Below are 53,623 nucleotides of genomic sequence, written 5' to 3' on the forward strand. Positions count from 1 at the left end.
TTTTTCTCGTCTTAAAGGATGGAAAGTTTTTCTGGTCCATAACCAGCATGCTGTAGAGACCAAACGGTATTCCAAGCAACGCTGGATATTAAATCCTCTCGGTGGAAAATGCCAAGCTGACACACCGAGATTCATTTTTCGGATTCATGTTCTCGACTACTGTACACGCTTCGCCCGAACCGCCTATATGTGCAGGCGTGGCGCCACGCGACCAGGTTTCAAACAATGAGTAACAGTGTAACACCTGAATCCATGAAGAACAGCAAAAGCCCCTGCTAGAGCCGTAGAGTTGCCGCCTGCTCGGCCACTGCGTTTCGCAGATCCGCAACCACAGGCCCTGCGCGCAGTACGCCGCGGGAAACGTTGGGCGATACTAGTGACGCCGTCTGGTCTCCCCCGGCGATACGTCGCACATCGTCCATGGTGCCTCCCTGGGCGCCGACTCCCGGCATCAGAACCATGCCGCCCACCTCGTCCAAGCGCGGCGGCTCCGCCAGAGTCGCGCCGACTACTACGCCGAGGTTGCCAGCCCCAGGATGCTGGGAGTTTTCCGCGGCCACGCGGTCCACAATGTACTGGGCCAAGTTCGTGTCTGTGCCGTCGAAGTAGGAGCGTTGCAGACCCCGCGCCTCCGGGTTAGATGTGGCGGCCAGGACGATCACACCTCTGCCGTGCTGCTCACCCAAGTCGATAACAGGGCGCAGGGAGTCGAAGCCCAACCACGGGGATACGGTCACAGCGTCGCTGCACAGCGGAGATTCCGGATCCAACCACGCCCGTGCGTACCCGGCCATGGTCGAGCCAATGTCGCCCCGTTTGGCGTCGGCAATAACCAACACTCCGGCCTTCCGCAGCTCCGCGATCGATCGCTCCAGCACGGTCAAGCCGGCCGAGCCGAACTGCTCGTAGAAGGCCACCTGGGGCTTGACCACACAGGCGACGTCCGCGAAGGCCTCCACGCAGGTCTTGCTGAAGGCCTCCAGTCCGGCCACGTCGGCCTTTAAGCCCCAGTCCTCCAGGATGCCCACGTGCGGATCCATGCCCACACAGAGCTGCCCGTGGTCCTGGGAACGCTCCAGGAACCGCTCGCCGAAGGTTGGGCGGCCTACCGAACTCGCACTCGCGGTCACGAGTGATCGACCTCCTGAATGGCGCGCACGGTCGGCTCGGCGCCCTGCAGAGCTTCGATGCCCTGCACGGCTGCAACGGCGCCCTGGACGGTGGTCACGCACGGCACACCCATGTTCACCGCAGCGGAGCGGATGTCGTAGCCATCGTGACGAGCCCCGGCGGAGCCAGCCGGCGTGTTCAGGATCAGGTCGACGTCGCCGTCCTTGATCCAGTCGCCCACGGTGCGCAGTGGCTCGCCGTTGGTATCAACCAGCGGGGTGTTCTCCGCGGCGGCGCGGCGCTCGTCGGAAATCTTTGCCACAACCTCGCACTCCACGCCGTTGCGGCGCAGCATGGCGGCGGTGCCCTGGGTGGCCAGGATCTTAAAGCCCAGCGAGTACAGGCGCTGGATAGGCAGGATCAAAGTGCGCTTATCGCGGTTGGCTACTGAGACGAAGACGGTGCCCTCGGTCGGCAGGTCGCCGGTGGCTTCCTGGGACTTTGCGAAGGCGGTGCCGAAGTCGTCGTCCAGGCCCATGACCTCACCGGTGGACTTCATCTCCGGGCTCAGCAGGGAGTCCAGCACGTGGCCCTCCGGGCTGCGGAAGCGGTTGAAGGGCATAACGGCCTCCTTCACAGCGATCGGGTGGCCCTGCGGCAGGGAGCCGCCGTCGCGGTCGTGCGGCAGGATGCCCTCCTCGATCAAGTCCGGGATGCTGGTGCCCAGCATGATGCGCGCGGCGGCCTTGGACAGCTGCACGCCCGTGGCCTTAGAGACGAAGGGCACGGTACGGGAGGCGCGCGGGTTGGCCTCGATGACGTAGAGGATGTCGTCCTTCAGTGCGAACTGAACATTCATCAGACCCTTCACGCCGATGCCGTGAGCCAGCTTGGCGGTGGCCTTGCGCACCTTGTCGATGTCCTCCGCGCCCAGGGTCATCGGCGGGATCGCACAGGCGGAGTCGCCGGAGTGGATGCCGGCCTCCTCGATGTGCTCCATCACGCCGGCCAGGTACACGTGCTCGCCGTCGCACAGTGCATCCACGTCGATCTCGATTGCGGAGTCCAGGAAGCGGTCCACCAGAACCGGGTGGTCGTTGGTGATCTCAGTGGCGCGCTGGATGTAGTTGGACAGGCTCTCGTCGTCGTAGACGATCTCCATGCCACGTCCGCCCAGCACGTAGGACGGGCGAACCAGCACCGGGAAGCCGATGCGGGCGGCCACGTCGTGTGCCTCCTCGACGCTGGTGGCGGTGCCGAACTCCGGCGCCGGCAGGGCGGCCTGCTCCAGCACCTTGCCGAATTCGCCACGATCCTCGGCCAGGTTGATGGCCTCCGGGGAGGTGCCAACAACCGGCACGCCAGCGTCCGCCAGACGCTGCGCCAGACCCAGCGGAGTCTGGCCACCCAGCTGCACGATCACGCCTGCGATCTCGCCGGACTCGGCTTCTGCGTGGTAGACCTCCATGACGTCCTCGAAGGTCAGCGGCTCGAAGTACAGGCGGTCGGCGGTGTCGTAGTCCGTGGAGACGGTCTCCGGGTTGCAGTTGACCATGACGGTCTCATAGCCCACGCGAGACAGCTCCAGGGCGGCGTGCACGCAGGAGTAGTCGAACTCGATGCCCTGGCCAATGCGGTTCGGGCCGGAGCCCAGGATCAGCACCTTCTTCTTGTCCGGCTGCGGGGCAACCTCGGACTCGGCGGCCGGATCCAGCTCGTAGGAGCTGTAGTGGTACGGGGTCTTCGCCTCGAACTCGGCAGCGCAGGTGTCCACGGTCTTGAAGACCGGGCGGATGCCCTGGGCCCAGCGCAGAGCGCGCACGCCGTCCTCGCCCGCCAGCTCCGGACGCAGCGCTGCAATCTGCTTATCCGACAGACCCATGTACTTCGCCTCGCGGAGAAGGTCGACGTCCAAGACTGGGGCGTCAATAAGACGGCTGCGGAACTCCACCAGACCGGCGAGCTCGTGCAGGAACCAGGGGTCAATGCCGGAGGCCGCGTAGACCTCCTCGACGGTGGCGCCGAGGCGCAGGGCCAGCTCCACGTCGTACATGCGGCCCTCGGTCGGGCGCTTCAGGTCCTCCAGCACGGCCTGCTTGTCGGTGGCGCGTTCGCCGGCGAACTCCTCGTCCGGGACCGTCCAGAAGCCGGCCTGCTTGGTTTCCAGGGAACGCATGACTTTGTTCAGGCCCGTGATGTAGTTGCGGCCGACGGCCATGGCCTCGCCGACGGACTTCATGGTGGTGGTCAGCGTGTCGTCGGCACCGGGGAACTTCTCGAAGGCAAAACGCGGGGCCTTGACGATCACGTAGTCCAGGGTCGGCTCGAAGGCTGCTGGAGTGACCTCGGTGATGTCGTTGCGGACCTCGTCCAAGGTGTAGCCGATGGCCAGCTTGGCGGCCAGCTTCGCGATCGGGAAGCCGGTGGCCTTGGAGGCTAGGGCCGAAGAACGGGACACGCGCGGGTTCATCTCGATGGTGATGATGCGCCCGTCCTTCGGGTTCACGGCGAACTGGATGTTACAGCCGCCGGTATCCACGCCGACTTCGCGCAGGATGGCGATGCCCTGGTCGCGCATCACCTGGTACTCGCGGTCGGTCAGGGTCATGCTCGGGGCGACGGTCATGGAGTCGCCGGTGTGCACGCCCAGCGCGTCCACGTTCTCAATGGAGCAGACGATCACGACGTTATCCTTGCCGTCGCGCATCAGCTCTAGCTCGAACTCCTTCCAACCGAGGATGGACTCCTCGATCAGAACGTTGGCCTCCGGGGAGGCAGCCAGGCCACCGCCGGCGATGCGCTCCAGGTCCTTCTCGTTGAAGGCCAGGCCGGAACCCAGGCCACCCATGGTGAACGACGGGCGCACGACGACTGGCAGGCCCAGCTCGGCGACCGTCTCGTGAACCTCGTCCATGTTGTGGCACACGCGGGAGCGGGCGGAATCGCCGCCGATCTTCGCCACGATGTCCTTGAACTTCTGGCGGTCCTCACCGCGCTCGATGGCGTCGATGTCCGCGCCGATCAGCTCCACGCCGTACTTGTCGAGGATGCCCAGGCGATCCAGCTGGATCGCAGCGTTCAGCGCGGTCTGGCCGCCTAGAGTCGCCAGGACCGCGTCGACCTTGTGGCCGGCGGCCTGCTGCTCCTGGAAGATCTTCTCGATGTACTTCGGGGCGATCGGTTCGATGTAGGTGTTATCGGCAAACTCCGGGTCGGTCATGATGGTCGCCGGGTTGGAGTTGATCAGCGTAACGCGCAGGCCCTCTTCCTTCAGGACTCGGCAGGCCTGAGTACCGGAGTAGTCGAACTCGCAGGCCTGGCCGATGACGATCGGGCCGGAGCCGATGACGAGTACGTGGTTGATGTCTTCGCGACGTGGCATTGGTTTTCCCTTTAATTCGGTGTTACTAGCTTTTGCTTGGCTCTGTTGCTTTGCTCTGTTGCGTTAGCTGTTCTTCTCGAGATTCGCGAAGAACTTATCGAACAGCGGGTTTGCGTCGTGCGGGCCGGCTGCCGATTCCGGGTGGTATTGGACGGAGAATGCGCTGCCGTCCAGCAGTGCCACGCCCTCGACCACGTCGTCGTTCAGGCAGGTGTGCGTCACCTGCGCCTCGCCGAACGGGGTGTCGAACTTCTCCAGCGCCTTGCCCTTCAGGGCGAAGCCGTGGTTCTGCGCGGTGATGTCGATCCGGCCGGTCTGGTGATCCAGGACCGGCACGTTGGTGCCACGGTGGCCGAACTTCAGCTTGTAGGTCTCCATGCCCAGCGCACGGCCGAGCAGCTGGTTGCCGAAGCAGATGCCGAAGAAAGGAATCTTGGCCTCCAGGATCTTCCTCAGCTCCTCCACCGTCGCGTCGGCCGTCGCCGGGTCGCCCGGGCCGTTCGAGATGAACACGCCGGTGGCGTTGTACTCGGCCATCAGCTTCTGCACCTCCTCGAAGGTGGTGTTGGAAGGCACGACCACGCTGCGCACGCCGCGCTTGGAGAACTCGCGCGGGGTGTTCGTCTTAATACCCATGTCGTAGGCGATGACGGTGTGCTTGGTCTCCCCTTCCGGCTCCACCACGTACAGCTCGTCGGTGCTGACGTCGGCGGAAAGATCCGCACCCGCCATGGAGGGCTGGGCCTGCACCTGGCTGAGCATATCCTCGTCGGAGGTGAGGGCGTCACCGCTAAAAATGCCTGCCGCGACGGAGCCCTTGTCGCGCAGGTGGCGCACGATCGCACGGGTGTCGACGTTCTGGATGCCAATGATTCCCTGGGCTTCCATCTCGTCGGTCAGGCTGCGGTCGGCGCGCCAGTTGCTCACGGAGCGGGACAGGTCTCGGATAACCAGGCCGGCGACCCAGATCTTGTCGCCGCGGGACTCGGAATCCTCGTCGTTCCAACCCGTGTTGCCGATCTGCGGGGCCGTCGCCACCACGATCTGACGGTGGTAGGAGGGGTCGGTCATGGTCTCCTGGTAGCCGGTCATGGCGGTGGTGAACACCGCCTCGCCCAGGGTGCGGCCCGTCGCGCCGAATGCGCGGCCGCGGAAGATCTTTCCGTCGGCGAGAACCAGTGCTGCTGGCGTGTAGCTCATTGTGCTTGTTTCCTTAACTCTTAGCTGTTGTGTTTGGTTCTTTTTAGTGACGCCCACTCGTGGGTGCTTACTTCACCGCTGAGCCGTTCTTGCAGGTCACCTTGCCTCGCAACAGCGTGGTGGTCACCTTGACCGGCATTTCCATTCCCTCGTACGGGGTGTTGTTGGCCTTGGAGGCCATGTCCTTTCCGTGCGCCGTCCACTTCTGGTTCAGGTCCACCGCGCACAGGTTCGCCGGCTCCCCTACCGCGATCGGGCGTCCGTGGCCGGGCAGCTTGGTGATCTCCGCCGGGCGCTCGGACATGACCTTGGCGACGAAGCGCCAGTCCTCGTCGCCGTCGATGACGAAGATCTTGGCGATCAGCGCCAGCGAGGTCTCGATGCCCAGCATGCCGGGGCGTGCCTGGTCGAACTCGCAGCACTTGTCCTCGGAGCCGTGCGGGGCGTGGTCGGTGGCCACGCAGTCGACGGTGCCGTCGATCAGGGCGGCGCGTAGGGCCTCCACGTCGCGCTGCTCGCGCAGCGGCGGGTTCACGCGGTTCACGCCGTCGTAGGTCTCCAGCCGCGCGTCGGTGAGAAGCAGGTGGTGCGGGGTGACTTCCGCGGAGAGCGGAATGTCCTGATCCTTAGCCCAGCGCAGGAGCTCCACAGTTCCCTCGGTGGAGGCGTGGCAGATGTGCAGGCGGCCACCGTAGTCGCGGGCCATGATGGCATCGCGGGCGACGATGGATTCCTCGGCCACGCGCGGCCAGCCACCCAGCCCCAGGCGGGCGGCGGTCTCGCCCTCGTGGGCCACGGCGCCCTCCGTCAGGCGGGGCTCCTCACAGTGCTGAGCCAGCAGCACGTCCATGCCCTTGGAGTATTCGATGGCGCGGCGCATAAGGCGGGGGTCGTCGACGCACTTGCCGTCGTCGGAGAACATGCGCACCTTCGCATCGGAATCGGCCATCATGCCGAATTCCGTGAGCTCCTTGCCCTCCAGCCCCTTGGAGATCGAGCCGACCGGGTGCACGTCGCACAGGTTCGTGTTCTGGCCCTTGAACCACACCATCTCCGCGATGGCGGGGTTGTCGGTGACCGGTGCCGTGTTCGCCATGGTGAACACAGCCGTGAAGCCGCCCTGGGCGGCGGCCGCGGAGCCGGTGGCAATGGTCTCGGTATCCTCGCGGCCCGGCTCGCGCAGGTGAACGTGCATGTCCACCAGCCCCGGCAGCAGCACCTGGCCTTCCAGGTCCAGCACCTCCGCGCCCTGTGGAGCCGAGTCGGCCAGGTCAGCGCCGATCTCGGCGATCACGCCGTCCTGGATCAGCACGTCCTGTTTCTCCCCCTCGCCGTAGAGCAAAACGCCACGCAGCAGCACTGCGTTCTCGGCGCCGGTGGGGTGGCCCGCCAGCTCGCCGGTGGCCGGGTACTCGGAGGTCATCGTCAAAGCTCCTTTATCGAAAGTCTTCTTATCCGTCTGTGCCATGTGCGCCTAGCCCTCTTCTCCGACTAGCAGGGTGAACAGCACCGCCATGCGCACGTGCACGCCCGCGGTGACCTGGTTCAGCACCACGGTCTGCGGGGCGTCCGCAACGTCGTAGTTGATCTCCATGCCGCGCAGCATCGGGCCCGGGTGCATGATGATGGCGCCTTCCTTCATACGCTCCGCGCGGGCCTGGGAAAGGCCGTAGCGGGTGGCGTACTCGCGGTGCGAGGGGAAGAAGCCGCCGTGCATGCGCTCGGCCTGCACACGCAGCATCATCACCACGTCTGCATCGGCGATCTCGCTGTCGAAGTCGTAGCTCACGCGCACGCTGTCCGGTTCCGCACCCCAGTGCTCAATACCCAGCGGCACCAGCGTCGGGGGTGCCACGAACACCACCTCCGCTCCGAGGGTCGTGAGCAGCTGCGCATTCGAGCGGGCCACGCGGGAGTGCAGGATATCCCCGACAATCACTACCTTCTTGCCGCTAATCTCCCCGATGCGGTTGCGCATCGTGGTGGCGTCCAAAAGAGCCTGGGTGGGGTGCTGGTTGGAACCGTCACCTGCGTTGATGATGGCCGTATCGTCTAGCCAACCGGCCACCTGCCGAGCCGCGCCGGAGGACGGGTGGCGCATGATGATCGCGTCGGCTCCCACGGCCTTCAGAGTCAGAGCGGTATCGCGCAGGGACTCGCCCTTCTTCACCGACGAGCTGGAGGCGGATATGTTGATGACGTCCGCGCTCATCCACTTGCCCGCGGTCTCGAAAGAGGAGCGCGTACGAGTGGAGTTTTCGTAGAACAGGGTGAAGATTGTGCGGCCGCGCAGCGTGGGCAGCTTCTTCATCTCGCGGCCTTCGAGGGCCTCGGCGAAGCGGTCGGCCTCGTCCATCAGGCCTAAGATCTCGGACTTGTTCAGATCGGCAATGCTAATCAGGTGCTTCATGGCTTAGTTGCTCCCTTCCCCAGTGCCTGGCCTGCGGGTCAGAACCACGTTGTCTACCCCGTCCAGCTCCGCGAGGTTCACCGTCACGTCCTCGTCGGCGGCGGTCGGAATGTTCTTGCCCACGTAGTCCGCGCGGATCGGCAGCTTGCGGTGACCGCGATCGATCAGCACCGCCACCTGCACGGCATACGGCCGGCCGATGTCCGTGAGGGCATCGAGTGCCGCACGGATGGAACGGCCACTGTAGAGGACGTCGTCGACCAGGACGACGATGGCGTCATCAATCCCCTCCGCGGGAACCTTGGTGGGTTTCAGCGCGCGGTGGGTGGTGTTGCGCAGGTCGTCGCGGTACAGGGTGATGTCCAGGGAACCCTGGAACACCTCTACCCCCGTGAAGTGCTGAATCTTCTCGGCCAGGCGGGCCGCAAGCGGCACTCCCCCCGATGGAATGCCGAGTAGAACTACGCGCCGGGAGTCTTCCCCATCCAGCGCCGTCTTTTCAATAATCTGGTGCGCGATGCGCGCGACAGTACGGGAAACTTGATCCGCGTCGAGTAAGGTGACGCCAGCTTCCCCAGCCGTCGAGTTCATCGTGACCTCCTTTCCCGCCTCTCTGTGCGGTCCGTTAAAGGATGTCTACTTTTGACGACTAGAAGTCTATCACGCTTCGCCGGATTCTTTGACGACCCCGTCGAGCAGCCCGTCCAGGTCGTCGGTGCGCTCTGCCTGCTCGGCCCTCTGAGCGGCGGCCGCGTCGGCGATCTTCATGTCCGCCTGCAGTTGCAGTTCCTTATTGATGCCGTCCAGCACCGCGTGGATGTAGCTGGGCGCCTTGTCGTGGGAGTACTCGCTGGCCAGCTCCACTCCCTCAACCACGGCAACCTGCGGCGGCACGTCGTCGTTGAACTTCAGCTCCCACGCCGCCACCCGCAGCACCGCGCGGTCGACGGCGGGAAGGCGATCCAGCCGCCAATCGCTGGACAGGTGCAGCGCAATGGCCTCGTCGAGTGCGTCCAGGTTCGTCGCCACGCCGGGCACGATCTGCTGGGTGTACTCCGGCACGGGCTTGACCTGGTTCGCGGAATCCTTGGCCAGCGAGATGCGCTCCTCGACGATCTCCACCGGGTCGATGTCACGGAACTCGGCCTCGAACAGGATGTCTACGGCGCGACGGCGCGCCTTGTAGCGCGAGCCGTGGCGCTTGAAGGAAGCGGCCTTAGCCGCCTTAGCTGCGTTAGCTGCGTTGCTTCCAGCTGTGTGTTCCTCAGTCATGGGTGAAAAACAGTCGCTGCCTTAGTTGTTTACGCGGGACAGGTACTCGCCGGTGCGGGTGTCTACCTTAACGACGTTGCCGGTCTCGAGGAACAGCGGCACCTGAATCTCGGCGCCGGTCTCCAGGGTGGCGGGCTTGGAGCCGCCGGTGGAGCGGTCGCCCTGCAGGCCCGGGTCGGTGTGCTCGATCTTCAGCTCCACGGATACCGGCAGCTCAGCGAACAGCGGCTCGCCCTCGTGGAAGGAAACCTGGACGCTGGTGTTCTCCAGCAGGAACTTCGCGCCCTCGCCCATCAGGTGCGGGGCCAGCTCGATCTGGTCGTAGGTCTTCTCGTCCATCAGAACGAAGCTGGTGCCGTCGTTGTACAGGTAGGTCATGTCGCGGCGGTCAACGGTAGCGGTCTCCACCTTCACGCCTGCATTCCAGGTCTTGTCGATGGTCTTGCCGGAGACGACATCCTTGAGCTTCGTGCGCACGAAAGCGGGGCCCTTGCCCGGCTTGACGTGCTGGAATTCGACGATCTGCTGCAGCTTGCCATCAACCTTGAGGACAAGGCCGTTCTTGAAGTCAGCGGTGGTTGCCACGAATGGTCTCCTTATTGAGATTGCGATTGCGAGTATTAAAAAATTTTTGGCTGCTACAGTCTAGCAGCCGGCCAAACCTAAACGACGATGAGTTCCGTCGGCGAGGCGTTGAAGCTACGCGCCCCATCGTTGGTGATTACGTACGTGTTCTCGATGCGCAGGCCCGTCTTGCCGGGGATGTAGATGCCCGGCTCGACCGTTACCGTCATGCCTTCTACTAGCTCTTCTTCGGGATTGACGCCCGCTGCTGCCCGCGGGGCCTCATGCACGTCGAGCCCCACGCCGTGTCCCGTGGAGTGCACGAAGAAGTCCCCATATCCGGCCTCAGTAATGACGTCGCGGCAGGCTGCGTCCACGTTACGCAGCGCCACACCCGGGGCCAGGATCGCCTCACCGGCCTTCTGGGCGCGGTAGACCACGTCGTAGAGTTCGCGGGACAGCTCGTCGGGCTCGCCCACGCAGACCGTGCGGGTCTGGTCGGAGGCGTAGCCGTCCAGATACACCCCGAAGTCCACGGTCACCAGGCCGGGAACGATTCTGTCGCGGGAGACTCCCGCGTGCGGCTTGGTGGCGTTCAAGCCGCTGGCCAGGATCGTGTCGAAACTCAGCCCGTCGGCTCCAGCGGTGCGCAGCTGAAACTCCAACTCGGCCGCCGCCTGGATCTCCGTGATGCCCTCGCGGATGCCGTCGTCCTCGATGAAGGAGCGCCACACGCTATCGGCCAGCTCGCCGGCGGCGGCCAGAGCCTCGACCTCGAGCTCGTCCTTGACCAGGCGCAGATCCTCCACCACCGATTCCAGCACCGGCGGGTTCCCCAACGCCCGGGCCTGGCCGTAGCCCAGGCTGGGTTCTACGGCGAAGTCCTCTCCCGCAAACTCGGCCGCGCGGTCGAACAGCTTGCCGCCGATTTCGATGGAGATGTCTTCCGGCTCGCCGGTCTCGACGCGGATCTGCGTATCGTAGCGCCCGTCCGTCAGCAGCAGGTGCTGGCCGTCCTCGCGGACCACCAATAGCGCGTTCGATCCAGAAAAGCCGGTCAGGTAGCGGACATTCTTCAAGTCGCTGATCAGCAAGGCTGCGTACTCGGAATCCTGGATCTTTGCGGTGGCCTTGTTGCGGCGGGTGCGGTAGGCGTCAAAAAATTTTTCAGACATGAACTCTCCAACTTCCCTTCAACAGTAACTAGCGGTGACTACTGTGCGAAGAACCGCAGGGCGGCGACGTATCCGTAGATGCCCAGGCCGGCGATCACTCCGCTGGCCAGGGGGCTTAGGTAGCTGTGGTGGCGGAACTCCTCGCGCGCGTGCACGTTCGAGATGTGCACCTCCACGAAGCCCGCGCCGTCGGCGATCTCCGCCAGCGCGTCGCGCAGCGCGACGGATGTGTGGGTAAAGCCGCCGGGGTTGATGATTACCGCGGCGCCCTCGTCGGCAGCGCGGTGCACGCGATCCAACAGCTCGCCCTCGTGGTTGGACTGGAAGAAGTCGACCTCGATGCCCAGGGAGGCCGCCTCGCGGGCCAGCAGATCCTCTACGTCGGCCAGCGTGGTGGTGCCGTAGACCTCAGGCTGGCGCTTTCCCAGCCGGTTGAGGTTCGGGCCGTTGATCACGCACACCTTCGGCGCCTGCGGCTGTGCTGCATTCATCGCTGTCTCCTCCTAGTTGGTTGTCTCTAGTTGGCTGTCGACCCTTTTAAGCTTCCACGCTAGCGGCGTAGGCCGCGCGCAGCAGCTCCTCGCTGGGCCCTTCCAGGCGGGTGGGCTTGCCGATCTGCTCGAGCACCACGAAGCGAATCTTGCCGCCCTTGTTCTTCTTGTCGCGCCCCATCGCCGCCAGCAGCTCGTCGAGCTCGGCGCCGTCGTAGCTGGTCGCCAAGCCTACCGAGTTTAGGATGTCGCGGTGACGCCGAACGTCTGCCTCGCTCAGCAACCCAGCCGCCTTGGCCAGCTCCGCCTCGAAGATCATGCCCACGGCAACCGCCTGGCCGTGGCGCCAGCGGTAGTCCTCGTGGTGCTCGACCGCGTGGCCGTAGGTGTGGCCGTAGTTGAGAATCTCGCGCAGGCTGGATTCCTTCAGATCCACCGCCACCACGTCGGCCTTCACCTGGATGGCTCGGGCGATCAGCTCCGGCAGGCTGCCGTGCGGATCCAGTGCGGCCTGCGGGTCGGCCTCGTAGATGTCCAGGATTCCCGTGTCCGCAATGAAGCCGGCCTTGACGATCTCCGCCGAGCCAGCGACCATCTCGGCCTCCGGCAGGGTCTCCAGAACCTCCAGGTCAACGATGACCGCGCTGGGCTCGTGGAAAGCGCCCACCAGGTTCTTACCTGCGGGGGTGTTGATGCCGGTCTTGCCGCCGACGGCGGCATCCACCATGGCTAGCAAGGTGGTGGGATAGTGCACGACCTTGATTCCGCGCATCCAGGTGGCGGCGATGAAGCCGGCCAGGTCCGTGGCGGCGCCGCCGCCCAGGCCGATGATGGTATCGGCGCGGGTCAGGCCAACTTGCGCGCAAACATCCCAGCACTCGGCGGCGGACTGGGCCGTCTTCGCCGACTCGGCGTCCTCGATCTGGTGGGTGTGCGCGGCGAACCCAGCTGCGGTCAGCCGTTTGGACAGCTCGTTGGCGCGGTCTGCGAGTGCGGGCTGGTGAATGATCAGGTAGTTGGCAGTGGCTCCCGCGGCCTTCAGGATCTCCTCGGTGGCGAAGTCGATGCCCCGGTCGATGACCACCTCGTAGGGCGACTGGGAGGCCACCTTGATGCGCTGCTGCTGAAAGTCTGCGGACTGTGCGTTGGTCATGGTTGGAGAGGATCCTTATGTGAGTTCTGATTACGGGGCCGGAATATTGGACCCGGACTAAAGGGTCCGGGTTGGGTGGGAAGCATCGCGGTCGTTGAGGCGCTCCAGGCGCACCTCTTCGATGAACATCAGGATGTCGGTGACCACGCGGCGCGGCTCCTTGCCGTCGCAGCGCACCATGAAGTTGGAGACTTCCTCGTAGTACGCAGAGCGCTGCGCAAAGAGCTGTGCGTACTTGCTCCGCGGGTCGGCGACGTTCAGCAGCGGCCTGGTGTTCGAGCCGGAGGTGCGTCGCACCCCCTCGTCGATGGAGACGTTGAGGTACACCACCGTGTGGTCGGCGAGCAGGTTCCGGGTGCTTTCGGTCACCACTGCCCCGCCGCCGAGGGAGACGATTCCGTCGGTCTGCAGGGCTTCAGACACCACGATGGCCTCTTGTTCGCGAAAACCCGGCTCCCCGAGCTCGCCCATGATCTGGTTGCAGGTCTTGCCGAGCTTCTCCTCGAGCATGTGGTCGGTGTCCACGAGCTGCAGGTTTAGGGCGTTGGCCAGGCGCTTACCGATGGTTGTCTTGCCGGAGCCCGGCAGCCCCACCAGCACTGCGCGGGGGCTCATCGGATTTCTCCGTCCGCCACTTCCCCGTCGGCCACGTCGCTGGCCGCAGCGGACCAGTCGAGGCGGGTATCTACGTACTCCAGGTAGGACTGCACGTTGCGCTTAGTCTCCTCTACGGAGTCTCCGCCGAACTTCTTCAGCACGGCGCGGGCCAGCACCAGGGCGACCATGGTCTCGGCCACCACACCGGCAGCCGGCACAGCGCACACGTCGGAGCGCTGGTGGATGCCCGTAGCGGCCTCGCCAGTGGCCATATCCACTGTCTTCAGCGCGCGCGGGACTGTGCTGATCGGCTTCATGGCGGCGCGGACGCGCAACTCCTCGCCGTTGGTCATGCCGCCTTCCAGGCCACCGGCACGGTTGCTCAGGCGGTGTACGCCACCGCCTGCAGTCGCCTCCATCTCGTCGTGCGCCTCCGAGCCACGGCGGCGGGCCTCCTCGAAGCCATCGCCGATCTCCACACCCTTGATCGCCTGAATGCCCATGAGGGCGGCAGCCAGCTGGGCATCCAGTCGCTCGTCACCGGAGACGTGGGAGCCCAGGCCGATCGGCAGGCCCTTAACAACGACCTCGACGATGCCGCCGAGGGTATCGCCGGACTTCTTGGCGGCCTTGATCTCGTCGATCATGGACTCTTCCGCGGCTGAATCGAAGGCGCGCACCGGCGAGGCGTCGATGCCCTCCAGGTCGGAAAACTCCGGGCTCGGCCCCTCATAGGGCTCCGAGCGGCCGATGCTGATGACGTGCGAGAGGACCTCCACGCCCAGCACCTCGCGCAGCAGCGCGCGGGCAAAAGTTCCGGCGGCCACGCGGGCGGCGGTCTCGCGGGCGGAGGAACGCTCCAGGATCGGGCGCGCCTCATCGTGGTCGTACTTCACCATGCCGGAGAAATCGGCGTGACCCGGTCGCGGGCGGGTCAGCTTCGCACCGCGACCGCTGGCCATCTCCTTGGCAACCTCCGGATCCGACTCGTCGATCGGGTCGGCGGACATGATCGTGGTCCACTTCGGCCACTCGGTGTTGCCGATCATCACGGCCACCGGGCTGCCGAGGGTCTTGCCGTGGCGCACGCCGCCGACGAAGGTCACTTCGTCGGCTTCGAACTTCATGCGAGCTCCGCGGCCGTAGCCCAGACGGCGGCGAGCCAGCTGATAAGAAACGTCTTCCCGAGTTACCGACAAACCGGCCGGGAGGTTCTCGATCATCGAAATGAGGGCCTGGCCGTGCGATTCACCTGCAGTAGTCCAACGAAGCATAAAGAGCATGATACAGGCCATATGCAGCCTTAGCTTCAATGACGTCCCGGATTATTAACGGAAGATTAATGACGCCACCACCACCGCCCCCGTCGCCACCAACATCGCCGGGCCGTGGGGGCTGGCCCTATCGCGGCCTGCTCTTTGCCCTCCGCGAAGGAAGCAGTGCATCACACCGCTCAATCCCAGCGCGGCCACGGCGCCCAACGGAGCGACAATTGCGGCCAGTGTTCCCGTCGTAAGCGCGAGCTTTGCATCCCCGCCACCCGCCATCAGCCGAGGGTGCAGCAGCGGAAGCCCGAAGGCCACCGCCCACCAGGCCACCCCGCCGAGTAGAGCCCAGTGGTTTGCGCCCGGTATGGCTAAGGGCACGAGCCCGGCAGCGGGTATCGCGGGAAGGGTCAAATAGTTCGGCAGGCGGGAGGTGCGGGCGTCAATAAGAAAAAGGGCGATAGCCCACGGCAGGAAAGGCAGCAGCGGCCACCAGGAAAGAAGCGAGGTTGCATTCACGCTTCAGAAGGTTAACCAGGCGCGCGGACAGGCCCCCGTGCGCGCGGCTTCGAGAAAGTCCGGCCTGTGGAGAGCGGAAAGTTATCCACAGGGGCGAGAAACTAGGCTTGCCCCTTGGCTCGCAGCACGGTATCTAGCATGAGTCCTTCCGGGGCAGGATGGCCCGTGAACAGGCGGAACTGTTCCTCGGCCTGGCCCGCCAACATGCGCAGACCGTCGGCGTGCGGGATCGACTTTGCCTGAGCCGCAGAAAGCAACGGCGTGGGATAAGGGTCGTAAATCACGTCCACGATGCCCGCGGCGGCGCACAGCCCCTCGGCCAAATCCTCGGCGGCGTGGGCTGGGATCGTGGAAATCACGGCGGCGGCATCGGCACAGATCCCAGCGATGTCGGCCTCCTCGAAGCGGGACCAAGAAAAATCCATGCCCAGGGTTTCCACCACGGCCTGCAGGTTCAAGGCGCGTTCGGAGCGAGCCAGCACCGTCACCTCGGTGACCCCGGCGGCCGCCAGTGCTGCAACGGCCGGGCGGGCAGTGCCTCCGTTGCCGACGATCACCGCTTTACCGTCCTGCAGAGCGGAAGTGTCTCCGCCGTAGAGGTGCTCCAGGCAGCGGGTCACACCGTCCACGTCGGTATTGTCGGCCAGCCATTGGCCATCGCCCTGCGGCACCAACGTGTTGGCGGAGCCGATCTCCTGGGCTCGGTTCGTCGCCAAATCCGCCAACTCCAAGGCCGCCTGCTTGCCGGGCATCGTCACGGAGAAGCCGCGGACCTGATCGCCGGACTCGCTCAACAGACGGCGAATGTCGCGCGCTTCCCCCGCCTCCACGCGGTAGTAATCCATCTGCAGCCCCAGCGCGCCGTATCCGGCGTTGTGCAGTTGCGGGGACAGCGAGTGTTCGATCGGGCTGCCCAGCACCGCGCAGCGCATGCCGGGCGTCTCCAGGAACTCATCTACCGACAGCACGTGGCCTGCGGCGGACATACTAATTCACCCTTTGCTCTTAGGTTTGCTCTTGATCTTGGCTTAAGTTCTAGCGGTTCGAATCCAGCACACCGTTGCGGCGGGATTCCTCGATTGCCCGCTCGTGCGCGTCAAAGTCGCGGTTGAAGACGGTGCGGCCGTCGCGGTCTACGGTAACGAAGTACAGCCAGTCGCCTTCGGCTGGGTTCTCGATCGCGTGCAGAGCCTGCAGGCCAGGCGAGGAGATCGGGGTGTCCGGCAGCCCCTCCTTGGCATAAGTGTTCCACGGGGTCGGGCGCTTACGATCCTCGTCGGTGGTGGCGACCTCAACCTCGCTCAGGTCGTAGTTCACCGTCGAGTCAAACTCGAGCTTTTGGTTTACGTCCAGGCGGTTCAGGATCACGCGCGCAACCTTGTCGAAGTCGCCCTCCGGAGCCTCGCGCTCCACCAGGGAAGCCGCCACCAGCATGTCATAGGGGCTTAAGCCCACCTTCTCTGCAGAAGACAGCAGTCCGGTGTTCTCGTACTGCTCCTTGGAGGTCTTCAGCAGAGACTTCAGGATCTCCTCCGGACTACTGGTCGGGTCGAACAGGTGCACACCCGGGGAAATCAGACCTTCGATGCGCTTCGGGTCATCGCCGCGCGCGTTCACCTTGTCCAAAGCCCAGTCCGCGATCTCCAGTTGTTCCGGCGGGGTCTGGGCCGCGGCCTTCTGCAGGTCTTCGACAGACACACAGGTGTGCTCGTCCTGGCAGGTCTGCTCGGAGACCAGAGTGAAGATGCCCTTGCGGTTATCGCCGTCGACCACCTTGACGTCTTGGAGGGTCAGACCGTTGGGAATATCGACTACACCCCGGCGCCGGTCATCGCTGGACAGCCACTCCAGAGCCTTATCGGCAGACATCTGCTCTTGCAGTGGGTAGTAGCCCGCCTGCAGTTCGGGATCCTTGCGCTCCGCGGCAGACATCAGGGCGCGGCGGGAGCCCACCACGTCCTTTTCCACCAGTTGTTCGGCCAGGCTATCCACGGAGTCGCCCGGGCTCACGCGCACCATGACGACGTTGCCGTTGCCCTCCCCCTCGTAATCACGCACGGCCACAACGTCGCGCTGGTACCAGACGTAGGCGCAAGTGCCAACCAACAGAACGACCAGAGCGATAGCCAGCGCGGCCGCCATCTGACGGCGCCGTCTAAACTTCGGCTGCATGTTACGGGTCGATCCCATAGATCCGTGTGGCCTTTCGTACAGGGTTTAGTCTTGAGTGTGCTCTTGAGTTTGCTCTATAACGTCAAATACGAGCTGAGCCCAACGATGTTAAGCGTCGCCGGTCATTTTCTCACGAATTGGTAAATTTTAGGAAAGCGCGCGCCGCCGCGTGTCTAACCACCCCTGCAGAATATGTACTGCTGCTGCTTGGTCGATCTTCTTTCTGCCTTTTTTACTATTGACGCCAGAGGCGTGAAACGCATGCGTAGCGGCCATCGTAGACATTCTTTCGTCCACCATGCGCAGCGGAATATCCGGCAATTCTTCTTTAACTAAGCGGGCAAATTCCTCGGCATTAAGGGTGCTTTGTGTATGGTTCCCGCGCAGCGCGACCGGCAGACCAACTACGATCTCCACCACGAAATTCTCCCGGCAGATCTCCGCGACGCGCCGCACATCCGCGTCGTCTGCGGTGGCCTGGACGGTCTCCACCGGAGTGGCCAGGATGCAGTCCGGGTCCGAGATCGCCACCCCAATGCGCACGGTGCCCACGTCGAGGCCGAGCCTCCGGCCGCGGCCCGGGTCGGTGGCTGGGTCTGGTTTTTCGGTCTGCATCAGCGAAAACTCCCCGGCCGACTATCCGCGCAGCGCGCTCTTGACGGCCTCGATACCGGCGGAGATGCCGGCGGCGTCCGAACCAGAGCCCTGTGCCATGGCCGGCTTACCGCCACCGCGACCGGCAACCTTCTCCCCGAAGGCCTTGACGAGCTCGCCGGCCTTGATGCCCTTGTCCACAGCGGCATCGTTCGCAGCGGCGACGAAAGGAACCTTCGCGCCGTCCACGGAGGCGAATACCACGACGGCGGGCTCGGAGCCCAGACGGTTCTTCGCATCCATGGCGAGGGTGCGCAGGTCGCCTGCAGCAACGCCTTCCGGCAGCTGCTCGGCCAGTACCTTGACCTCGCCGATAGTTTCGGCCTTCTCCACCAGCTGGCCTACCTGCCCCTGCAGCTGCTGCGCACGCAGCTGCTGGATCTGCTTCTCGGCGGCCTTCAACTTGGCAGTAAGCGCGTCGATGCGCTCCGGCAGTTCCTCGCTCGGGGTCTTCAGGCTGGTCGCCAGGCCGGCCACCAGAGACTTCTCGGTGCTGAGGAAGCGGAAGGAATCCATGCCGGTGTAGGCCTCGATGCGGCGCACGCCGGAGCCGACGGAGGACTCACCGAGCACGGAGATCGGGCCGACCTGGGAGGAGTGCTCCACGTGGATACCGCCACACAGCTCCATGGAGAACGGTCCGCCGATCTCCACGACGCGCACCTCGGAGCCGTAGTTCTCGCCGAACAGAGCCATGGCGCCCATCGCCTTGGCCTCCTCCAGGGAGGTCTCGATGGTGTTCACCTGGTAGTCGCTATCCACGGCGCCGTTGGCGATCTCCTCAATCTGGTTCAGCTGGTGCTCGGTCAGCTGCTCGCCGTAGTTGAAGTCGAAGCGCAGGTAGCCCGGCTTGTTCATGGAGCCCGCCTGGACGGCTGTCGGCCCCAGCACCTCGCGCAGGGCGGCGTGGATCAGGTGCGTGCCGGAGTGCGCCTGGCGTGCCTGGTGGCGCCACGCCTTGTCCACCGTGGCCTGCACCTTCTGCCCCACGGCCAGCTCGCCGCCACTGACGGTCACGTGGTGTACCCAGACCTTCTTGCCGACCTTCTGTACGTCCTCCACTCGGGCAGCGCCCGAGGTGGTGGTCATCTCGCCGCGATCGGCCATCTGGCCGCCGGCCTCGGCGTAGAACGGGGTGCGGTCCAGGATCACCTGAGCAGCAGCGCCCTCCGGGACAGTCTCCACCAGCGCGCCGTCGCGGATGATGCCCAGCACGGAGGCCTCGTCAGCCAGGTTCTCGTAGCCGGTGAACACGGTCGGGTGGTTATCCACGAACGGGCGGTAGATCGTCTGATCCACGTGGCCCAGCTTCTTGGCGTTGTTATCGGCCTTTGCACGAGCCTTCTGCTCCGCCATCAGGTCGTGGAAGCCGTCAATGTCCACCTTCAGGCCGGCCTCGGCGGCCATCTCCTGGGTCAGGTCGATCGGGAAGCCGTGGGTGTCGTGCAGGGAGAAAGCAACGTCGCCCGGGACGGTGCCCTCGCCGCGCTCCTTGGCGCCGTGGGCCCAGTTGTCGAACATCTGGGAGCCGGATTCCAGGGTCTTCAGGAAGGACTTCTCCTCGGCCAGAGCCACGGCGCGAATGCGCTCGTAGTTCTCGGCGATTTCTGGGTAGGAGGGCGTCATGGTCTCCCGCACGGTGTCCATGAACTTCTCCAGGGTCTCCCCCGTTGCGCCCAGCAGGCGGGCGGAGCGGATGATGCGGCGCAGCAGGCGGCGCAGAATGTAGCCGCGTCCCTCGTTGCCGGGGGTCACGCCGTCCAACATCAGCATCAGACCGGTGCGGGAGTGGTCGGCGATCACGCGGAAGCGCACATCGTTGGCCTGGTCTGCGCCGTACTTGGCGCCGGTGACCTCCTGGGCCACGTCAATGACGGGGCGCAGCAGGTCGGTCTCGTACACGTTGTCCACGTCCTGCAGGATGCAGGCGACACGCTCGATGCCCAGGCCGGTATCGATGTTCTTCTTCGGCAGCTTGCCGACGATCTCGAAGTTGCCCTTGCCCAGGCCCTCACCGCGCTCGTTCTCCATGAACACGAGGTTCCAGATCTCGATGTAGCGGGTGTCGTCGACGATCGGACCACCCTCCTGGCCGTGCTCCGGGCCGCGGTCGTAGTAGATCTCCGAGCAGGGTCCACACGGGCCGGGAATGCCCATGGACCAGTAGTTGTCCTCCATACCGAGGCGCTGGATCTTGTGCTCGGGTACGCCGATCTTCTTGTTCCAGATCTCCGCCGCCTCATCGTCGTCGGTAAAGACGGTGACCCACAGGCGCTCCGGATCCAGGCCCAGGCCGCCTTCTTCCACCGGGTCGGTCAGCAGCGTCCAAGCGTGCGTGATCGCGCCTTCCTTGAAGTACGCACCAAAGGAGAAGTTGCCCGCCATCTGGAAGAACGTGTTGTGGCGGGTGGTGATGCCGACCTCGTCGATGTCCAGGGTGCGCACGCACTTCTGGATGGAGGTCGCCGTGCCGTTTTCAAACGGTGGGTTCTGCTGGCCCAGGAAGTAGGGCTTGAACGGAACCATGCCGGCGTTCACGAACAGAAGGTTCGGGTCGTCCAGGATCAGCGATGCGCTGGGTACCTCGGTGTGCCCGACCTTGGTGAAGTGCTCGATGAAGCGCTGGCGGATCTCATGCGTTTGCACGGTGGCTTTACCTCGTAGAGTTCTATGTCGACTGTAAATGGAATGCGTACATTCTACCCCCGGGTCAGAAAGGAGCGAACGATAGCCCTAAGGCTACTCAAGCGCGCGGCAATGGTCTTTTCATGGCCGTGGGTTGTCGGCCGGTAGTACACCGCGTCCTTCAGATCGTCCGGCAAGTACTGCTGCGGCACCACGCCCTTCGGATCGTCGTGCGGATAGACGTATCCCACCGCGTTACCCAGCGCCTTCGCCCCCTGGTAGTGGCCGTCGCGCAGGTGAGCCGGCACTGCCCCGCCCTTGCCCGCCTGCACGTCCCCAATGGCGGAGTTGATGGCCGCGATCACTCCGTTGGACTTCGGCGCGGTCGCCAGGTGGATCGTGGCCTGAGCCAGGTTGAGCCGTGCCTCCGGCATGCCGATGAAGCTCACCGCGTGATAAGCCGCCACCGCCACCTGCAGCGCCTGCGGATCAGCCATGCCGATGTCCTCGCTGGCGTGGATCACCAGCCTACGGGCGATGAAGCGCGGATCTTCGCCGCCTTCCAGCATGCGGGCTAGGTAGTGCAGCGCGGCGTCCGGATCCGAGCCGCGGATGGATTTAATGAAGGCACTGGTGATGTCGTAGTGCTGGTCGCCGTCGCGGTCGTATCGCGCCACTGCCTTGTTAAGGGACTTTTTTACTTGTGACGCCACCAGCTCCGCCACGCCGTCCTCCCCTTCCGGCTCGACTCCCTCGGCCGCGGCCTCCAGGTACGTCAGGCTACGGCGGGCGTCCCCTGCCGCCATGGCGACGAGCTGGTCCATGGCCTCGGGGGTCACCCGCAGTCGGCCGGCGTATCCGCGCTCATCGTCGAGAGCGCGCTGCAGTACGGTGCGGATGTCGGCGTCACTAAGAGAAGAAAGTTGGACAAGCAACGACCGCGACAAGAGCGGCGAGACCACAGAGAACGAGGGGTTCTCGGTGGTGGCGGCGACCAGCAGCACGGTGCGGTTTTCGACGGCGGAGAGCAGCGCGTCCTGCTGGGTTTTGGAGAATCGGTGCACCTCGTCGATGAACAGCACGGTGTGCTCGCCCATGACCAGGCGCTTGCGGGCCTGCTCGATGATCGCGCGGACTTCCTTGACGCCGGAGTTCAGGGCGCTCAAGGCCTCGAAGCGGCGGCCGGAAGCCTGGGAGATGAGGCTGGCGATGGTGGTTTTTCCGGTGCCGGGCGGGCCATAGAGGATGACGGAGGTATCGCCGTGGCCTTCGATCAGGCGGCGCAGCGGCGAGCCCGGGCCGAGAACCTTGTCCTGCCCCACCACCTCATCGAGGCTGCGGGGGCGCATGCGAACCGCCAGTGGGGCGTGGGAGCCGGGGTGAAAATAGGCCTCAGCCGAGTGCGCGTCGGCGCCGCTGCCCTGCTGACCTTGGGAAAACAGATCGTCCATCGGCTTTAGGCTGCGGGCGCTACTCGTCGCGCTCGTTCGGGAAAGCTCCCAGCTGCGACAGCACCTTCAACAGGACTCGGGCGAAGCCACCAATCGCCTCGAAGTCTTGGGAGTCGCGGCGGCGGGAGAAGCGCTCGATGGCCTCCACCGTCGTGGCCAGGTCCTCGAGCTGCTCCTCCGACATGTGGCGGATCGAGCGCGAAACCTCCTGGTTGTCGGATTCTTCACCGAAGACGAACGAGGAGTGCTTGGCCACGGAAAGCCGGCCGTAGTACATCATGATCAACGACAGGAATGCCCAGCCGATAAGGGCAGACATGACCCAGTCGTGGAAGACCTCGTCGTCGGAGATTGCAGGCCAGATCTGCTGGGCCTCCGCCCGCCAGGCGGCGAGGAACTCCGTGGTCTCCGGCTCGTCCAAAGCCGGGGTGGAATTGTCCTGGGGGAACCCCGCCACCACGCAGGCGACGTCGAAGGCCGCGTCCCGGAAACCGGCCCACTCGTAGTCCAGCAGCACGATGTTGTCCGTGAGCATGACGTTGTCGGGCGCCAGGTCGAAGGGGGTGAAGACCAGAAACTCGGACTTGTTCTGGCGCTCGACGGCCTTGGTGGCGTAGCGCTGTACCACCGGGTCGATGGTCAGGCCGTTGGAAATCATGAGGTCCACGCCCGACTGGATGAGCTCGCCGACGTTGATGTCGGACTCTTCGATCGCCTCGGGGCTGATGTGGTGGCGCTGGCACTGGCGGCGCATCAGGGTGGAGTAAGACTGCGCGCCACCGAACGTGGCGGCGTGCATTTTGCCCAGCGAACGGCCGAGCTTACGCAGGGCTCCGATGCGGGACTTGGAATCCTGGAGCGTAAGCACGTCGGTAAAGCTCGTGCCGTCGCCCGCGTCCGACAGAATCAGCAGGCGCTGGTCGATGTCATAAGCCAGCAGTACAGGGCCGGGGCGTACCGTCTCCGCCAGAGTATTGGTGTACTGGTAGGCCACGACCTCGCGGAGCATGCCGAGGGCATCCGGACCGAACTCCCCTGCATCGCCGGCACCGTCGCTGCCATCAGCGTTCGCGGCGGCCGCGTCCCCTTCGCTTTCCGGCGGCAGCTGCTTGATAACCACCGTGCGTTCCTGCAGGAAGGGGTCGGCGGAAATCCGGCAGCGCAGAACCATCGAGGAGCCACTGCCACCCAGATCCTGCGGATCGCTGAGTTCGGGTGAACCTCCGAAGCGGTTCGCCAAAACCTGGGTTGCCGCCTCGACAGTGGACTCGACTGATTGCACTACTACTCGCCTACTTTTCCTTCTGGCCCTTCTGGCCCTTCTTCGGCTTGAAATCGATACCGGATTCCTTACGCTGCTCCGCGGAGATCTCGCCCGGGGCGTCGGTCAGCGGATCCACGCCGCCGCCGGACTTCGGGAAGGCGATGACGTCGCGGATGGAATCGAAGCCGCCCAGCAGGGAGACGATGCGGTCCCAACCGAACGCGATACCACCGTGCGGCGGGGCACCGAAGGCAAACGCATCCAGCAGGAAGCCGAACTTCTCGCGGGCCTCCTCCTCGGTGATGCCCATGACCTTGAACACGCGCTCCTGCACATCCGGCTGGTGGATACGAATAGAACCGCCGCCGATCTCGTTGCCGTTACACACGATGTCGTAGGCGTAGGCCAGCGCCTCGCCCGGGTTCTCGTCGAAGTTATCCAGGTACTCCGGCTTCGGGGAGGTAAAGGCGTGGTGCACGGCAGTCCACGCGGAGTGGCCCAGGGCCACGTCGCCAGACGCGGCGGCATCCGCAGCCGGCTCGAACAGTGGGGCGTCAACAACCCAGGTGAAGGCCCAGTCTCCTTCCTTGATCAGGCCCAGCTTGTTAGCGATCTCGCCGCGGGCAGCACCCAGCAGGGCGCGGGACGGCTTGGTCTCGCCTGCGGCGAAGAAGATGCAGTCGCCCGGCTTGGCACCGACGTGCTCGGCAATGCCCGCACGCTCTTCGTCAGTAATGTTCTTGGCAACCGGTCCGGACAGCTCGCCGTCCTCGCCCACCAGAATGTAGGCCAGGCCCTTCGCGCCGCGCTGCTTAGCCCACTCCTGCCAAGCATCCAGCTGGCGGCGGGGCTGGTCTGCGCCGCCTTCCATGACCACTGCGCCGACGTATTCGTTCTGGAACACGCGGAAGGTGGTGTTCTTGAAGAAGTCGGTGCACTCAGTGATCTGGATGTCGAAGCGCAGGTCCGGTTTGTCGGAGCCGTAGTACTTCATGGCATCGGCGTAGGTCATGCGCGGGATCGGGGTGGAGATCTCGTAGCCGATCTCCTTCCAGATCGCCACCAGGATCTCCTCTGCCAGAGAGATCACATCTTCCTGGTCCACGAAGGACATCTCGACGTCCAGCTGGGTGAACTCCGGCTGGCGGTCGGCGCGGAAGTCCTCGTCACGGTAGCAGCGGGCGATCTGGTAGTAGCGCTCCATGCCAGCCACCATCAGCAGCTGCTTAAACAGCTGCGGGGACTGCGGCAGGGCGTAGAACGTGCCCGGGCGCAGGCGTGCAGGCACCAGGAAGTCACGGGCGCCCTCTGGGGTGGAGCGGGTCAGCGTCGGGGTTTCGATCTCCGTGAAGTCGTGCTCGGCCAGAACCCCGCGGGCAGCCTGGTTAACACGGGAGCGGAGGCGCAGCGCATCGCCCTGGGTCTTGCGGCGCAGATCCAGGTAGCGGTACTTCAGGCGGGTTTCCTCGCCCACCTCGCCGGAGGAGGACGGATCGTCGATCTGGAACGGCAGCGCCGCCGCCTCGTTCAGAACCTCCAGGGCGGACACGTTGACCTCGATGCCGCCAGAAGCCAAGTTCGGGTTCTCGGATCCCTCCGGGCGTGCCTCCACCACACCGGTTACCTTCAGGCAGTACTCGCTGCGCAGGTCGTGCGCACGCTCCGCCACCTCGGACTCGCGGAAGACGACTTGTGCCACGCCGCTGCGGTCGCGCAGGTCGATGAAAATGACGCCACCGTGGTCGCGTCGACGACCAACCCAGCCGGTCAGGGTCACTTCATCACCAATATTCTCTGGGCGCAGTTCGCCCGCCAGGTGTGTGCGCAGCACGTTCCTATAGTCCTTCCTCGATTTTTAGCCTTTTCGGCCTTACAGCTTACCTTGTCCGCAATGGGGTGTGTACGTCGCCCGGGTATGGCACGATTCACTTGTGACTTTTAACAACAATCTCAACAATTATTCCGACCGTGGACAGCGCGGAGGCACCGGCTCCGGCGGGGGCGGATTCGGCTTCGGCGGCGGGGGTGGCAATCAGGGTGGAGGCGGCGGCCTCTTTACGGGGCTGCTCTTTGGCGCTCTCGCCCGCCGCTTTGGCATTCCCGGAATCATCGTTGCCGCCATTCTCGTGTTCTTCTTCAACGGTGGAATGGGGATGTTGGGCGGAAACAACGGCGCGGATCAGCGTGCGGGCGTCAATAGCAGTCAGGGCGGCGAGGGCTTCGAGCACTGCCAGACGGCCGAGGACGCCAACAACAACGACGATTGCCGTGTGCTGGCCACGGCGAAGTCGGTCGACCAGTTCTGGAACTCGGCACTGCCGGACGAGGCTGGGACCGATTACAGGGAGCCGGGGCTGGTGCTTGCCGAGGGGCAGACCAGCACCCGCTGTGGCTCCGCGAACCTAGCTAGCACCGGGCCGTTCTACTGCCCCGGCGACGAGACGGTCTACATGTCCGTCCCGTTCTTCGACGAGCTGAAGCAGATGGGCGGATCCAACGGACCGTTCGCCCAGATGTACGTCACCGCCCACGAGTTCGGCCACCACATCCAGAACCTGGAAGGCAACCTGGGGTTGAGCGACTACGACAACCCGGGTGAGGATTCCAACGCGGTGAAGATGGAGGTCCAGGCCGATTGCTACGCCGGCGTATGGGCCCAGAACGCCGACAAGGGTGAGGACGCTCTGTTGGAGCCCCTAACCCAGGAGCAGGTCGAGCAGGCTATTGCGACTGCTCGTTCTATTGGCGATGACGCCATCCAGTCCAGCTCCGGACAGGAAGTAGATCCCGACAAGTGGACCCACGGGTCTTCCGAAATGCGCGTGGACTGGTTCATGCGCGGCTACCAGGGCGGCACCATGAAGTCCTGCCACCAGGACTTCCAGCGCTAAGTCCCGTGCACGTAGCCCCGCGGCGCCCCGCCTGCAGCGCTCTTAACGCTGCGGCGGCAGGTATGGGCGCAGCCAGTTCGGCAAAGCCGTTCTACTAAGCGCCTGTCGTCCTCTCTGCCGGCTTCTCCGTCTTCTCCGCCAGCAGCTCTACGACGGCAGCCAGATCCACCTCGTGCTGTTCGTGAGCGCCGAGATCCTTCACCGTCACCGTGCCCTCAGCCAGCTCCTTATCCCCCAGCACCAGGGCATACAGTGCACCGGCACGGTCGGCGCCCTTCATGGCTCCCTTCAACCCGCGGTCGCCGTAGGACATATCGGCGGCGACCCCGCGCTCGCGCAGGTCGTCCACGATGCCCACCATGCGCCGCTTGGCCTCCGCGCCGAGTGCCACGCCGTAGACATCAACCCTTCTTCCTGTTGACGCCCTCTTCTCCTCCGCCTCGAGCGCCAGCAGTGCCCTATCAACTCCCAGCCCGAAGCCGATTCCGGAAAGATCCTGCCCGCCCAGCTGAGCCATCAGGCCGTCGTAGCGGCCACCGCCGCCGATGCCGGACTGCGCGCCCAGGCCGTCGTGGACGAACTCAAAGCAGGTCTTCGTGTAGTAGTCCAGGCCGCGCACCATCCGCGGGTTGATGGTGTAGCCCACGCCCAGGTCGTCCAGCAGCCCGGTCACGGTCTCGAAGTGCTCGCGGGAGGAATCGCTGAGGTGATCCAACATCAAGGGGGCCTCTGCCAGCATCTCCTGCATCTCGGGGCGTTTATCGTCCAGGACGCGCAGCGGGTTCAGCTGCGCACGGCGCTGCGTCTCCTCGTCCAACGGTAGCGTGGCCAGGAAGTCCTGCAGCTTCTGCCGGTAGGCGGGGCGGTCGTCCCAGTCGCCCAGGCTGGTTAGCTCCAGGCGGAAACCATTCAACCCAATGGAGCTAAAGCAGCGGTGCGCCAGTGCGATAACCTCGGCGTCCAGCGCCGGATCGTCCACGCCGATGGCTTCCACGCCCACCTGCTGCAGCTGGCGGTAGCGGCCTGCCTGGGGGCGCTCGTAGCGGAAGAAGGGGCCGTTGTAGACCAGCTTGACGGGGAGCTGCCCGCGATCCAGGTTGTGCTCAATGACGGCACGCATGACGCCCGCCGTGCCCTCCGGCCGCAGGGTTACCGAACGGCCGCCCCGGTCGGCGAAGGTGTACATCTCCTTCGACACAACGTCGGTGGATTCGCCAACGCCACGGGCGAACAGAGAGGTCTCCTCGAAGATCGGCAGCTCCACGTGCTCGTAGCCTGCGGCGTGCGCGGCGGAGGTGAACGCATCCTTGACCGCCTTGAATTCCGCCGATGTTGGCGGCACGTAGTCCGGCACGCCCTTCGGCGCGCTTAGCGCCTTAAACTTCTCAGCCTTAGTCTTCTGGGACTTCTGTTGCTTCTTCTCGCTCTCAGTCACAAAAGAACAGTCTACTAAACAGCTATTGGACTGCCGCCAGGAAGCTATTGGTGCGCTTTTCTTCCCCGATGGTCGTGTGCGGGCCGTGCCCCGGCAGCACAATGTCCTCATCGGCGAAATCGGTGGTGAGCTTCTTGAGGCTCAGCATCATGTCCTCAGGCGAGCAGCCCGGAAGGTCGGTGCGGCCCACTCCCCCGCGGAACAGCACATCGCCGCCGAAGATCAGCCCATTCACGCGGAACATAACATGCCCCGGCGAGTGGCCCGGCATGTGATGGATCTCGAACTCCGCGCCACCGATACTGATGGAATCCCCCAGGTGGCGGATGTCCTCGATCGCGGGCATGTTCGCCACGTCGAAAGGCTGCGCCAGCGGGCTGGCCGCCTGATCCATCTCCAGCATGAAGCGATCCAACTCGTGGACGTAGACCGGCACCCCGAACGCTCCCGCGTCGCGGATGTGGTCGATGTGCCCGTGAGTCAGCACGACCTTCTCGACGAAGAACTTGTGTTCCTCGGCGAGCCTTTGGATGTTCTCGAAAGCACCCAACCCCGGGTCTATAACGACCGCCGGGGAGTTTTCCCCGCTAGTGGCGTCAGAACCATCAATCACCACATAGCAATTGGTTTCGAAAGGACCGGCGGGAAAAGAAAGGATCTGCGTCGTATCCGGCAGGAGGGTTGCGTCTGTGCTCATGCCACTAAACCCTAGCGAAAACAGCAACGAGCCCGTGCCCCTTCACCCGAATCGGCCAGTATATAGGGCATAATGGATCACCGTATCTAGCACAAGAAAGGTCCTAGAAAAACGTGTCTGACAACAACTACCCGAACGCGGCTCAGCGCGACCAGGCGCTGTCGGAGCTAGAGAAAGCTCTGAAGTCCCGCGAGCGCAAGGCCAAGATCGCACCGCTGGGCGTGGTCGCAGCAACCCTCGCCGTGCTGGTGGTCATCGTCGGCGGCATCTGGTTCGCCGCCACCTACACCTCCGACGAGGAAGAAGATCAGGTCGCCGAGAGCGAGCAGCAGCAGTCCGAAGAGCCGGATGTGAAGCCCGTGGCGCTGCCGGCAGGCCCCAAGGAGCCCTACGGTGACACGGTGAAGTGCGAGTACAAGAAGGATCCGGAAGGCGAGCTCAGCGACGCAGGACTGCCCAACGGCAAGGACGTGACCGCCAAGGGAACCGAGAAGGTCACCCTGACCATGAACGGCCAGAAGGTCGGCCTGGAGCTGGCCAACGACAAGTCTCCGTGCTCCACCAACTCCTTCAAGCACCTGGTGGAGAAGAAGTTCTACGACTCCACCAAGTGCCACCGTTCCGTGAAGTCTGACTCCATGACGATCCTGCAGTGCGGCGACCCCGAGGGCACCGGCGCAGGCGGCCCGGGCTACAGCTTCGCGGATGAGTTCCCGAGCAACGGCGTGGACGAAGGCCAGGCCGACTCCCCGGTCAACTACAAGCGCGGCACCCTGGCGATGGCCAACAGTGGCCCGGATACCAACGGCAGCCAGTTCTTCCTGGTCACCGGCGACACCACCCTGCCGCCGAGCTACAACGTCTTCGGCACCATCGACGAGGCCGGCCTGAAGGCACTGGACAAGCTGATGGAAAAGGCACCGGAGGGCGATGCCTCCCCGTCCGAGGACATCAACATCGAGTCCGCGGTGCTGGGTTAGTTTTCTGGGCTAGCCACGCAGCTAGCCGCCCGTCGTGACGCGGTAGACGTCGTAGACACCTTCGACGTTGCGCAGCTGGTTCATCATGTAGCCCAGCTGCTTCGTGTCCGACACCTCGAAGGTGAAGCGGATAGTCGCCACCCTATCGCCCGCGGTGTGCGAGTTCGTGGCGATGATCGGCACCTTCTGGTCAGAGACCACGCGCGTGACCTCAGAGAGCAAACCGTTGCGATCCAGGCCCTCGATCTGGATCGTGACCATAAACACCGCATTGTGGAAGCTGCTGGCCCACGAGACCTCGATGATCCGCTGCGGCTCCTGGTGCAGCTTCTCAGAATTGGTGCAGTCCGTGCGGTGCACGCTTACTCCCCCGCCCTTGGTGATGAAGCCGAAGATCTTATCGCCCGGCACCGGGGTGCAGCACTTCGCCAGCTTCGCGGAGAAGTCGGCCTCCCCCTGCACCAGAATGCCGGAGCCATCGCCGCGGCCTTCCTGCGGGGTGTTCGCAATCTTCGAGGTCGCCGAACCCGACTGCAGGACGTCATCTGCCTCGGATTCCGGCTCCATCCCCTCAACCAGGCGGTGGCAGACGTGCCCGGCGGTGACCTCTCCCCGTCCAATGGCCGTATAGAGCGCCTCGACATCCTGGTAGTTCATGTCACTGGCCAGCAGGCGCAGGGATTCGTGAGTAAACAGGCGGTGTACCGCCAGGCCACCCCGCTGCGCTTCGGCAGCCAACAGGTCGCGCCCCTTCTCCGCAGCTTCCTCGCGCCGCTCCTTGGCGAACCACTGCCGGATCTTCGCCTTCGCGCGCGGCGAAACGACGATGTTCATCCAGTCCTTCGACGGCCCGGAGTTCTGGTCCTTGGAGGTAAAGACCTCCACCTTGTCGCCGGTATTCAGCTTGGATTCCAGTGCCACCAGCTTGCCGTTGACCTTCGCACCAATGCAACGGTGTCCGATCTCCGTGTGCACCGCGTAGGCAAAGTCGATCGGCGTGGAGCCGTTCGGCAGTGTGATGGCATCGCCCTTCGGCGTGAACACGAAGATCTGGTTCGTCGACAGGTCGTAGCGCAGTGAATCCAGGAACTCGTTCGGATCCGCGGCCTCCTTCTGCCAGTCCAGCAGCTGGCGCATCCACGCCATCTGGTCCACCTCTGCGGACTCACTGTTATTGTTGCCGCGGGTTTCCTTGTACCGCCAGTGCGCCGCAATGCCGTATTCGGCGTTGTGGTGCATCTCGTGGGTACGGATCTGCACTTCCAGCGGCTTAGTGTCCGGGCCGATCACGGTGGTGTGCAGCGACTGGTACACCCCAAAGCGCGGGGAGGAAATATAGTCCTTGAACCGCCCCGGCATCGGCTGATAGAGGGTGTGGATGGCACCCACGGCCGCGTAGCAATCCTGCACGCTATCCACCAGGATGCGCACGCCCACCAGGTCAAAGATCTCGTCGAAGTCGCGGCCGCGCACGATCATCTTCTGGTAGATCGACCAGTAGTGCTTCGGGCGACCCTCCACGGTGGCGTGCAGCGAGCTGCGCGACATAGCCAGCTCGATCTCCTGCTTCACCTTCGCCAGGTACTGGTCGCGCTTCGGGGCGCGGTCGGCAACCAGGCGCACGATCTCGTCGTACTTCTTCGGATACAGGATGGCGAAAGCCAGATCTTCCAGCTCCCACTTCACGGTTGCCATGCCCAGGCGGTGGGCCAGCGGGGCAATCACCTCGAGGGTCTCGCGTGCCTTCTTCGCCTGCTTTTCCGGCGGCAGGAAGCGCATGGTGCGCATATTGTGCAGGCGATCAGACACCTTAATCACTAGCACGCGCGGGTCCTCCGCCATGGCGACGATCATCTTGCGGATGGTCTCCGCCTCCGCCGCGGAGCCCAGCACCACCTTGTCCAGCTTCGTCACGCCGTCCACCAAGCGGGCGACCTCGCTGCCGAAGTCGCGGGAAAGTTCATCCAGGGAGTAATCAGTATCTTCCACCGTGTCGTGCAGCAGCGCTGCGACCACGGTGGTTGTGTCCATGCCGATCTCCGCAGCAATCGTCGCCACCGCCAGCGGGTGCGTGATGTAGGGCTCGCCAGACTTGCGCTTCACGCCCTCGTGCAACTTCTCGGCGGTGGCATAGGCGCGGTTCAGCAGGGCGAGGTCGGCGCGCGGGTGAAAGCGCCTGTGCACGGAAATGAGCGGCCCCAGTACGGGGTTGATCTTTGGCTTACCGGTGCCGGTGAGGCTTCGCGCAATGCGAGCCGCCATCCACAGCGAACCCTTTTCGTTGCTCATAGCCGCTTCAAGTCCTGCCTGTTTCTTCTCTTCTTTTTATTGACGCCACCTGCGCCAATGACCCCTGGGGGTATCAGACGGCCTGGTCGACCACGTAGAGCGGAAGATCCTTCAGACGATCGCGACCGTCCAACGCGGATACTTCTAGCACCACGCCGAGTCCGCAGACCCTTGCCCCGGCGTTTTCCAACAGCTCGCGCGAGGCAGCGAGCGTACCGCCGGTGGCTAGCACGTCGTCGATGAGGAAGACGTTCTTGCCCTGCAGCGGGATCGCGTTGTCAGCCGGGATCTCTAGTGAGGCCGTGCCGTACTCCAAAGCGTAGTCCACATGGTGGACAGGAGGCGGCAGTTTGCCGCCTTTTCGAACTGCCAGGATACCCACGCCCAGCTCGTAGGCGACGGCGCTTCCCAGCAGGAAGCCACGGGCATCCAACCCGCCGATCAAGTCGATGTCGAAATTGCGGCAGTGCTCCGCTAGATCCTGCACCAAAAGCTTGAAGGAGTGCGGGTCTGCCAGCACGGGGGTGAGGTCTTCGAAAACGATGCCTCGTGAGGGAAAGTCCGGGACTACCCGGATGCTTCGGCGCAGCGCGCTTGCCGCGGTCTCTGCGCGCTGGGGATTGCTGTCTTTGCCGGAATAGTCAGCGTGGTCGGCGTTGTCGGCGGAAGTCAAGCTCTTAGGTCTCTTTCTCTCTTAGGACTGCGAGGGATCTGCGGCAGCACGGGCATTTCCTACCTTAACGCCCCGGCCAGCCTTACAGGTGGGGCTTACTTGCTGGGCTCTTCATCTTCGGGAGCTGCGGGGGACTCGCTAGCGGAAGTTCCCTCCGCCCCGTCGTTGCCTTCGTCGGAGGCACGGCCGGTCGCCACAGGCTCGTCGGACTCCACCCAGCGATCCATGTTCCAGCTCACCCCCGTATCCGAGGAGCTATCCAGCACGTTAGCCGCATGAACCTCGGCAAGGATGGTGCGCGGCTCGGTCACCAGCGGCAAAGTCATGGCGTCGTCGGCCAACGCCGTCTCCGCCCCCCTGATCTCCTTGAGCCCGGCGCCCGGCGTGGCGTTCACCGCTGAGTTCCGACCGTTGGCCGAACGGGTGTCGAGGGCTACGTCGTAATCCACGCCCAGCAGGCCGTAGTCATCGGCCGAGCGGGGCACAGGTTCAATGTTTACCCCCGCCTCCGCGCACTGGGACTTAAGGGCGTCAACAATCTTCTTATACCGCGGCACCGAATCGAGGAAGCCCACGCGGATAGTCATTCCGTTCAGCTGCGATCGGGCCTCATCGACATTGACCTTGATATTCCGATCGTTGATGTCGTCCAGGTAGCCGCGCAGCGGGTGCTCGGAGCCGACCACTCGCAGGCCGGTCGGCTCGACGGCCGCTCCGGTCTCCTCCTCTACGGCCTTGGCGATCGCCTCCCGGTCGATGCAAGCATTTAGAGCCTTGCGGGAGTCGGGATTCTGCAGCGGGCCAAGGTCGGAGACACGCAAGGTATCCACGCGCTCAGAGTTGCTCTCAACCACGCGGAACTCATCACCGTTGAGGCCCAGCTCCTCAGCCACCTTGCCAGGAGTCTCCCCGGCACCGCGATTGGTATCCACCACGGAAAGCTGGTTGTGCTCCCCCAGCTTCTTAACGTCCGCCCCCTGCGGCCAGAGGTACACCGGGGATTGGGCGGGCTCCACCCCGCTCCATTCAGGATTCTTCTCCAGCTTCAGCGAGCCATCTTCCTTTCGGGCGGCAATCTTGTACGGCCCGGAGGTCGGCACCTGGGAAGGATCAGTCTTCGAGAAGGTGAACACATCCTGCCAGGCCTTACCCAGCTCCGTCAGTGCTTGTTCGTCCTTAGTGTCGACGGCGGATACGACATCCTCCACCCCGGCCTTCTCGGCCACAGTGTGGGAAGGCAGCACCGTGCCGGGCCCAAACAGTTCCCGGTAGCGTTCACCGCGCTTATCGGCGAAGTGCACGCTGAACTGTTTCGCGCCCGCTGCGCAGTCAATCTTCTCCACCTGGCCGAACAGCGGCATGTCGGAGCCGAAAAGGTCCGGGCGAGAGCTGGCCTGCAAGCTCAGCAAAAAGTCGTCGCAGACTACCGGCTTGGAATCCGAGTAGGTGGCCTTCTCGTTGATGGTGTAGTCCACCTGTCGAGGATTCCCGGGGGCCGGCTTGGCCGTCACCAAGTCGCCATTCGGCAGGTTCTGTCCGCGCGGCCCCGCGATGAAGGCTCCCGGGTAGAGGCGAGCGGAAATTTTCGCGGCATCCGTCGCCACGCCCACCGCTGTGCCCGCGTTGGAGGTCACCAGGTCGCTGGTCAGCACGTATCCGAACTGCTCCGGCGGGCTGCTCAGCGGGGAATCCTCCGAACAGCCGGCCAGACCGGCTGCAGCCAGGGCTGCGGATAGCGCCAAGGCTGCGGTGGACCGTACTGCATCCTGCTTGCGGATCACTGGTCGCCTTCCTTCCTCCAACACATCTAAACGAAAAGAGCCTGCGGGCCTCTCCGGGCTACATGCCCGGGCGCCAGGACCTTCCGGCGTCTTCGTTGTGGGTCTCGCGCTTGAAGTCCTCCGTGGAATCGTCTGCCAGGCGGGAATTCGGGCTGGATACGCTGCGCTTTCCGGCCTTCTTCGCCTCATCTGCATCCGCGCCTGCACCCGCGTCTGCGGCGGAAACTCCTACCTTTTCGTTGGCATCTTCGGCGGTCTCCACTGCGGCGTCCTCATCGGAAGACCCCTCCTGCGACGTAGCGAGGGAACGGGCGCGCTCCACGCGGGCCTCGTGCTGCTTGTACTTCTGCTGGCGCATCTTGAACGTCACCAGCAGCGGCGCGGCAAAGAAGATGGAGCTAAACGTACCGGCGATCACACCGATGAACTGCACAAGCGCCAGGTCCTTCAGCGTGCCCACACCCATGATGCCGACGGCAACGATCAGCAGCGAGGCGATCGGTACCAGGGAGAAGATGGAGGTGTTGATCGAGCGCATGATCGTCTGGTTAATGGCCAGGTTCGTTTCCTCGGCATAGGTGGCGCGCGTGGAACCAAACAGGCCGGACGTGTTTTCCTGCACCTTGTCGAACACTACTACCGTGTCGTAGAGCGAGTACGCCAGAATCGTCAGCAGGCCGATCACGGTCGCCGGCGAAACCTCGAAGCCGACCAGTGCGTAAATGCCGGAGACAACTGTGAGGTCGATCAACAGACAGATGATGGCCGCGGCGGCCATGTCGCGCTCCATGCGGATCGCGATGTAGAGGAACACCGTCAGCAGGAACACGCCCAGGGCGATGAGCATCTTCTTGGTGATGCTGCTACCCCACGACTCGGAGACTGTGGAGTCACTGATCGCATCCTGAGTGACTTCGCCGACGTTGTTCTTCGGGTGATACTCGTTGAACAGCGCCGAACGGGCCTCGCGGATCTGCTCCTCGCTCAGGCGCTCGGAGGTGATTTCGATGGACTCGGCATCGCCGCTACCGACGGTCTGAGTGGACTGCGGAGCGATGCCGGTGGCCTCCTCGAAGACCTCCGAAACGCTAGATTCGGTGGCCCCGCCCGCAGGCGGCATGGTCATACGGGTGCCGCCCTCGAAGTCGATGCCTAGAGTGAAGCCGCGTACGAGGATGGACAGCAGACACGCCACGACCACCGCAACGAGGATGCCATAGAGGCGACCGCGGTTTTGCACGATGGGGAACCCACCGTTGCCGTTATAGAGCTTCTCGAAGAAGCCGGACGCCTCGGTATCGGGCGCGTCGACCGGGGTGGCTTCGGCCGCCGAAAGCTCCGCGGACTCCACGGCCTCGGACTCTTTCACGCTTAGGGTTTCGGGGTTACTCATTTACTTCCCCTCCTTGTCGTCGGTGGCCGGGGTATCTGCCTTTGTGGACGCCTTGTCTTGCGCATCATCCGAGTCTTCAGCCTTGTCAGCCTTCTCTGGCTTCTCGGCTTTATCTGCCTTCTTGGCCGACTTAGCACGCACCGCGTGCTCGTGGGGCTTCCGCCCGTACTTGCGCTCCGCAACGCGGTAGGCCGCGCCCAGTCCGTTGAGCTTCGGCGAGGCGAATTGCGGTCGGCGGGACATCAGGATCAACAGCGGGGCGGTCAGCAGGAACGCCACGACCAGGTCGAACACGGTCGTCAGACCCAGGGTGAATGCGAAGCCCTTGACGTCGCCGACAGCCAGGAAGTACAGGATCACGGCGGCGATCAGGGAGACGATGTTACCGGTGACGATCGTGCTGCGAGCTCGCTGCCAGGCGCGTGGCACTGCAGAGCGGAACGTAGCACCATTCTTGATCTCGTCCTTGATCCTCTCGAAGTAAATCACGAAGGAGTCGGCCGTGGTGCCCAGGCCGATGATCAGGCCGGCGATGCCCGCCAGATCCAGACTGTAGCCAATCCAACGCCCCAGCAGAACGATGAATCCGTACACCAGGGCGAACGCCGCAACGAGGGACACAATGGCCACGACACCCAGGCCGCGGTAGTAGGCCAGCGCGTACAGGCCGACCAGAACCAGGCCCACCAGACCGGCAATGATGCCGGCCTTCAGGGAAGCGGCACCCAGCGATGGGGAGATCGTGGTGGTAGTGCCACCCGGCTCGCCGTTCTCACCGACGAAGCTCAACGGCAGCGCGCCATAGCGCAGGTTATTAGCCAGGTCCTGGGCTTCCTTTTCGGAGAAACTACCCGTGATCTGGGAGACCTCGCCCGGGGGCGTCGGCGACTGGATCTCAGGCGCGGAGATCACCTTGGAGTCCAGGGTGATGGCCACTCGCTTGCCCATCATCTCTTGGCCGAGTGCGTACCAGGTCTCGCCACCCGGGGTCTGCTCACCGGTCTTGAACTTAAAGGTGATGGCCATCTGCGCCGAGTTCGGCTGCAGGCCGCCGGTGATCTGCGAGTTCGTGTCGATCATCTCGCCGGTCAGGCGCTCGCCGTTCTTCTCGTCGGTCTCGCCCTTCAGCAGCGGCGCCGGGCCCAGAACCATGGGTCCCTGGTCGCTACAGGTGACCAGAGGCTTATCCGCATCATCGGAGCCTGCCATGGGATCGTTAGCTTCACAGTCCAGCAGCGCACCGGCTGCCTGCTGCTTGTTTCCGTCCATGCTCTGGCGGTCTGCCTTTAGTACCTCGACCTGCTTGTCGCGGCGCTCCTGCTCCTCGACAGAATCCTTTGGCTCCGCCGGTGGCTTGGCGGAGACCTTCAGTTCCTTCGGCGCATCCTCCAGGCCGAGCTGCGGGAATGCCTTAACCATTTGCCCAAGGCGCTCGTTGGCGAAATCTGGGGTGATAATTCCGTTCTCCACCCAACGGTTCGCCATCTTCTTCAGGGCCTGTGGGAAGTCCTTGGTGGGCTGCCCCGGCTGCGATTCGGGGCGGAACAGCAGCTGCGAGGTCTTGCCCAACGAGCGCGCCTCGCCCGCGTCCGATCCGGGAACGGTAATGACCAGGTTGTTGCCATCCGTCACCACGGAGGCACCGGAAACACCCATGCCGTTCACGCGGTTTTCCAGAATCGTGCGCGCCTGGCTCAGCTGATCCGGCGTGGGCGTATCCCCCTGCGGAACCAACGTCACTCGGGTACCGCCCTGCAGGTCGATACCCAGCTTGGGCTCGAAGGATTTGTTTCCCGTAAACATGATCAAGCCCAGCACGATGAAGACGACCACCACGAATGCGGCGAGCGCCCGCTTCGGCCACGCGAAGCCGCCCTGTGCAGCAGTTCTCTTTTTCTTCTTTGCCACCGCTTTAAGTCTCCTGCAATCCAGCCGCAAACACGCGCGGCCGGTGTACTAAAAAATCTAACCCCGTGATACTAACGCCTGGGTTCGGACAAACGGAATACCGAACCAGCTAGTTAGTCTTCTTTTTCTTCGGTCAGCTGCGTCTCTTGCTGCGAGCCCGGCTCCACAGAGTCGACGGTCTCCAGGATGGAAACCCTCTCCCAGGTGGTCACCACGCCTGTCGCGATCTCCAGGTCGACGGTCGTATCCCCCACGTGGACCACACGGCCGTGGAGGCCGGAGGTCGTCTTGACAACCATGCCCGGACCCAGCTGATCCTGAAACTGGCGGATCTGCTGAATCCGCTTGTTCTGCTTGCGGATCTGGACCAGCGGCAAGCCGACGAACACAAGTAGGACAAGGACAATGAGAATAATTTCAAATGGCATAGTGACAATTTTGCCATATGCCCGTTCCACATCCTCTTTACCCCGCTATAGCCCGATTGTGCCCTCAGGCGGTTCCAAACCGATGTGCCGCCACGCCGCCGCCGTCGCTACGCGCCCACGCGGGGTGCGGCTGACCATTCCGGCGCGCACGAGGTAGGGCTCGCAGACTTCCTCGACCGTTGACGGTTCTTCGCCTACCGCCAGCGCAAGGGTGTTGACGCCCACAGGGCCACCACCGTGGCCTTTCACCAGGGCTTCGATGACCGCCCGGTCGAGCCTATCCAGACCAGATTCGTCCACGTCGAAGACCAGCAGCGCGGCACGCGCCACCTCGACGGTGATCTTTCCGTCGGCATTCACGTCCGCGAAGTCGCGCACCCGGCGCAGCAGTCGGTTGGCGATGCGCGGGGTTCCGCGGGAACGGGATGCGATCTCCGCTGCGGCGTCACCAGTAATTTCAACTCCCAAGATTCCCGCAGCGCGCGTGACGACCCGGGTTAGATCGGCGGTGTCGTAGAACTCCATCTGGGCGGTGAAGCCGAAGCGGTCGCGCAGCGGCCCGGTGAGCATGCCCGCACGGGTGGTGGCGCCCACCAGGGTGAACGGGGCGATCTCAATGGGGATGGAGGTGGCGCCGGGGCCCTTGCCGACGATGACGTCGATGCGGAAGTCCTCCATCGCCATGTAGAGCATCTCCTCGGCGGGGCGGGCCATGCGGTGGATCTCGTCGATAAACAGCACGTCGCCCTCCATCAGGTTGGAGAGCATGGCGGCCAGATCGCCCGCCCGCTCGAGGGCGGGGCCGGAGGTCATGCGCAGGGAACTGCCGAGCTCCTGGGCGATGATCATCGCCATGGTGGTCTTGCCCAACCCGGGCGGGCCGGCCAACAGCACGTGGTCGGGGGCTACCCCGCGGGAGCGCGCGCCGCCCAACACCAGGTCCAGCTGCGTGCGCACCTTCGGCTGACCGATGAACTCATCCAGTGACTTGGGGCGCAGCGAAGTATCAATGTCCGATTCCCCGGCGGACTGCTGCGGGTCCAGGTCCGCGTTCTGGGAGAAGCCTTGGCCGCCGGGTGCGGCGCCTGGCCCCACGCCCGGTGGAAGTTCAAACTCTGTGCGCTCGGTGTCGCTCATGGTCTCCAGTCTCCCCTATTCTTCAGCAGCGTACTTGGGCTTGCCTGTGCCTATTTAATAGCCGCCAGCGAGGCGCGCAGCAGCCCGGAAGCGTCCGGGGCTTGCGGGGCGGACCATTGGGACAGTACAGCGTCGATGGTGGTACCTGCCTTGGACTCCGTGAACCCGAGACCCACGAGCGCCTCGAGGACCTGTTCCCGCACGTCCGTCGCCACGGCCTGGCCGTCACCTGCAACGCCGGCCGCGCCAACCGCGCCCGCAGCACCGGTATCCGCGATCTCTCCCAGATCCGCCACCTTGCCCTTCAGATCCACAGCCATGCGTTCGGCCAGGCGCTTGCCCACTCCGGGGGCCTTCTGCAGGGTCTTGTGGTCGCCGTTGGATACCGCTCGGGCGAGCTCCTGCGGGCTGATAACCGACAGGATCGCCAAAGCCAGCCGGGCGCCCACGCCGGAGACGGACTGCAGGGTGGCGAAGGCGCGCTTTTCGTCTGCGTCCTTGAACACGTACAGCGTCTGCGAGTCCTCGCGCACCACCATCGCGGTAGTCACGAAGACTTCCTCGCCCCTCGGCAGCTCCGAAATAGTGGTGGCGGTACCGGTGCACTGGTACCCCACGCCCGCGCACTCGATGATGACGTAGTCCAGGCCCTTATCAATCACGGTTCCGCGCAGCGATGCGATCATGGTTTCCCCTTTACTAGATGGTTCAGTGGCGCCCGCCAGCAATGGCACACGGCCAGCGCCAGCGCATCGGCCGCATCCGGCGGCTTGGGTGCTTCGCTTAGCCCCAGGATGCGGGTGATCATGCGCGTCATCTGCGCTTTGTCCGCCCGCCCGTTGCCGCTGATGGACTTTTTCACCTCGCTGGGTGTGTACATGTGCACATCTACCCCGCGCTTGGCGGCGGCCAGCATCAACACGCCGGAGGCGTGGGCGGTGTTCATCACCGTGGAAACATTCGAGCGTTCGAACACGCGCTCCAGCGCCACCACGTGTGGCTGATAGTCGTCGAACCACTCCTCCACCGCGTTGAAGAGTCTGTTGAGGCGCTGCTCCACCGGCATGTCCGACGGAGTGCGCACCACTCCTACGGCCACGGGGTACACGGCCCTCCCCTTCCCCGCCTGCACCACGGATAGTCCGCAGCGCGTCAGCCCGGGGTCTATCCCCATGACGCGCAGCCCGGCCAGCGAGGTCGGGCCGCCGACGGGGCTGCCCCAGGCGGAATTATGTGGAGTGTTCATCGTGTAGCCAAGAATAGCACACGTGTTTTAATTATTCGCTGTCGAGCTCTGCCAGCACGTCATCCGGCACATTCATGTTGGTGAACACGTTCTGCACGTCGTCGGAATCCTCCAGCGCGTCGATCAGGTTGAACACCTTCTTCGCTGTGGTGGCATCCGCCGGAACCTCCATAGACGCGCGGAAGTCGAGTTCGATGGAGTCGTAGTCGATCTCGGCTTCCTTCAGCGCGTCACGCACCGCGTTGATGTCGGAGGATTCGCACACGACCTCGAACTTCTCGCCGATGTCGTTGACCTCTTCCGCACCGGCGTCTAGCACGGCGAGCAGGATGTCGTCCTCGGTGTTTTCGCCCTTGTCCAGCACTGCCACACCCTTGCGGGTGAACAGGTAGGAAACGGAGCCCGCATCCGCCATGTTGCCGCCGTTCTTGTTCATGGCGGTGCGCACGTCGGTGGTGGCGCGGTTGCGGTTATCGGTCAGGCACTCGATTAGCATGGCCACACCGTTCGGGCCGTAGCCTTCGTACATCACGGTTTCCCAGTTAGCACCGCCGGCCTCTTCGCCGGAGCCACGCTTGCGGGCGCGCTCGATGTTGTCGTTGGGCACCGAGGACTTCTTGGCCTTGGTGATCGCGTCCTGCAGCGTCGGGTTTGCGCTGGGGTCGCCACCACCGGTGCGGGCTGCCACTTCGATGTTCTTAATCAGCTTGGCGAATTCCTTGCCGCGCTTTGCGTCGTTGGCAGCCTTCTTGTGCTTGGTAGTTGCCCATTTGGAGTGGCCGGCCATGATCCTCTTTCGGTAGTCGGGTACGTTTGTATCGCTTCCATACTAGACCCCCACGGTGTAGCCGCCGTCACGTACGTCGCTTTTTTCTTTATGACGCCCCTACGCCCCAACCGCCGAAGCTATGCGGCAGCTATTCCACGCCGTATTGCTCGACCATTCGCAGGAAGTACTCGTGCACGCGGTCATCCTCGGAAAGCTCCGGGTGGAAGCTGCATCCCAGCGCGTTGCCTTGCCGCACGCCGACGACCGTGCCGTCCGGCAAAGTGGACACAACCTCTACCCCGTCGCCCACTTCCTCCACCTTGGGGGCGCGAATAAACACGGCCTCGACGGGCGTGTCGATATCCCCGAACGGCAGCTGGGTCTCGAAGGAGTCCACCTGGCGGCCGAAGGCGTTGCGCCGCACTGTGATGTCCATGGCGTGCAAGCTGTGGGCGTCACTACGAGTGTCCAAGACCCGATCGGCCAGCAGAATCAGCCCAGCGCATGTGCCGAACACGGGCAGGCCGTCGGCAACCAGCGTCCGCAGAGGCTCCAGCATTCCGCCGAGCTCCAGCAGCTTAGACATCGTGGTGGACTCGCCGCCGGGCATGATCAGCCCGTCGAGGCCTTCGAGGTGTTCGGGGCGGCGAACAGCGCGGGCCTCGTGGCCCAGGCGTTCGATGCTGCGCATGTGCTCGACGAACCCGCCTTGCACGCTCAACACGCCAATGATCATCGGCCTACTGCTCCTCTTGCTCCTTCAACGGCACCGACTGGGCGCCGTCGCGCAGGGTGCGGGTGAGCCCCTCCTGGGTGACCACGGCCACCAGGTCGCCCTGCTGGTTGAAGATCCGCCCGTGGGTCAGCGCACGGCCGCCGTGGGCGGACGGGGAAACCTGGTCGTACAACAGCCACTCGTCGGCGCGGAAGGGGCGCAGGAACCACATGGCGTGGTCCAGCGAGGCCTCCTGGAACTCCGCCGGACGGTGCGGCACCAGCGCGGACGACAGCAGGGTCATGTCCGACATGTAGGCCAGGGTGCAGACGTGCAGGGTGTCGATGTCCGGCAGCTTGGACTTCGTGCGGAACCACACCACCTGCTGGGAGGCCGTGTACTTGTTGTGCTCGTAGTCCTCCGGCGGGACGATGCGCACGTCCCAGTCGGCCCACTCGTCGCGGAACAGGCGCTGAACGCTAGTTAGCGACTCGGTATCCACCGCGATGGACTCGGGGTTCGGCACTGCGCGCATCTCGTCGGAGTGCTGCGGGCCGTGGTCGTCACGAATGTGGAAACTGGCCTGCATGCTGAAAATCGCCTTGCCGTCCTGCACAACCTTCACAGAACGGGAGACGAAAGATCGACCGTCGCGCACACGGTCGACCAAGAACACCGTCGACGCATCGGGGTTACCCGGGCCAACGAAGTAACCGTGCAGGGAGTGCACGGCGAAGTCCTCGCTGACGGTGCGGGTGGCCGCGACCAAAGCCTGCGCGGCAACCTGGCCGCCGTACGTGCGCGCCAGCTTCGACGGCAGCGGGCTGCCGCGGAAGATGTCGCGGTCGATGCGCTCTAGATCCAGGACATCCAGGATCTTCGGACGGTGCGGAGACATTACCAGCCGCGCTCCGCCAGACGGTGCGGCTGCGGGATCTCGTCGACGTTGATGCCGACCATGGCCTCGCCCAGGCCGCGGGAGACCTTGGCGATGGTAGCCGGGTCGTCGTAGTTCTGGGTGGCCTGCACGATGGCGCGGGCGCGCTGCTCCGGGTTGCCGGACTTGAAGATGCCGGAGCCGACGAAGACACCCTCGGCGCCCAGCTGCATCATCATCGCAGCGTCAGCCGGGGTGGCGATGCCACCGGCGGTGAACAGAACGACCGGCAGCTTGCCGTTGGCAGCAACCTCGCGCACCAGCTCGTAGGGAGCCTGCAGCTCCTTGGCGGCCACGTACAGCTCGTCCTCGGCCATGGAGGTCAGGCGGTTGATCTCTGCCCGGATGGTGCGCATGTGGGTGACTGCGTTGGAGACGTCACCGGTGCCGGCCTCGCCCTTGGAGCGGATCATGGCCGCACCCTCGTTAACGCGGCGCAGGGCCTCGCCCAGGTTGGTAGCACCGCAGACGAAGGGCACCTCGAAGTCGAACTTGTCGATGTGGTTCTTGTAGTCGGCCGGGGTGAGCACCTCGGACTCGTCGATGAAGTCCACACCCAGGGACTGCAGAACCTGTGCCTCGACGAAGTGGCCGATGCGGGCCTTGGCCATAACAGGGATCGAGACGGCATTGATGATGCCCTCAATCATGTCCGGGTCGGACATGCGGGAAACGCCACCTTCGGCGCGAATATCGGCGGGCACGCGCTCCAGCGCCATCACGGCGGTAGCGCCGGCATCCTCGGCGATCTTTGCCTGCTCCGGGGTAACGACGTCCATGATCACGCCGCCCTTGAGCATGTCGGCCAGGCCGCGCTTCACGCGAGCGGTACCGGTGTTCGCAGCTGAAGAATTATTGGTCACGATGCTTAACTTCCCATCTATGAAGAGTTTTAGATCGGCTCTAGTCTAACCTGTCTACTTTCCAATCCCACTATCGGGATTGGATTAAAACTAGCCCTCCGCGGAGCCCCCGTTGTCGGCGGAATCTTCGCTGGGTGCGGGACTGGACAGAAGGGCTTCGTAATACTCCGGCAGCGGCGCCCGGCCGGCCAATCGCAGGACGCGCACCAGCGGGCGGGAACGCACGCTCAAGGTATCAGAGACCGCATCGTTGTAGAAGCGGGCCGCCAGGTCTACCTTCGCCGAGGCCTCCAGGAAGTTCGGGTTGGTCCACACCTGCGAATCCAACTCGCTCAGCAACTCGTTCTCCGCCTCGCTGCGCGCACCCATGTCGGTGGCCCGCAGTGCTACGCGGTTCACGTGCGCCACGTCCTGCCCTAGCTCCGGCTGCAGCGTTGCGACCACGCTCGAGCGGGAGTGCAGCGCCCCCTCCAGACTTACGCGCGCGGAGTCCGTGCGGATGTGCAACCGGTTCAGCCGGCTGGCCATCCCTGAAGCCCACACGCCCGCAACGATCGCGAGGATCAAAACCACCGCGACAATGAAGCCCCACACGGGAATCGTGATCATGCCAGTGTCACCTTTCGCCCCTTGACCGTCACCGTGTCATACACCTGCTCCACCTGGTCGGTTACCGTCTGCCAATCGAAATCGACGGCGCGCTGCGCCCCGGCCGCGATGAGTTTGCCCCGGCCCGCGTCGTCGCGCAGCAGGCCGATAGCCTTCTCGGCCAGGTCCTCGGCCGAACCATTGCGGAACAGGCGCGCAGACCTTCCGTGCTGGCCGACGGCTTCAAAGGCGGGAATGTCGCTGGCTAGCACCGCCGCCCCGGCCGCCATGCCCTCCACCAGGACGATGCCGAAGCTCTCGCCGCCCGTATTCGGGGCCACGTAGACATCGCTTGCGCTCAGCGCGCTGGCCTTGTCCGCGTCGCTGACGCGCCCGAGAACGCGCACGTGGGCGTCACTAGGCTTCGCGCTGGGTCCCAACCCCACACAGACGGACAGTCCGAGCTTCCGCACGCGCTCGACCAGTGCATCGATGTCGCCGCCACCGGCGATGATCAGCTCCACGTCGGGCACTTCCGCGACGATCCGCGGCATGGCCTCCAGCAGGACCTGCAGGCCCTTGCGGGGCTCCTCGAAACGACCCAGGAACATCAGGCGCGGACGCGGCCGGGGCTGTTCGAGCGTGCCCAGCCCGGCCAGGGGTTCAGCGTTCCGGTAGACGGAAGTCTCCACGCCGTTGGGAATCAGCACCGGGTCGCCTGCCAGGTTTTCCACCTGCCAACGGCGGGCCTCCTCACTTACCGCGATACCACCGTGAATACGCTCCAGGTAGGGGCGCAGGAAAGGCAGCGCCACCTTCAGAATCTTCGACTCGCTGGCCGAGGCGTGATACGTCGCCACGATCGGCCCTTCCGCCACGGCCATGGCCATCATCGAATAGGACGGGGAGTTCGGCTCGTGGATGTGCAGCAGGTCGAACTGATTGTCGCGGATCCACTGCTTCAAGTGCCTCTTCGTCCGCGGGCCGAAGCTCAGCCGCGCGACCGAGCCGTTGTAGCGAATCGGAATGCTAGAACCACCCAGCTCCACAAAATCCGGCAGCCCCTCGGTGGATTTGCCGGGGCCGATCAGGCTGACTTCGTGTCCGCGCTTGCGCAGCTCCGTGCACAGGTCGATGGCGTGGATCTGCACGCCGCCCGGCTCGTCGAAGGAGTACGGACAGACCATTCCTACCCTCATTGGCCCTGCCCTTCCGTCTGGCCTTCTTCACCCAACCCCAGGCGCTTGCGGCGCGCCTCCGATAGGTCCGAGAACCACAGCGGCTGCAGCATGTGCCAATCCTGCGGGTCCATGGCGATGCCGCGGGCGAAGTTGTCCGCCATCTGCTGGACGATCTGCTGCAGGCTCTGCCCTTCCACCTCTACGGGCGTGACCTCGTGCTCCCAGGTCTCCGGCGTGCCCCGCCGCTCGGGCTCGGGGTCCGTGGATCCGCCGCGGAACGCCACTCGTGCGGTGAACAGGTTCGCCCCGGTGCGCTGTGCCAGCAGCGCCGCCCCGGCGGGCATGGAGGTCTTCTCCCCGAAGAACTCCACCTCTACCCCGTGGCCCGTCAGGTCTCGCTCCCCCATCAGGCACACGGTCCCACCACTGCGCAGCACTTCCTCCATCCGCTCCAGGGGCGGTACGTCCGCGCCCGTCAGCGCGATGATTTCAAAGCCCAGCGACTCGCGGTACTCCACGAAAGCTTCGAACAGGATCTCCGGCTTCAGGCGCTCCGCGACGGTGGTGAAGGTCCCGTAGTGGTGCACCAGCCACACCCCGGCCATGTCCCAGTTGCCCGCGTGCGGCAAGGCGATGACGGTGCCCCGGCCGGATTCGGCGCTCGCATGCAGCAGCTCCAGCGAGCCGGGTACGAAGTTGCGGTTGAGCTCCTCCGCCAGCTCGCGCCCGGCCATCGCCGGCAGCTGGAAGGCCTCGCGCCAGTAGCGCATGTAGCTGCGCATGGAGCGGCGCACCAGGTCGCGCGTGACGTTCTCCGGCCCGACGATGCGGGCGAGGTTGCGGCGCAGCTGTTCTGGCCCTTTGCCCTTTTTGGACGCTACGTCCGCGCCCCATTCAAACAATGCTTTCGCCACCGGCTTCGGCAGCTTGGAGGTTATCTTCCAGCCGGCGATATACGCCGCGGCGGATAGCCGCTCGCCCATCAGCCTTCACTCCCCTCTGCGGGAAACTCGCGGGCTCCTTCTGGGGCGGCGATGGTCTGGGACGCGGCGTCCGAACGAGCAACAATCACCAGCCGCTCGACGACCGTGTACAGCGAACCAGCGGCGAGAATCCACAGCCCCCACGCCAGAACGTGCGGCACGCCGAGGCCGCCGATACCGACGGCGACCAGGGAGATGATGAGGCGTTCCGGTCGCTCGATGAGCCCGCCCACGACCTTGATGCCCGAGGCCTCCGCACGGGCTTTGACGTAGCTGGTGACCTGGCTGGCGACAAGGATGACCAGGCAGACGCTCATCATCACCACGTTCGCAGGCTCCTGCAGGCCAAACCAGAGAACCAGGGCGCCGAAGATGGCGCCGTCGCTGAGGCGATCACAGGTGGCATCTAGCGTGGCACCGAAGCGGGTGCCGCCGCCGCGCATGCGGGCCATCGTGCCGTCCACCATGTCGGTGGCGACCGTAAGGCCGATCAGTACGGCGGCGGCGAAGTGGTGACCAGAGGGAATCAGCCAGAGCGCGAAACCGATCGCCAGCAGGGTGCCGAAAACGGTCACTGCGTTGGGGGTAATCCCCATCTTGTGCAGCACCCGGGCAATCGGTTCAATGATGACCGCGGCGGGGCCACGGCCGTGCACGCTAAGCATCGCTGAAGTTATTCTCCCTAATGGTTTGAACCGCTAGTCGGTGGAACGGGTAACGCTTTCCCAGGCCTCCGCCAGCAGCGCACGGGTCTCCCGCAGCGTCTGTGGCAACACCTTGGTGCCCGTCATGACTGTCATGAAGTTAGCATCACCGGCCCACCTGGGCACTATATGTTGGTGCAGGTGTGTCGGAATGGAGCCTCCGGAGGCCTTGCCCAAATTGAGGCCAACGTTGACCGCATCGGGCTTGGAAACCGCCCGCAGTGCCTTCAGCGCAATCTTCGTAAACTCCGCCAGCTCTGCGGTTTCTGCGTCGCTGAGCTCCGTGTAATCGGCCACTTGGCGATAAGGAACCACCAGCATATGGCCGGGGTTATACGGGTACAGGTTCAGCACGCAGTAGACGGACTTGCCGCGGGCGACAATCAGCGCCTCCTCGTCCGAAAGCTCCGGCAGCGTGGCGAAGGGGTCGGCAGATCGCTTGGATTTGGCGATGTACTGGGAGCGGTAGGGCGCCCACAGTCGCTCCAGCCCGCCTTGCAGGTCGGGTTGGGAGCCCACGCCTAAGTCCACATACGCTTCGGACTGCTGTTCCGGTTCCTGTTGCTGCTCCACTGCGGTGTTAAGCCTCCACCAGCGGCTGAACCAGCTCCGAGCTCGGCTGGTCGTTGCGGCGCTCAGCGATCCAGGTGGAGATGATGCGCAGCGCATCCGCGCGCGGCACGCCATTGACCTGGGTGCCGTCCAGGAAGCGGAAGCTCACCGCGTTCGCCTCCACATCGCGCCCACCGACCAGCAGCATGAAAGGCACCTTGCCGGTGGTGTGGTTGCGGATCTTCTTCTGCATGCGGTCGTCGGAGGTATCGACCTCCGCGCGGATGCCCTGGGCGCGCAGGTCCGCAGCGAAGTTTTCCAGGTACTCGTTGAACTCGTCAGCGACCGGGATGCCCACGACCTGATGCGGGGCCAGCCATGCAGGGAACGCACCGGCGTAGTGCTCCAGCAGCACGCCGAAGAAGCGCTCGATGGAGCCGAAAAGCGCACGGTGAATCATGATCGGGCGCTGCTTGGAGCCGTCCGGCGCGGTGTACTCCAGGTTGAAGCGCTCCGGCAGGTTGAAGTCCAACTGCACGGTGGACATCTGCCAGGTACGCCCAATGGCGTCGCGAGCCTGGACGGAGATCTTCGGGCCGTAGAAGGCCGCGCCCGCCGGATCCGGAACCAGCTCCAGGCCGGACTTGGTGGCCACACGCTCCAGGATCTGCGTGGAACGCTCCCAGATCTCGTCGGTGCCCACGAACTTGTTCGGATCCTTGGTGGATAGCTCCAGATAGAAGTCGTCCAGTCCGTAGTCGCGCAGCAGGGAGATGATGAACTCCAGCACGGTGGTCAGCTCCTGTTCCAGCTGATCCTCGGTGCAGTAGATGTGGGCGTCATCCTGGGTGAAGCCACGCGCGCGGGTCAGGCCATGGATCACGCCGGACTTTTCGTAGCGGTACACGGTTCCGAACTCGAACAGTCGCAGCGGCAGCTCGCGGTAGGAACGTCCGCGCGAGGCGAAGATCAGGTTGTGCATCGGGCAGTTCATGGGCTTGGCGTAGTAGTCCTGCGCCGGCTTGGTGACGTTGCCATCTTCGTCGGTCTCCCCATCCAGCTGCATGGGCGGGAACATGCCGTCGGCGTAAAAGTCCAGGTGACCGGACTTCTGGAACAGGTCGCCCTTCGTAATGTGCGGGGTGTTGACGAAGCTGTAACCGGAGGCAATGTGGCGCTTGCGGGAGTGCTCCTCCATCTCCAGGCGCACGATGCCGCCGTCCGGGTGGAATACCGGGAAGCCGGAGCCGATCTCGTCGGGGAAGCTGAACAGGTCCAGCTCCTGGCCCAGGCGTCGGTGGTCGCGCTTCTCGGCCTCCGCCATCATCGTCTGGTATTCCGCCAGGGCTTCCTTCGACTCCCAAGCCGTGCCGTAGATGCGCTGCAGTCCGGCCTTGGACTGGTCACCGCGCCAGTAGGCAGCGGAGGAACGGGTTAGGGCGAAAGCTGGGATGTAGCGGGTGGTCGGCACGTGCGGGCCGCGGCAGAGGTCGTACCACTCGACCTCCCCGGTGCGCGGGTTCACGTTGCTGTAGGCGGTCAGTTCGCCGGTTCCGACCTCGGTGGCTTCGTCGGAGTCCGGATCCACATTGCCCTTGTCGGCAATCAGTTCGGTCTTAAAGGGCTCGTCTGCGTACTCCGCGCGAGCCTGCTCTGCGTCGGCATAAGCCTTGCGCTCAAACTTCTGGCCGGACTTGATGATCTTCTTCATCGTCTTTTCCAGCTTGTTCAGATCCTCCGGGGTGAAGGGCTCTGCAACCTGGAAGTCGTAGTAGAAGCCATTGTCGATGGCCGGGCCGATTCCCAGCTTGGTGCCGGGGAATTCCTTCTGCACTGCCTGTGCGAGCACGTGGGCGCAGGAGTGGCGGATTACGCCGCGCCCCTCATCGGTGTTAGCCGGAACGGCGACGACGTCCACGTCCTGCTCAGGCGCCCAGGAAAGGTCACGCAGCTGGCCGGCGTCCTCCCCCTCGGTCTCCTTCACACAAACGATGGCTTCCGGACCCTTGTTGGGAAGACCCAGCTCGCGCATGGCGGCTCCGGCCGGGGTGCCAGCCGGAACGCGGAAAGTAACGGCGACTGGGGTGATTTCGGGGGTACTCACTTGTGGATCGTGCTCCTTCTCGGGCTTTAGTGACGGTCACATACCTGGTGACGGTCCTCAACGCCCGTAGATTCTACCCCTCCAGGATCTCTTGCCCCCAGTACGCCCCGTTTTGCGTGCCGGGCAGTACCCAGAACACCGCTGAACCGACGTGGGTGATCCACGTATTCAGCCGGTCCTTCTCCGCGAGGCGCTTCTGCAGAGGCGTGAATGCCTCGTCCGGGTCGGCCTGGAAGCAGATGAAAATCAGCCCGCTGTTGCCCAGTGGGGTGACCTCGTTGTCCCAGTTGTAGGCGCGGCGCCGCATATGGGTGCCCTCGCCCGCGGAGATGCCCACGTGGCTGCGCTCGTCGATCATCGGCAAACCATCATCGCCGGTCTTGTTCAGATCCACCGGGTCGAACTCGTCCTTCGCGCCCAGTGGCGCGCCGGTGTCTGCGTGTCGGCCGAACACGACCTCGCGGGACTTGCGATCCAGCTGCTCCCACCCCGGCATGTCGAACACGACCCGGCGAACCACCATGGCACTGCCGCCCTGGTCGTCCCAGATAGATTCGTCGTATTCTTCGTCGGTGCGGGGAATGGCGGTGCCGTCCTTGAAGCCCAACAGGTTGCGCGGGGTTTCGCCTGTCGGCGAGTCCACGAATCCGCGCTGGGTCCACTTCGGCGTCGCATAGTCACGACCGCCACGGGTCAGCACGCGCGCGGCATGACTCACGGCAGTGAGGTCGTCGCCACAGATCTGCAGGACCACGTCGGCGCCACCAAAGTCCGGGTCGAGTTTGTCTCCCTTGAACTTCGGCAGCCCATTGAGGTTCTTCTTCACCCAGGAAGGAGCCGCGCCAATCAAGTCCGCATCCTTGATTAGCTTAGGCCCCCACCCTGCAGTCACCGTTAGATTCTGCGGAGCGATCGATAGCTCGTGCTCCAGATCCGCCAGGGCGACCTGCCCCTGGGTCAGGGAGCGCGCATCACCGGTCCAGATGCGCATCAGGCGCTCCAGGTTCTTCTTCAGCCCACCGCGCGGTAGCCCGTCCCTCTTCAGGTTGAAGGCCACCAGCAGCGCGTGGTTCTGCGAGTCTTCCCGGATGCCCGCCTGGTGCGGGCCGTCGAAATCAATCTTTCTTATTGACGCCCCATCGCCAGCACCACTATTGCCAGCTGTACCAGCAGAGTCTTCTGTCGTGCTGCAAGCTGCCAGGACGGATGCGGCGCCGGTCATTCCTAGTCCCGCGAAGAATCCACGGCGGGTGAACTTCACACCTTCGGGGGGCTCGGGGGTGGGGGCGTCAGAAATGGAAGAACGAAAACGTGCGGGATCAGGCATGGGGCTTAGTGCTCGTGTCCGTGCTCTTCGCCGTGCTGCATGCCGTCCATACCGTCCATGCCCTCCATGTTGCCGCCATCTTCGTCACCGTAGTGCTCGTGGGTGGACTGCTGAACACGCACCGGAACGTTCTCCAGCTTGTACTCCTTGCCATCCTCGTCGACCAGGGTGAAGGACAGGGAATCGCCGGCAGCGATCTCGTCGGAAACTTCCATGATCATGATGTGGTTTCCGCCCGGCTCCAGCACGCTATCCTCGCCCGCGGGGATAGTCAGGCTGGAGATCTGCTGCATCTCGCCGTCGTCGTTGACCTCGTGCAGCTCGTACTTCGCACCGTCAATGTCACCCTTCACCTCGGTGATAGTGATGTCCTTGTCGGTGGTGTTGTGCAGGGTGCCGAACACAGACGTCATATTCTTGTCGGCAGGCTTGGCGGTGACATAGGAGTCGTTGAACTCCAAAGCCTGCTCGTCCGCAGCCTTGTCGTCAGCGGACTCTGCGGACTCAGCGGACTGCGTAGTCTCCGCCGAGGTGGAAGCGTCGTTCTTGCCTTCCCCATCGTCCGAGCATGCGGAAAGGAACAGCGCACTGCTCAACGCGACGGCAGCCACGGCTGCGGCGCGCTTCTTGGTGTTATTCAGGGAGGTCAGGGACATAACGAACCTTTCAATTAAAAGGCGTGCGGGCTTCCCAACCATTTTCCCGTGTCCGGGGGCTTATTCCCCCGAACACGCTGTACGCGATTCCTAGTAGTTCGCGTGCTAGTTGGTGGCACCCGACGCGGATGCTGCGCCGGTGGCGGTTGCCTCGGCGTTATCGGTGGCCACTTCAGCGCCGTCCATCTCAGTCTCTACGGAAGCGTCGGTCTCGTCCGCATCGGTAGCGTCGGTCGCTTCAGCCTCGGACTCGGACGAGTCGGTAGCTGCTTCCTCGGTGGACTGGATGCTCGGGCTAGCCGGGCCGGTGGTTGCGGTGTCCTCGCGCTGGTCGCCGTCATTCTCGTTAGGAGGGGTGCAAGCGGACAGTGCAAGGGCGGTGGTCAGAGCCAGAGCGGCAGCGGTTGCAGAGCGGAACTTCTTCACGGGAAATCTCCTGATCAGGTAATCGTCAACTAATCGGACATGAGGAACGCTCTACCCTACTGTCGGCTAGTCGTCCTTCAAGTCGCGAAAGCGTGCGATGGCGATTGCCAAAGCACCCACAACTACGACGATACCGCCCAAAGGCAATAACCAAGAAGGAACACTCAGGGACTGCTCCCCCTGTGCCCCCTCCTCGGAGCCCCCTTCGGACTGGCTTCCGCCGCTGCCGTTACCTTCGCCGCCATCCGCGGAAGCCAGATTGAACTTCAGGCTGCCACGGGTGGAATGACCGTCGGAGCTAGTGATCTGGTAGCCGACGGTGTACTCGCCACCGTCCTTCTTCTCCTGCACATCAGCCGGAACATCCACGGAAAGCTCTCGGCCATCGGCCGTCGGCTCATCGCGGAAAAGCACCTCACCATCGTGCGACAGCGCGATGGTGTTGAAGCCCTCCTGCGGCTCGCCCGAGAAGTTCAGGACGATCTTTTCAGGCAGGTGGTCGACCGTGGAATTGGCCTCCGGGGTGGATTTCACCACGACGTCATGGGCAGAGGCTGGAGCACCGAAACCCACGGAAACGGCGGCAACCATTCCAGATGCCGCGAGGATGCGGGCGAAGGGGCGTCCAAAAGAAGAAAAACGGCGAGGCATGTAAACGGTGAACCTTTCTGTCACGACACTGCTAACACCATAGCGCCGAAAAGACTGAGCTCAATCCTGCGAGTTTTCCCAGCGCTATCCAAGTAGTCGGGCGCCGCGGGCAAAGAGTTCCCAGCCCGACCCCGACGGGGGCACCTGGGGGAGAAAAAGAAAACCGCCCAGCGAGAATGCCAGGCGGTGAATTGTGGTTCCAACTGGGTTCGAACCAGCGACCTTTCCGGTGTGAGCGGAACGCTCTTCCACTGAGCTATGGAACCTTCAAGAGGGAAAGGTACCACTAGGCGCTAAGCAAGACCAAAACCCGTAGGCAGGTGCCACTTTCTAGCCGCCTTCGTGCCATATTGCTGAATTGCAAGATTGTAGTTCAACGGTGTTTAATCGGCGCGAGGGCAGCCTTCCGAAGCCCTTATCTACCTGGGGATTTGTGAACTAGGTGACTAACAGGCTAGTGTTTGTTGTCGCAGCGACGAAGAATCGCTTTTAAGCGTTCAAGGTTGCTTATGCGGATGTAGCGCAGTTGGTAGCGCATCACCTTGCCAAGGTGAGGGTCGCGAGTTCGAGTCTCGTCATCCGCTCCACGCTCAAGCAATATCCCGAGCTAGTTTCGGGGCTTGGGTTGTTGTTTTAGCGCGTTTAGCTCAGCGGGAGAGCGCTTCCCTGACACGGAAGAGGTCACTGGTTCGATCCCAGTATCGCGCACAGGATCCGCTTCGGATCCACCTGCGAAGGATCAAACCTTTCGCACGCGGATGTAGCGCAGTTGGTAGCGCATCACCTTGCCAAGGTGAGGGTCGCGAGTTCGAGTCTCGTCATCCGCTCCACGGTTCACTAAAGTGGGCCACGAGCAAGAATCTCTTGCCGCGGTGGAATGGCTGAGTGGCTTAGGCAACGGTCTGCAAAACCGTGTACACGGGTTCGATTCCCGTTTCCACCTCCACATTCTTTTACACATAGTGAACTATAGGCGCGTTTAGCTCAGCGGGAGAGCGCTTCCCT

At 64.0% G+C, this 53,623-nt stretch carries 48 protein-coding genes and 5 tRNA genes; 6 read left to right on the plus strand and 47 right to left on the minus strand.

Annotation, left to right across the window (positions count from 1 at the left end; genetic code table 11):
- Nucleotides 1–275: 275 nt before the first annotated feature.
- From pyrF to aspS, 21 genes are all read right to left on the minus strand, one after another.
- The gene (gene pyrF, locus HMPREF3166_RS02685; RefSeq protein WP_035003847.1) at nucleotides 276–1,130 is read right to left on the minus strand and encodes an orotidine-5'-phosphate decarboxylase; all 855 of its coding nucleotides are present in this window, start codon (nucleotides 1,128–1,130) and stop codon (nucleotides 276–278) included.
- Entirely contained in the window at nucleotides 1,127–4,492 is a 3,366-nt protein-coding gene (gene carB / locus HMPREF3166_RS02690; RefSeq protein WP_070487538.1) for a carbamoyl-phosphate synthase large subunit, read from the minus strand. The genes pyrF and carB overlap by 4 nt, the downstream gene beginning before the upstream one ends.
- A gap of 63 nt (nucleotides 4,493–4,555) precedes the next feature.
- Nucleotides 4,556–5,692 carry a glutamine-hydrolyzing carbamoyl-phosphate synthase small subunit gene (gene carA / locus HMPREF3166_RS02695; protein ID WP_070487540.1) on the minus strand — a complete coding sequence of 379 codons (1,137 nt, stop codon included), beginning with the start codon at nucleotides 5,690–5,692 and terminating at the stop codon, nucleotides 4,556–4,558.
- Between the two features lie 67 nt (nucleotides 5,693–5,759).
- Nucleotides 5,760–7,160 (minus strand): dihydroorotase, encoded by a 1,401-nt coding sequence (locus HMPREF3166_RS02700; RefSeq protein WP_371327254.1) that lies wholly within the window; start codon nucleotides 7,158–7,160, stop codon nucleotides 5,760–5,762.
- A gap of 6 nt (nucleotides 7,161–7,166) precedes the next feature.
- Nucleotides 7,167–8,102, minus strand: a complete 936-nt coding sequence (locus HMPREF3166_RS02705; protein ID WP_011273596.1) for an aspartate carbamoyltransferase catalytic subunit — start codon at nucleotides 8,100–8,102, stop codon at nucleotides 7,167–7,169.
- A gap of 3 nt (nucleotides 8,103–8,105) precedes the next feature.
- Nucleotides 8,106–8,693 carry a bifunctional pyr operon transcriptional regulator/uracil phosphoribosyltransferase PyrR gene (pyrR, locus tag HMPREF3166_RS02710; protein WP_035010400.1) on the minus strand — a complete coding sequence of 196 codons (588 nt, stop codon included), beginning with the start codon at nucleotides 8,691–8,693 and terminating at the stop codon, nucleotides 8,106–8,108.
- 69 nt (nucleotides 8,694–8,762) lie between these two features.
- Nucleotides 8,763–9,374: a transcription antitermination factor NusB gene (gene nusB, locus HMPREF3166_RS02715; RefSeq protein ID WP_070487542.1), complete on the minus strand. Its 612-nt coding sequence runs from the start codon at nucleotides 9,372–9,374 to the stop codon at nucleotides 8,763–8,765.
- A 21-nt stretch (nucleotides 9,375–9,395) separates the two neighbouring features.
- Complete coding sequence (gene efp, locus HMPREF3166_RS02720) at nucleotides 9,396–9,959, minus strand: elongation factor P (RefSeq protein ID WP_034987927.1); 564 nt, start codon at nucleotides 9,957–9,959, stop codon at nucleotides 9,396–9,398.
- Between the two features lie 77 nt (nucleotides 9,960–10,036).
- Nucleotides 10,037–11,113 (minus strand): M24 family metallopeptidase, encoded by a 1,077-nt coding sequence (locus HMPREF3166_RS02725; protein WP_070487544.1) that lies wholly within the window; start codon nucleotides 11,111–11,113, stop codon nucleotides 10,037–10,039.
- A gap of 38 nt (nucleotides 11,114–11,151) precedes the next feature.
- Complete coding sequence (gene aroQ, locus HMPREF3166_RS02730; protein WP_070487546.1) at nucleotides 11,152–11,604, minus strand: type II 3-dehydroquinate dehydratase; 453 nt, start codon at nucleotides 11,602–11,604, stop codon at nucleotides 11,152–11,154.
- Nucleotides 11,605–11,650: 46 nt separating this feature from the next.
- Nucleotides 11,651–12,757, minus strand: coding sequence for a 3-dehydroquinate synthase (aroB, locus tag HMPREF3166_RS02735; RefSeq protein ID WP_070487548.1), 1,107 nt, complete (start codon nucleotides 12,755–12,757; stop codon nucleotides 11,651–11,653).
- A 57-nt stretch (nucleotides 12,758–12,814) separates the two neighbouring features.
- Nucleotides 12,815–13,372 carry a shikimate kinase gene (locus HMPREF3166_RS02740; RefSeq protein WP_035003838.1) on the minus strand — a complete coding sequence of 186 codons (558 nt, stop codon included), beginning with the start codon at nucleotides 13,370–13,372 and terminating at the stop codon, nucleotides 12,815–12,817.
- Nucleotides 13,369–14,628 (minus strand): chorismate synthase, encoded by a 1,260-nt coding sequence (gene aroC / locus HMPREF3166_RS02745; protein ID WP_141741115.1) that lies wholly within the window; start codon nucleotides 14,626–14,628, stop codon nucleotides 13,369–13,371. The genes HMPREF3166_RS02740 and aroC overlap by 4 nt, the downstream gene beginning before the upstream one ends.
- Before the next feature lie 54 nt (nucleotides 14,629–14,682).
- Nucleotides 14,683–15,138 (minus strand): prepilin peptidase, encoded by a 456-nt coding sequence (locus tag HMPREF3166_RS02750; protein WP_049049940.1) that lies wholly within the window; start codon nucleotides 15,136–15,138, stop codon nucleotides 14,683–14,685.
- Nucleotides 15,139–15,239: 101 nt separating this feature from the next.
- The gene (locus HMPREF3166_RS02755) at nucleotides 15,240–16,124 is read right to left on the minus strand and encodes a shikimate dehydrogenase (protein WP_070487552.1); all 885 of its coding nucleotides are present in this window, start codon (nucleotides 16,122–16,124) and stop codon (nucleotides 15,240–15,242) included.
- Between the two features lie 49 nt (nucleotides 16,125–16,173).
- Nucleotides 16,174–17,328 (minus strand): endolytic transglycosylase MltG, encoded by a 1,155-nt coding sequence (gene mltG / locus HMPREF3166_RS02760; RefSeq protein ID WP_241476829.1) that lies wholly within the window; start codon nucleotides 17,326–17,328, stop codon nucleotides 16,174–16,176.
- Between the two features lie 129 nt (nucleotides 17,329–17,457).
- Nucleotides 17,458–17,925, minus strand: a complete 468-nt coding sequence (gene ruvX / locus HMPREF3166_RS02765; protein WP_049049937.1) for a Holliday junction resolvase RuvX — start codon at nucleotides 17,923–17,925, stop codon at nucleotides 17,458–17,460.
- Between the two features lie 21 nt (nucleotides 17,926–17,946).
- Nucleotides 17,947–20,610, minus strand: coding sequence for an alanine--tRNA ligase (gene alaS / locus HMPREF3166_RS02770; RefSeq protein ID WP_070487554.1), 2,664 nt, complete (start codon nucleotides 20,608–20,610; stop codon nucleotides 17,947–17,949).
- Between the two features lie 53 nt (nucleotides 20,611–20,663).
- Nucleotides 20,664–22,040 carry a replication-associated recombination protein A gene (locus tag HMPREF3166_RS02775; RefSeq protein ID WP_049049935.1) on the minus strand — a complete coding sequence of 459 codons (1,377 nt, stop codon included), beginning with the start codon at nucleotides 22,038–22,040 and terminating at the stop codon, nucleotides 20,664–20,666.
- A gap of 19 nt (nucleotides 22,041–22,059) precedes the next feature.
- Complete coding sequence (locus HMPREF3166_RS02780) at nucleotides 22,060–23,322, minus strand: phosphotransferase (RefSeq protein WP_049049934.1); 1,263 nt, start codon at nucleotides 23,320–23,322, stop codon at nucleotides 22,060–22,062.
- A 10-nt stretch (nucleotides 23,323–23,332) separates the two neighbouring features.
- Nucleotides 23,333–25,135, minus strand: coding sequence for an aspartate--tRNA ligase (gene aspS / locus HMPREF3166_RS02785; RefSeq protein ID WP_049049933.1), 1,803 nt, complete (start codon nucleotides 25,133–25,135; stop codon nucleotides 23,333–23,335).
- Between the two features lie 100 nt (nucleotides 25,136–25,235).
- Here aspS and HMPREF3166_RS02790 point away from each other — a divergent pair, with 100 nt between their 5' ends.
- Complete coding sequence (locus tag HMPREF3166_RS02790) at nucleotides 25,236–26,195, plus strand: KPN_02809 family neutral zinc metallopeptidase (RefSeq protein ID WP_049049932.1); 960 nt, start codon at nucleotides 25,236–25,238, stop codon at nucleotides 26,193–26,195.
- Nucleotides 26,196–26,289: 94 nt separating this feature from the next.
- Here the strand turns inward: HMPREF3166_RS02790 and hisS are convergent, their stop codons facing one another.
- Entirely contained in the window at nucleotides 26,290–27,630 is a 1,341-nt protein-coding gene (gene hisS, locus HMPREF3166_RS02795; protein ID WP_070487556.1) for a histidine--tRNA ligase, read from the minus strand.
- A gap of 22 nt (nucleotides 27,631–27,652) precedes the next feature.
- Complete coding sequence (locus HMPREF3166_RS02800) at nucleotides 27,653–28,327, minus strand: MBL fold metallo-hydrolase (protein WP_070487558.1); 675 nt, start codon at nucleotides 28,325–28,327, stop codon at nucleotides 27,653–27,655.
- Between the two features lie 113 nt (nucleotides 28,328–28,440).
- Between HMPREF3166_RS02800 and HMPREF3166_RS02805 the strand changes: the two genes are divergently transcribed.
- On the plus strand, nucleotides 28,441–29,307 hold the full coding sequence (locus HMPREF3166_RS02805) for a peptidylprolyl isomerase (RefSeq protein WP_070487560.1): 867 nt from the start codon (nucleotides 28,441–28,443) through the stop codon (nucleotides 29,305–29,307).
- A gap of 21 nt (nucleotides 29,308–29,328) precedes the next feature.
- Here HMPREF3166_RS02805 and HMPREF3166_RS02810 read toward each other — a convergent pair whose 3' ends face one another.
- The 24 genes from HMPREF3166_RS02810 to HMPREF3166_RS02925 all read right to left on the minus strand — a co-directional run bounded on the left by HMPREF3166_RS02810 (nucleotide 29,329) and on the right by HMPREF3166_RS02925 (nucleotide 52,884).
- On the minus strand, nucleotides 29,329–31,596 hold the full coding sequence (locus HMPREF3166_RS02810) for a RelA/SpoT family protein (protein ID WP_070487562.1): 2,268 nt from the start codon (nucleotides 31,594–31,596) through the stop codon (nucleotides 29,329–29,331).
- 73 nt (nucleotides 31,597–31,669) lie between these two features.
- Nucleotides 31,670–32,269 (minus strand): adenine phosphoribosyltransferase, encoded by a 600-nt coding sequence (locus tag HMPREF3166_RS02815; RefSeq protein ID WP_035003816.1) that lies wholly within the window; start codon nucleotides 32,267–32,269, stop codon nucleotides 31,670–31,672.
- Nucleotides 32,270–32,364: 95 nt separating this feature from the next.
- The gene (locus HMPREF3166_RS02820; protein WP_070487564.1) at nucleotides 32,365–34,050 is read right to left on the minus strand and encodes an ABC transporter substrate-binding protein; all 1,686 of its coding nucleotides are present in this window, start codon (nucleotides 34,048–34,050) and stop codon (nucleotides 32,365–32,367) included.
- Between the two features lie 58 nt (nucleotides 34,051–34,108).
- Complete coding sequence (gene secF / locus HMPREF3166_RS02825; RefSeq protein ID WP_070487568.1) at nucleotides 34,109–35,443, minus strand: protein translocase subunit SecF; 1,335 nt, start codon at nucleotides 35,441–35,443, stop codon at nucleotides 34,109–34,111.
- A complete protein-coding gene (gene secD / locus HMPREF3166_RS02830) occupies nucleotides 35,444–37,351 on the minus strand; it encodes a protein translocase subunit SecD (protein ID WP_070487570.1) in 1,908 nt (635 codons plus the stop codon).
- Between the two features lie 113 nt (nucleotides 37,352–37,464).
- The gene (yajC, locus tag HMPREF3166_RS02835; protein ID WP_035003811.1) at nucleotides 37,465–37,779 is read right to left on the minus strand and encodes a preprotein translocase subunit YajC; all 315 of its coding nucleotides are present in this window, start codon (nucleotides 37,777–37,779) and stop codon (nucleotides 37,465–37,467) included.
- 45 nt (nucleotides 37,780–37,824) lie between these two features.
- Complete coding sequence (gene ruvB, locus HMPREF3166_RS02840; RefSeq protein ID WP_049049269.1) at nucleotides 37,825–38,916, minus strand: Holliday junction branch migration DNA helicase RuvB; 1,092 nt, start codon at nucleotides 38,914–38,916, stop codon at nucleotides 37,825–37,827.
- A 50-nt stretch (nucleotides 38,917–38,966) separates the two neighbouring features.
- Nucleotides 38,967–39,602, minus strand: coding sequence for a Holliday junction branch migration protein RuvA (gene ruvA / locus HMPREF3166_RS02845; protein ID WP_035003807.1), 636 nt, complete (start codon nucleotides 39,600–39,602; stop codon nucleotides 38,967–38,969).
- Nucleotides 39,599–40,162, minus strand: coding sequence for a crossover junction endodeoxyribonuclease RuvC (ruvC, locus tag HMPREF3166_RS02850; RefSeq protein ID WP_070487572.1), 564 nt, complete (start codon nucleotides 40,160–40,162; stop codon nucleotides 39,599–39,601). The genes ruvA and ruvC overlap by 4 nt, the downstream gene beginning before the upstream one ends.
- A 31-nt stretch (nucleotides 40,163–40,193) precedes the next feature.
- Nucleotides 40,194–40,949 carry a YebC/PmpR family DNA-binding transcriptional regulator gene (locus tag HMPREF3166_RS02855; RefSeq protein ID WP_035003805.1) on the minus strand — a complete coding sequence of 252 codons (756 nt, stop codon included), beginning with the start codon at nucleotides 40,947–40,949 and terminating at the stop codon, nucleotides 40,194–40,196.
- Nucleotides 40,950–41,079: 130 nt separating this feature from the next.
- Nucleotides 41,080–41,667: a pyridoxal 5'-phosphate synthase glutaminase subunit PdxT gene (gene pdxT / locus HMPREF3166_RS02860; RefSeq protein WP_049049264.1), complete on the minus strand. Its 588-nt coding sequence runs from the start codon at nucleotides 41,665–41,667 to the stop codon at nucleotides 41,080–41,082.
- 4 nt (nucleotides 41,668–41,671) lie between these two features.
- A complete protein-coding gene (locus tag HMPREF3166_RS02865) occupies nucleotides 41,672–42,544 on the minus strand; it encodes an acyl-CoA thioesterase (RefSeq protein ID WP_070487574.1) in 873 nt (290 codons plus the stop codon).
- Complete coding sequence (gene pdxS / locus HMPREF3166_RS02870; RefSeq protein ID WP_141741116.1) at nucleotides 42,544–43,446, minus strand: pyridoxal 5'-phosphate synthase lyase subunit PdxS; 903 nt, start codon at nucleotides 43,444–43,446, stop codon at nucleotides 42,544–42,546. Before pdxS ends, HMPREF3166_RS02865 begins: the two co-directional genes overlap by 1 nt.
- A 90-nt stretch (nucleotides 43,447–43,536) precedes the next feature.
- Nucleotides 43,537–44,055 (minus strand): hypothetical protein, encoded by a 519-nt coding sequence (locus HMPREF3166_RS02875; protein ID WP_070487576.1) that lies wholly within the window; start codon nucleotides 44,053–44,055, stop codon nucleotides 43,537–43,539.
- The gene (locus tag HMPREF3166_RS02880; RefSeq protein ID WP_070487578.1) at nucleotides 44,052–45,233 is read right to left on the minus strand and encodes a glycosyltransferase family 4 protein; all 1,182 of its coding nucleotides are present in this window, start codon (nucleotides 45,231–45,233) and stop codon (nucleotides 44,052–44,054) included. The genes HMPREF3166_RS02875 and HMPREF3166_RS02880 overlap by 4 nt, the downstream gene beginning before the upstream one ends.
- Nucleotides 45,230–46,198, minus strand: coding sequence for a phosphatidylinositol mannoside acyltransferase (locus HMPREF3166_RS02885; protein ID WP_070487580.1), 969 nt, complete (start codon nucleotides 46,196–46,198; stop codon nucleotides 45,230–45,232). The genes HMPREF3166_RS02880 and HMPREF3166_RS02885 overlap by 4 nt, the downstream gene beginning before the upstream one ends.
- Nucleotides 46,198–46,863, minus strand: a complete 666-nt coding sequence (gene pgsA / locus HMPREF3166_RS02890; protein WP_070487582.1) for a phosphatidylinositol phosphate synthase — start codon at nucleotides 46,861–46,863, stop codon at nucleotides 46,198–46,200. Before pgsA ends, HMPREF3166_RS02885 begins: the two co-directional genes overlap by 1 nt.
- A gap of 33 nt (nucleotides 46,864–46,896) precedes the next feature.
- The gene (locus tag HMPREF3166_RS02895) at nucleotides 46,897–47,475 is read right to left on the minus strand and encodes an HIT family protein (RefSeq protein ID WP_035003789.1); all 579 of its coding nucleotides are present in this window, start codon (nucleotides 47,473–47,475) and stop codon (nucleotides 46,897–46,899) included.
- 7 nt (nucleotides 47,476–47,482) lie between these two features.
- A complete protein-coding gene (gene thrS, locus HMPREF3166_RS02900) occupies nucleotides 47,483–49,486 on the minus strand; it encodes a threonine--tRNA ligase (protein WP_241476799.1) in 2,004 nt (667 codons plus the stop codon).
- 145 nt (nucleotides 49,487–49,631) lie between these two features.
- Nucleotides 49,632–50,885 (minus strand): Dyp-type peroxidase, encoded by a 1,254-nt coding sequence (locus tag HMPREF3166_RS02905; RefSeq protein ID WP_246816908.1) that lies wholly within the window; start codon nucleotides 50,883–50,885, stop codon nucleotides 49,632–49,634.
- Nucleotides 50,886–50,890: 5 nt separating this feature from the next.
- Nucleotides 50,891–51,541, minus strand: a complete 651-nt coding sequence (locus tag HMPREF3166_RS02910; protein ID WP_035003786.1) for a copper chaperone PCu(A)C — start codon at nucleotides 51,539–51,541, stop codon at nucleotides 50,891–50,893.
- Nucleotides 51,542–51,646: 105 nt separating this feature from the next.
- Nucleotides 51,647–51,967, minus strand: coding sequence for a hypothetical protein (locus HMPREF3166_RS02915; protein ID WP_035003785.1), 321 nt, complete (start codon nucleotides 51,965–51,967; stop codon nucleotides 51,647–51,649).
- A 66-nt stretch (nucleotides 51,968–52,033) separates the two neighbouring features.
- Entirely contained in the window at nucleotides 52,034–52,618 is a 585-nt protein-coding gene (locus tag HMPREF3166_RS02920) for a copper resistance CopC family protein (RefSeq protein ID WP_192816639.1), read from the minus strand.
- A 194-nt stretch (nucleotides 52,619–52,812) separates the two neighbouring features.
- Nucleotides 52,813–52,884: transfer RNA gene (locus HMPREF3166_RS02925), tRNA-Val, on the minus strand.
- A 245-nt stretch (nucleotides 52,885–53,129) separates the two neighbouring features.
- On the opposite strand from HMPREF3166_RS02925, the gene HMPREF3166_RS02930 reads away from it, so the two are divergent.
- The 4 genes from HMPREF3166_RS02930 to HMPREF3166_RS02945 all read left to right on the plus strand — a co-directional run bounded on the left by HMPREF3166_RS02930 (nucleotide 53,130) and on the right by HMPREF3166_RS02945 (nucleotide 53,564).
- Nucleotides 53,130–53,205, plus strand: a tRNA-Gly gene (locus HMPREF3166_RS02930).
- Between the two features lie 49 nt (nucleotides 53,206–53,254).
- A tRNA-Val gene (locus HMPREF3166_RS02935) sits at nucleotides 53,255–53,326 on the plus strand.
- A 46-nt stretch (nucleotides 53,327–53,372) separates the two neighbouring features.
- Nucleotides 53,373–53,448, plus strand: a tRNA-Gly gene (locus tag HMPREF3166_RS02940).
- 41 nt (nucleotides 53,449–53,489) lie between these two features.
- A tRNA-Cys gene (locus HMPREF3166_RS02945) sits at nucleotides 53,490–53,564 on the plus strand.
- Nucleotides 53,565–53,623: the final 59 nt, after the last annotated feature.

The sequence above is a fragment of the Corynebacterium sp. HMSC08A12 genome, assembly GCF_001807485.1.
GTDB lineage: Bacteria > Actinomycetota > Actinomycetes > Mycobacteriales > Mycobacteriaceae > Corynebacterium > Corynebacterium evansiae.

Coding starts and splice junctions, on each gene's coding strand:
- carB (WP_070487538.1), bottom strand. CDS start 4,492: ATGCCACGTCGCGAAGACATCAACCACGTACTCGTCATCGGCTCCGGC.
- carA (WP_070487540.1), bottom strand. CDS start 5,692: ATGAGCTACACGCCAGCAGCACTGGTTCTCGCCGACGGAAAGATCTTC.
- HMPREF3166_RS02700 (WP_371327254.1), bottom strand. CDS start 7,160: ATGGCACAGACGGATAAGAAGACTTTCGATAAAGGAGCTTTGACGATG.
- HMPREF3166_RS02705 (WP_011273596.1), bottom strand. CDS start 8,102: ATGAAGCACCTGATTAGCATTGCCGATCTGAACAAGTCCGAGATCTTA.
- pyrR (WP_035010400.1), bottom strand. CDS start 8,693: ATGAACTCGACGGCTGGGGAAGCTGGCGTCACCTTACTCGACGCGGAT.
- nusB (WP_070487542.1), bottom strand. CDS start 9,374: ATGACTGAGGAACACACAGCTGGAAGCAACGCAGCTAACGCAGCTAAG.
- HMPREF3166_RS02725 (WP_070487544.1), bottom strand. CDS start 11,113: ATGTCTGAAAAATTTTTTGACGCCTACCGCACCCGCCGCAACAAGGCC.
- aroQ (WP_070487546.1), bottom strand. CDS start 11,604: ATGAATGCAGCACAGCCGCAGGCGCCGAAGGTGTGCGTGATCAACGGC.
- aroB (WP_070487548.1), bottom strand. CDS start 12,757: ATGACCAACGCACAGTCCGCAGACTTTCAGCAGCAGCGCATCAAGGTG.
- HMPREF3166_RS02740 (WP_035003838.1), bottom strand. CDS start 13,372: ATGAGCCCCCGCGCAGTGCTGGTGGGGCTGCCGGGCTCCGGCAAGACA.
- aroC (WP_141741115.1), bottom strand. CDS start 14,628: ATGCTTCGTTGGACTACTGCAGGTGAATCGCACGGCCAGGCCCTCATT.
- HMPREF3166_RS02755 (WP_070487552.1), bottom strand. CDS start 16,124: ATGTCCGCCGCAGGCCACGTGCTGTCGGTAGATGAGTTCCTGGAGACG.
- mltG (WP_241476829.1), bottom strand. CDS start 17,328: ATGGGATCGACCCGTAACATGCAGCCGAAGTTTAGACGGCGCCGTCAG.
- ruvX (WP_049049937.1), bottom strand. CDS start 17,925: ATGCAGACCGAAAAACCAGACCCAGCCACCGACCCGGGCCGCGGCCGG.
- HMPREF3166_RS02775 (WP_049049935.1), bottom strand. CDS start 22,040: ATGGACGATCTGTTTTCCCAAGGTCAGCAGGGCAGCGGCGCCGACGCG.
- HMPREF3166_RS02800 (WP_070487558.1), bottom strand. CDS start 28,327: ATGAGCACAGACGCAACCCTCCTGCCGGATACGACGCAGATCCTTTCT.
- HMPREF3166_RS02810 (WP_070487562.1), bottom strand. CDS start 31,596: ATGAGCAACGAAAAGGGTTCGCTGTGGATGGCGGCTCGCATTGCGCGA.
- secF (WP_070487568.1), bottom strand. CDS start 35,443: ATGAGTAACCCCGAAACCCTAAGCGTGAAAGAGTCCGAGGCCGTGGAG.
- yajC (WP_035003811.1), bottom strand. CDS start 37,779: ATGCCATTTGAAATTATTCTCATTGTCCTTGTCCTACTTGTGTTCGTC.
- ruvB (WP_049049269.1), bottom strand. CDS start 38,916: ATGAGCGACACCGAGCGCACAGAGTTTGAACTTCCACCGGGCGTGGGG.
- ruvA (WP_035003807.1), bottom strand. CDS start 39,602: ATGATCGCATCGCTGCGCGGAACCGTGATTGATAAGGGCCTGGACTAC.
- ruvC (WP_070487572.1), bottom strand. CDS start 40,162: ATGAACACTCCACATAATTCCGCCTGGGGCAGCCCCGTCGGCGGCCCG.
- HMPREF3166_RS02855 (WP_035003805.1), bottom strand. CDS start 40,949: ATGGCCGGCCACTCCAAATGGGCAACTACCAAGCACAAGAAGGCTGCC.
- pdxT (WP_049049264.1), bottom strand. CDS start 41,667: ATGATCATTGGCGTGTTGAGCGTGCAAGGCGGGTTCGTCGAGCACATG.
- HMPREF3166_RS02865 (WP_070487574.1), bottom strand. CDS start 42,544: ATGTCTCCGCACCGTCCGAAGATCCTGGATGTCCTGGATCTAGAGCGC.
- HMPREF3166_RS02875 (WP_070487576.1), bottom strand. CDS start 44,055: ATGATCACGATTCCCGTGTGGGGCTTCATTGTCGCGGTGGTTTTGATC.
- HMPREF3166_RS02880 (WP_070487578.1), bottom strand. CDS start 45,233: ATGAGGGTAGGAATGGTCTGTCCGTACTCCTTCGACGAGCCGGGCGGC.
- HMPREF3166_RS02885 (WP_070487580.1), bottom strand. CDS start 46,198: ATGGGCGAGCGGCTATCCGCCGCGGCGTATATCGCCGGCTGGAAGATA.
- pgsA (WP_070487582.1), bottom strand. CDS start 46,863: ATGCTTAGCGTGCACGGCCGTGGCCCCGCCGCGGTCATCATTGAACCG.
- thrS (WP_241476799.1), bottom strand. CDS start 49,486: ATGCGCGAGCTGGGTCTTCCCAACAAGGGTCCGGAAGCCATCGTTTGT.
- HMPREF3166_RS02905 (WP_246816908.1), bottom strand. CDS start 50,885: ATGCCTGATCCCGCACGTTTTCGTTCTTCCATTTCTGACGCCCCCACC.
- HMPREF3166_RS02910 (WP_035003786.1), bottom strand. CDS start 51,541: ATGTCCCTGACCTCCCTGAATAACACCAAGAAGCGCGCCGCAGCCGTG.
- HMPREF3166_RS02920 (WP_192816639.1), bottom strand. CDS start 52,618: ATGCCTCGCCGTTTTTCTTCTTTTGGACGCCCCTTCGCCCGCATCCTC.